Origin of the sequence: Bacillus sp. 491mf (genome assembly GCF_900112415.1) — a bacterium.
GTDB lineage: Bacteria > Bacillota > Bacilli > Bacillales > Bacillaceae_G > Bacillus_A.
In genome coordinates this window covers 403,701-461,371 of sequence record NZ_FOLV01000001.1, presented here as the reverse complement: position 1 = coordinate 461,371, position 57,671 = coordinate 403,701, and the positions used below count along the sequence as shown (strand labels likewise).

Sequence of the window (57,671 nt, the reverse complement as noted above, 5' to 3'; positions counted from 1 at the left end):
TGGCATTTACTATTGCCCCCTTTTTAGAAAGTTTATATTATCCTCACGAATAGTTTCTTTTCGTACAACTCGCTGCACTGTACGACCATCCACAATAATAGGCTGATCTACAGTAAGTTGTATAACCGTGTCTTTGGGAGTTGAATCTATACCAGGCATTCCTGCATATGAAACATTCGTTACAGGCATTGCATTTTCACTTAATGATTGTATGTTACTAGCCATAGTACGGTTCATATTGGCAACTAATTCTTTAATTGTGCCAGTGATACCAAGCGATTTCTCTCTTGATGATAATGGCGTAACAGATACCTTGTTTCCCTTCTTAGTGAATAACTCTGGGCCAGCTTCACCCGCTATGAATTGACCATCTCCAAGAACATGACCACCTGTAGCCAACATCGGAACATGTGGAATAGTTGGCGCATCTACACCAGGTATTTTATTCAATAGATTAGCTGGTGTATTAAAGCCATCAATAAATACATTAATCATGTTAATAATTCCATTTATTGCAGACTTAATTCCACTTTTAACACCATCCCATACGCCAAGCACGATTGATTTCATTCCCTCGAATGCACTTTCGACCGCATTAGTAACCCAACGGACAGGACCCATAATTGCTTCTTTTAGGCCTTCCCAAATGGATGAGGCTGTCGATTTAATACCTTCCCAAATACTAGAAAGTGTTGATTTAATTTCATTCCATATACTATCGCTTGTACCACTAATCCAATTCCACACAGTTGAAATAACATTTTTGATTCCATCGAAAATACTTGTTGCTGTAGAAACAATGCCATTCCATAATCCAGTTAAGAAACTAATGATTTCATTCCACACTGAACTTGTTGTTGAACTGATCGTGTTCCATGCGGATATGATAAAATTCTTTATAGATTCAAAGATTGGTGTAATGAAATTAACAAGACCATTCCAACAAGATACGAGGAAATCAGTTATTGTTTGCCATACAAGACTAGTAGTTGAACTTATAGTATCCCATGTTATAATGATGAAATTCTTTATGTTTTCAAATATTGGTGTTATGAATTGTACTAATGCGTTCCAACATGATACTAAGAAGTCTGTTATCGCTTGCCATACAGCACTTGTAGTAGTACTAATTGTATCCCATGTTATAATAATGACATTTTTTATATTTTCAAACATTGGAGTAACAAAGTATAAAATTGCTGTCCAAATAGCTTGTAAATACTGTGCAATAAAGTTATTAACGTTTTGTATAACAGTTGAAATCCCATCCCAAATCGTCTTGAAGAAGTCAGCTATACCTTGCAATATTGGTGTAAGGAAGGAAACAATACCATTCCATATACTTGTAAAAAAGTTAGAAATCGATGTCCAAGTTTGAGTAAAAAACTCTGATATACTTTGTAAAGTTTTTGATATGAAACTAACTAATCCATCCCAAACCCCAATGAAGAAATTTGAAATCCCATTCCATGCTGTTGTAAAGAAATCGCTAATACCATTTACAGATGAAGTAAATACCTCAACAATGCCCTTCCACAGATCAGAGAAGAATTGTTTTATACCATCCCAAACATTCATTGTAACTTCTACAACATTTCCCCAAATATCTGAGGCTGTCTCTACAATCCCATTCCACAAGTTTGAAAGAAATTCAATGATCGAATTCCATATTTCAATTGTTCGTTTCTTAATCGTATCCCAATTCTTAACGATTGCGATAACTAAGGCTGCAACCCCGGCAATAAGCAACGGAATACCAACTACAATACCCAATACTGCACCAGCCGCTGCTGTTGCACTTAATCCTAAGACCCCCATAACACTAGACAATGTAACAAATATAGGAGCAAGCGCTAAACAGGCCCCAGCTATCACACCGATTATAGTTGCTATCGTCGCTAATGTTGCTGCTAGTTCAGGATTATTAGAAATCCATTCGGCAAATTTACCTATTACATTTGCAACAACTTCCAACACTGGTTCAAGAGCCATTTTTAAATCTCCGAACGCCTTTTCCATTTTCACAGCTGGTGAAGCGTCTAATTTAGAAGTTGAATTGTGTAAATCATCTACCCCTTTTTTGAGGTCTACTTGCTTGCCTTCTGCTTTTAAAATGGTATCGATAATTTTCTTACCTTGGTCTTCCCACATTGTACCGAACATTTTTGTTCCAAGTTTATTTCTATCTGTTGCATTTTCAACACCAGCTAAAGCTTTGGTTGCTTCAAGCATCGCTTTTTGTCCATTTTCACCACCGCCAGCAATGGCCTGACCCCATTTTTCGAACTGATCTGCTGAGATATTTGTTTTATCTAAAACTTCTTGCATAGCTTTGTCGACACCTTGGCCAAACTCAGCCATTTTAATACGCCCTTCTTTAACACCCGATATGTTCAACAGGATTCGCAACATCCTGCCAGTTCTCTTATGAACTTCTGTATATCACTATACAGACCAGACTATATCATCATCTTTATATAAGATGCTCCCCATTTCGGATGCCATTGGCTTACACCCTACGCTTTTCAGCTAGTCGTTGCACGTTCCTTTATTAAAGGCTTCGCTCAGTATTGTCTCTTTTTGAGAGTTCCACTGAATTAAAGGAGTTTTCTATAAATGTCGCCACTCATAGGGACAATTTTTTATCCAATAGGTTATCAATATTCCAAGTTTTAGTATCGATGCCAGCTTCCATAATAGCTTGGACTTCTTTAGCTGAAAAACCAGCTTGTATCATTTGATCTCCGTATTCGGCAATAATATCTAATTGTTCAGGAGGGAATCCAACTTTTAAAAGGTGATTAACTAGCCCTAGTGCTTCTTCGTTAGTTATGCCTAATGTTGTACCAATCTCATTTGTTTCCTGTATCAGCTCGTTAAAATCAATACCAGCATAATTTGAAGCGATAGTCGCTGCGCCTTTAATAATAGCTGCATTCGTTTCGTCAGAAGCGTTTTTATTCAATGCCCATTGTCTACGAACTCCTTCAAGTGCTTCTTCACCATCAAGGCCATACGCTTCAATACCTCTTACGGCTTGTTCAATCGACTTCTTAGATGATTCGGGTACATCAAAAGATATATCGATTTTCGTTTTTAATTTTGATGAATCTAACGCTGTTTCAATAGCTTTATCAATTCCACCGCCAGCCGCCGCTGCACCTAGCATATTTTCTAAACCGATATCAAGTTCTTTGAACTTTTTACCTGTTTGTTCTGCTTCTTGTGATAACTTGGATAATTCTTTTCTTACATTCTCTACAGAATTACCATCATCAATAGTTGCAAGAATTTGTTTCATCTTTTCAAGATCAGTTCTTGTCCCTAATGCTTCCACACCAATTTTATTAATGGCATCGTCAAGCTGTTTAGATGAAGCTGTACCGCTTTTAATAGCGTTAACAAGTCTACCACCTAAAACACTAGCGAAATTGTCTACACTCGTTCCTGTTGCTTGAAATAATGATTCTAGTTGCCTTGTAGAAGAAGCAATGCGACCTTCTTCAGCCTCCATCTCTTGCATAGAGTTTTGTAAGCTTTTTAGATGGTTTTCAGTTGCAATTACTTCACGGTTGAACGCCCTATATTGTTCAGGTGATATCTTGCCTTCCGCGAACTTCTGATTGATCTGTGTTTGTGCCTCTTTCAACTTATTTAGCTTTTCAGTTGTTACAGATACTTGTTCAGCTAATAATTGCTGTTTCTGTGCCAGTAATTCAGTGTTACCAGGATTAAATTTCAATCCACGCTCAACCTGCTTAAGTTCCTGTGTTAAAGCCACGGATTGTTTTGTAACATCTTTAAGAGCATTACCTAATTTCGTTGTATCTGCACCAAGTTGTATCGTAATCCCTTTGATTGATTTATCCACACATTCACCACCTTTTTATAAAAAATAAAAATGACCACCCTTTTGTATAGGTAGTCATCTTTAGAATGAATCATAATCTTTTTGATTGGCTTTTCTGACTTTTTCTTTTTGCGGATTCTGCAATTCAATGTATTCACTAATGTAATCAAGACACATACCAATTGTCATTTCGTCTAAATCCGAACTTGTAAGCTTACATTTATAACACAAAGCAAGGAACGTCTCAGTGGTAAATCCTTCACCATCATCAGTCCCTTGCTCATCACTTACATCTTTTTTTTAGATTGCATAGAAGCCATTAACATGTCTTGAATTTCGGGAATGATTTCGTAAATTGGGAACTCATCAAATGTATCGAGCCAAGTAATTGGATCAGGAATTGTTGGATCTGCTGTTTTCGCCAATACATAAGTAAAGTTATAGAAAACATCCATATCTAATAAACTAAAATCTATATTATCTAAATCATTCATATCTACATTCATTAGTGGATATAGTTTCATTAGTTCTGAAAAGTAATCTTTTCCAAATTGCGCTTTATATCGCTTAGGAGTTCCACCTGTGCTTTTTAATCGAACTTGTTTACCATCTACTACAATCGTTTTTTCCATCTAATTACGCTCCTTTTGGTGCTGCTGGTGTTTTTACATACACTTTTTTGTACCAGTTATCATGAATTGCTTGCGTTGTTTTAGCAGTTGTTTTTGTTTTAACCATGCGCTTTCCATTGAGATCAATAGGACTAGATACAAATTTCAACTCATTTGTATTAGGCTCTGCAGAATTCGTTTTTGATTTAGATGCAAGAGTCGGACGACTTGCTGAACAATTATACATAACATGACGTGTTGCATTCACATCACCATCGAATTCAAATAATAATGCGAAAGGCTTACTTTTTGCATCTGCCAATTCATTTAACACACCATCTTCTTCATCTAATTGCTCCCCTAATGCATCAATTGCAAATTGATCTGGCATTCTAGCAATTGATAATGTTCCATCATAGCCCTGGTTATTACTTGCAGAATAATAAAGCATGTCATCTGCATAAAATTCAATTAAGTCTCCTCGTGGATCAAACGTTAATTCAACCGCACCTGGCATTGCAATTGGCGTTCCAAACGTAACTACATTATCTTTCACATCGTATAGTGCATAATGAACGTTCTTCAAACCAAACGTTACTTTATTTTCATTCACTTAAATCAACCTCACTTCATAAAATTTTTGATATAATTTTTCAGATTCAATAAACGTTTCAAATGATGATTCATAAGGTAACTCATGTTCATCTAAGACGTTTTTAAGATTGGCTTCTGCAACTAAATCTTTTTCCATTGTGTAAAGCTCAATATTGATATCATTTATTTCGTGATAAACCTTATTGTCAGCCATCATGTTAGATGAGCCGTCCACAAGGATACAAATATATGGTGGTGATGGTACGGGATTACCAGGTGTTGCGGTGAAATGCGAATAAGCCACAGGATAACCTGTAGCTTCAAGTATCTTTTTAAATTCAGGTAAGTTCATCGCTGCACCGCCCGTTCCACACGCTCTAAATAATCATTTACCGCTCGTTCTTCCACCGGAGCAATATGCACTTTAGCTGGAACACGTCCACCACCAGCTTTTGCATGACCTTTCTCCAACAAATGAGTTAATTGATAATTTGTTTTATTATGAATGACAACGTTGTTACCAACTTTTTTAACACGCCATCCTTTTCTATAATCACCTGTTAGTTTTGGGCTCTTTTGTCTTAACTCATCAACAGCATTTTTTGCAACTTCAACTTTGGAAACTTCCACTACTTCTTCAACTTCTCTTGTATATAACTCTACTTGTCTAACAATTTCATTAGCTAGATCACTAACACTAACCATACTATTTCACCTCATCTTTTCCATAGCTATGATGGTTAATGTCTTTTTCTCCTCATCATCGTTTATCGGCGGCTCAGTAATGTCGAAGATACGTCCTTTTAAATTAATTCGCATTTCTTCCGTAATACCAGAAGTGTATGGAATAATGAATCTATAAATCCGTGTAGCTTGCGAGGTTGAAGCTTCAATATACTCGGAACCTTTTAATGTCTTTATCATGGCCCAAGCTTTTTTTACTTCTTTCCAATCTGTTTCGATTACTTGTCCAAGATCATCTTTCGTTGTTACAGGTTGTTCAATGATTATTCGATTTCTAAAATCACCTGTGTTTAATGGTTTTTTATATTGAAAAGGACGCATATTAATCACCGTCCAACTTAATTTCTTCTAATGCCTTATCGATACTCAAACTATTAATCTGACTTAAAAAATTCTTGTCAAAATATTCAAGAGCATCATTATAAACATAACGAGAGCGTTCAAAGACTAATTCCTTGAACTCCTCGTTAGCGTTTAAATCATAATCACCACAAACCCTAAGTAATGCCTTGTTAGATGTAGAAAGGATGCGCTTTAGGTTATCATCTTCCTCATCACCTAAGTGCATCCTTTCTTTGAATTGCTGTAATATTTCATTTGAAATTATTGTATTCATTCACATCATTCCTTATTTAGTTGCTGGTGGTGTAAATGAAATCTTTAAATCATATACAAGAGCCGCTTTATTATCTTTTGGCTTACCATTAGCAAACTGTTTGATTGTATAAAGCGTTGCATCTTCAATTGCTAATGTCTGATCAAACTTTTTAAGTTTGTATCCGCCTGCAATTGCTGCAATGTATTGACCTTTCACAAAGAATACCGTTTTCCCAACTGGAACTTCTTCAGATTCAACAGTTTGAATGTTATAAGGTAACGCCATTACCCATTGACCATTTGCCGTTTGGATTGTGTTACGTGCTTGTACACCGATTGCATCCACAGGATTGACAACCATTACAATATTATTTAATACTTTTCGGGATTTTCCCTTTGCATCAGTCGATAAAGCTTTTACTACTTCATAAAGTTCACCAGCCACTACTTCACCATGTTCAGATGGAGCAAATGTTAATGTACCAGATGATTTTTTGTCAGTAACAGCTCCTGTTGATGGATCTACATCCTTCATTAAACCTACAGGTTGATGTGCTACTGCTCCGCCACCATTTACAAAACCAAACTCTAAACCAACTGAATATGTTTCTACTAATAAAGTTCGAACATAACGTTCAACCCATTCTGGACCAAGTTCTAACATATCATTTGGAATAGCTGCAAATGCTGTTAATTTAAGCTGACCAATTTGTTCCTGTCTAAACGCTGCATTAACTTGCCCTTTGATTTCACCAAACAATTCGCCCCATGCATATGCTTTTGTTGGATCTGAATAAATGAACTTAGTTACAGCTCCTAAATCTTGTAGACCTAAAGCATCAAGTAATGGATGTTCTTTAACTAAGTCTTCAAATACACGTTCTTGCGTAGTTACTGGAAGGATTGAACCGTCTTTAAATCCACCTTCTTGTACAACTGCATTAAAGAATTTTGTTTCTGCTGCTGTTAATACATTTTGACCGCGCTGTTGAAGAATAGAACGATCTAACATTTCATCATTTACTTGATTACGGACTGTGTTAATTACATCTGTTTGCATTGCATCAAAGAAACCTTCAAACGCTGCCGTTTGTTCTTGCTCTGTACTTTCTGCGTTAGTTAAAGCATCCGTTAATTTTGCTTTCGCTTTATTAAATGCTTCAGATTTATTAAATTTAATGACCATTATATATTTCCCCCATTTTTTATAAATTTAAAAAGAGCCTTTTCAATCTGTTGTTTTTAGCAAGTTTCGGATTAGGCTCTTTTGGTTGTTCTTCTATATTGCTTTGTAACTCATTCAGGATTTCGTTTTTTAACCCTGATAATGCTGCATTTAAATCTTCTTTTGTAATTCCTTCGGCTTTCCCTTTATTGAGTGTTCCGTTTCTAAAACCATCGATTACTTTCTGTGGAATCATAGCAGAAGCGGCACTGGAAGCCGTCATTTTAATTGGATTATCCATAAACATGATTTCATCCACAAAATTATTTTCTAGTGCCTGTTGCGCTCCCATCCATGTTTCTTCTGCCATCATATTTAGCAATTCTTCTTCAGATTTACCACTTTTAATGACATAAGCATTCACAATGGCTCTATCCGTAGTTCTCAACATTTCAGCAGCCTTTTCCATTCCTCTATGATCTCCACCATTCCACATAGAAGCGTTATGAATCATAATTTGTGCTGTTGGAGAAATTCGAACTTTATCACCAGCCATTGCAATGAAAGAAGCCGCGCTTGCAGCTAAACCAACAATTTGAACTTCCACATAACCAGGGTAATTTTTTAATGCTGTGTAAATCTCCGATCCTTCATGTACATAACCACCAGGACTATTAATTGATACAATTAAATCCTCACCATTGGCATTAGTAAGTTCTTTTGCAACCATACCTGGGCTTGTTGCATCCATTTCAAACCATTCATAAATCCAAGCTTCATCACTAGAAATAATTGGTCCTTTAATATCAAGCTTTACCGCCATTTTCTTTCTCACCTCCTTCACCTGTGCTCATTTCCGCATAGTTTTTCGTAATATAATGTTTATCTAAGTTCGGATCATTTGAAGCTTCATATCCTACCTCTAATCTAAGTTCATTGCCAGTAAACGCACTGGAAGAAATAAGCTTATCAATACTTGTTGCAAGGTCGAATATGTTTTGATAGGAAATGGTTTTAATTTCAATTTTTTGTCCATCAAGATATTCATTCATTTCAAAGAATTTCACATTTGCTTCATCTGATAGTTTTTTCAACAAGGGATTTACAGTGAAAAGCATATAGTTCTTAGTCTGTTTTTCAACATCGGCCATTTCTCCATATAGTAAAGCCGTTGGAATACCAATAACCATTGCAACTTGATTTAAAAATCCATTTGTTACTTTATTTATTTCTTCCACACTGGGACCATTAGCAGAACCGTTATAAACTTCTTTGTACTCAATCCCTTTTTGTTGTGGAACAATAGCAATATCTTTATCGCCAACTGCCTTATACATGTCATCTATAAATTTTTGTAACTTTCCTATCTGTTCTTGAGTCTTAGCGCCGATCATATCCATATCAACTGTGCCACGGACTTGATTTTTACGTTTTTGGGAGTTTAATATTCTTCCAAATAAATCACCATAATCAGCGAAAAGTCCATCAATAAGCGGTGATAATTTATCATTTCGATATTTCAAATGGATAACTTCACTTTGTTTGAAACTTCTTTTAAAAAGATAATCTTTCACAGTCACGTTAGTGAAGATATCCTCAAAAACAGCGTACTCATTATGTTGAAAGTCATCCGCAATAAGCAAATCGCCATCATCACTTTGTATTATTAGACATTCATTATCATAAATAAGCTTGTAAACAAACTTTTCCCAAAATGTACTGGCTGTCATATTCTTATTTGGTCTAACATTTAAGCGATAATACAGTTCGTCTTTTACAAATTCTTTTTTATTTTTCACTCTGAATTCAGATTGACTAATTGTTCTTCCCAAAAAGGATATACATGTATCAATTGCTAATCTCTTCATGTGAACTCTGTTTGCTGTATCAATAAACATGTCTACATCAAACATAAATGCTACTTCTTTATTTTTGTTTAATACATCACTAAGCCACCCAATTGTCATCACCCCCTTTACTAGAATTTAATATCACCTATTAGGAACTCTGTTGATTCTTGTATCTCATCAGCTCTATAAAGAGCATGTACAAAACACTGGAAACCATCCGTTTTTCTACGAACTGGCTCTTTCTTTTCATACACTTTATTTCCATCATTCTTGATAACAACCAATACGTTTTGTGTATACCAACGCATAAGAGGATTATCATCAAAAATAATTTGTTTATTCGCAAAGGCCATTTCAATACGTGGTGCTAGTAAACTGTGAATTGCTTTAGGATTTCTTATGATTTCCACTTCAAAACCTTCTGCTATTAATAATGGTTTTATAGCTTCTAATCTGAAATTATCTCCTATAACCTTTTTAAGCCCATAACTCTCACGCATTGCTACAAACCAATCAACAATGTGTTGCGGATTAATAGTTGGTTCATCCACAACTGTTAGCAGCCCTTGTTCTTCCCATTCTTTAATTGGTGCGAATTTTTGTTTTTTATATTCACCAGCTTTTTTTGAATAACCATAGTAAATATCAACAAATTCCTTACGTACAAATGAATGTGTTTTAAAAATATAATCGCCATCTTTTCTAAACAAAAGACCACATGCTGCGAAGTCTCGCATACTTGCAAAGTCTAACGCTCCAATACATTCTTGACCATATAAATCAGGAAACGGACGATTTGTAGCAAGGATTTCTGACCATTTTGCAACAGATCGCTCTAAATTTGTAACTGGCAAGTTCATTCGTTTTGTCATGAACTCTTCTCTATTGCTTGGATCATCCTCTAAATCTTCATATTCTTCCTTTATTGTTTCAAGTAATCCTTCAGCATACTCGCTTAATGGCTTTGATAACATGGGATTCGCAAGCTCCCAATTATCAAGATCATCAACTTCTTTTTCATCATTAAGCTTACAGATAAAAGGAAATACAGCATTTGGACGAGCCTCACCATTTAAAACCTTCATAGCTTTTTCTTTTTGTTTATCTAAAAAACCATCTCGTACATATCCATCCGTACCAATGTAAAATTCGCGCGGGTTTTTCTTTTTTCCTAAGCCGCTGATATGGACACGAACGTCTTTATTGCTTTCGTATTGATGTATTTCATCAAACACAACCGCACCATCACGCAAACCGTCTTTCGTATCTCCATTTGATGTTCTAAACTTTAATACACTTCCGGTAGCCTTTGAAACAGTTTGAGTTAATGTTGTTTTAAATGCTCGTTGTAATATTTCATTTCGTTTAATACATTTATGAACTTCGTCAGGACTTGTTTTTGCTTGTTCTTCACTATTTGCAACGACGGAAATGTTATACTCCGGAATACCATGCATTTCACTAATTAGAAAATGAATAATAACCGATATTAAACCATTTTTACCGCCGCCACGCCCTAGCATCCACAGGAATTTACGATAAAATACGCGCCCATTTTTCTTATAAAATAAAAAGACGAATGCTATTAAGAATTTCTGAAATGATTGTAATGGAAAATACCACTTTTCACCGAAGCGGATACACTTCTCAATCATTTCATCATCAAAATACAAGTCGTCTCTGTTTAAAACGTATTTTTCTAGATACTCTATTAACAGTTCTCTTTCTTTGTTGAACTTTACTTTTTCACTTCGATAAAGTTCTATGTATTCATCAACGTACTTTTGTCTAATCATATTAAATCACTTGTACTATATCCCGAATTAGGAACACCAGCTTTAGGAACAAACTTTATATCCCTTCCTAAAGCAATTAATGAACTGTTAATTTTATTCCTCTCACTTATAAGAGGGTGGGCTTTAACAAAAACTTGAGAACCGTTTTTTATCGTTACGGACTCGCCTTCTTTATTAATAGTTTTATTTATTTTTCTAAATGCTTTTACAAGATCAATGTATCTTTCCACCTTTTCAACTTCGACTAAATCTGTAATATCAATACTATTCATGAGCTGTTCTTTTAACTTCACAATACTAACAGCCATCTATCTACCCACCCCCCTTACGTGCGTAAAATCGAAAAAAACCTGACAGTTAACCCCCTCCTCCGGTGCCCCTAAGACAAAAAAATACTGAAATATTTTAAGGGGGGGTATATAATTTTGTTTCTTTTACCATTTTTCATCGTGTTGCCATTTATTCTGTTTCTTTTTAAACGTTCTACCATGTTCTTTGTTGTGGCAATCAACGCAAACTGTTTCAAGATTATCTTTCTCTAATGCAAGTTCTGGATGATGTTCGAGTTCTTTTATATGATGGACAACTAACTGTATCTTCTTACGCCTTGCACTCTCGCTGTACTCATTAGTGTCTGTTTGAACGCGACCGTTACGTTTACATTCCTGACACTCATAGTTATCTCGCTTCTTTACTTGCTCTCTTAACTGTTTCCATTCACCACTATCATAGAACTTACGCTTCTGTTGTTTGGTTTTGTATTCATTCACTATCCTTTACCTCAATCACACCTGTATCAATCTGCTTCTCACGATGTTGAATGTCAATACATTTCTCACAATAGAAAGTAGCAGAGATATCCATACCAAAATGTTTAGTATCAGAATAAAAGGAAGTAGTCTCACTATCTAACACTCGATACTTATGCTCACACATTATTCTCACCCCTTATTAACCTAATTCTTTTACTTCCTTTGCTTTAATGAACTGAATCATAATAATTAAACAAACTAACATTCCAATACTATAACCAATGAAAAAGCTTAACCACGTCATTTATATCATTCCTTCCAAAATAAAAAGCACCCAAACGGATGCTTTCTCACTTATTCTTCAAATGCTCTTGAACACGTTCATTTCCTAATCTCCAATACTCTTCGTCCATCTCAAAGCCGATATAATTTCGATTAGTATTAATACATGCAATAGCAGTTGTAAAACTACCCATACAATTATCTAATACCGTTTCACCTTCTTTTGTATAAGTCTTAATGAGATATTCGAATAACGCTACTGGCTTCTGTGTTGGATGAAATGTTTTACTTTCCCTTGAGAAATCAATAACCGACTTTGGATAGTTAGTATATTTCTTTACATGTACCTTATTTAAGGATTCATTATTTCTTTTACCAAATACCCCAATGTTAGCTATTCTTTTCTTTTTGATCGGCTTATCTAACAAAATTAAATCCTGTGGGTAATATTTAGGTAACTTCTTGTAGAATACTAATACATTTTCATGATTCTTTAATGGCATTCTATTTGCATTCGGAAAACCAGTTACATGATTCCCTTTCTTCCAGATCCATTCATAACGAAATAATCGCATGTTTGAAGCAATTACTTTTGTTGTAAATGGTTGACTTGCTGTTAAAAGGATAGCACCATTGTCTTTTATAATTCGCTCATACTGTTGCCATAATGGCTCAAACGGAATGATGCTGTCCCATTTACAAGATGTAGTTCCATAAGGTAAATCACATAAAATCATATCAATTGATTTATCCTCAATCATTTTCATTCCTTCTAAGCAATTCATATTAAATACTTGATTTAGCAACCTTGTAACCATCCTTTTTTACATAATAAAAAGAGCAACCATGTATCAGTTGCCCTTTCGTCAAATCATCTATACTACTATATTAACAGCTTCATTGAATCACGATGCATCATAAAAGTATCTAAAAAGTATCAGCATCTCTATACACCGCAATCCCCAACGAACAAGCTAAATCTTTTAACGCCTCTCGTTTTCTTCTATCAAAATTCGGTTTGCTGATTCCCATTCTGTTGTATACCTCGAAATCATATAACTCATCTCGCCCCATATATTTTTCAATAATTAACTTCCTTAACTCCGCTGATAAACGATTAATCCCCTTCCAGATGAGAGTCATATATTGTCCTTTCTCTCGCTCTCGATCTACAAACTCAATCACGTTTTCAGTTGAGGAATAAAATTGATTTGTGTTACTTGGAGGTGTGAGTGAATACGTGGGTGTTACTTTTGGCAGATACTCATCATCGACAGATAGCATATACATACGATACTTCTTTAACGCACGCATCGCTTTCTTCACTGATTTTGTTACATCTAATTCTTTCATATCTAAATTCAATGTTGCTTCATTCATATGCATAACCTCCAAATAGATTTATATAAAATAAAAAACAACGCATCAGCGTTGCCCTTTAAAATAGACGATGTAATCAATCAATGTAGCCTATAAATTTGTTTAAGAGAGGAGAAATTGAGATAGCTCACACCTCTTTGAACCGACGAGATATAATTCTAGCAAAATGAGAAGTGTCTGTACTTTAGAAAAGAATCATCAGCTCAAAGAGAGGTAATATCCTCTCCCTCGTTGTATTAAGACCCTAATTTACGTTTATTCGTGAGTAAACTATAATTAATCGCCCTACACTATAGAACCATCGTAAACGAATATAATCGCTATTTCCGTGACGCTACGACACTTCCTATAATACAAGCGTACCTTTAATATTTTTTATCAAATTTTTATCTCTTTTTTATCAAAAAGAAAACCATCTATATTTTATATAGATGGCCCGAATAATTAGAGTTTTATTTATAGTGAATTGTGCGATCTCTTTAGCCCCCTAATGAACTTGGACACATACTAAGAGTGGTTTTATACTTGAGGTAGCCAAATAAGGGGGCATTTATTATGCAAAGAAGAAAACATTCTGTAGAATTTAAACAACAAGTGGTACAAGAAGTGATAGAAACTGGAAAGACCGCATTAGTAGCTAGAAGGCATGATCTCAGTCCAAATTTAGTACACAAATGGGTAAAAGCTTTTCAAGATCTTGATCGACAAGAAGCTGGGCATCATGAAGTAGTTTCACCGGCTGAAGTCAAACAACTAGAAGCGGAAAATGATCAACTGAAAAAGCTATTAGGTGAGAAAGATTTAGAAATCGCCATCTTGCGTGATGTGCTAAAAAAGAAGAACCCTCACTTACTGAAACGCTTGAAGTAGCTCATAAGTGGATTGAGAAAGGATATGCGGTTCGCCGTGTCCTTCGTATCTTGGGAATTTCCCCTTCCACATACTATTATCAGAAAAAAGAAGAAAAAGTCGTGAGTGAGGGCAGACCAGTTCCAGGTTATTCCTATAATCAACAAGGAAAGAAAATACCCGATGAACAAATACAAGAATGGCTCATGGAGCTCATTGCAGGCGAAGCGGGCGTTTATGGTTATCGCAAACTGTGTCTCTGTTTAAGGAACGAGTATGCGCTACAAATCAATAAGAAGAAAGTATATCGATTATGTAAGGTGTTAGATATCTTACAGCCACAACGAGAAATGAAGTTTCAGTATCCGCGGAAATTAGCACGTAATCGAATCGTCACTGGCTCCAATCAGTTATGGGAGACGGATATTAAATATGGCTACATAGAAGGAGAAGATCGTTTCTTTTATATCCTATCCATTATCGATGTGTACGATCGTTCTATTGTTGATTATCACATTGGTTTACACTGTACAGGTCAAGATGCTGGTCATCTTGTGCAACGAGCTTTATTCAAACGGAAACAATTTGAGAGGGAACACAAACCTGTAATTCGCACTGACAATGGTCCACAATTTATTTCGAATGTATTTGAAAAAGTGTGTCACATTTGCGAAGTCGAGCATGAGCGAATTCCACCAAAGACACCAAATATGAACGCCCATATTGAGTCATTTCATCGTTTACTGGAGTACGAATGTCTGAAGCGCTGCATGTTTCAAACATATGCCGAAGCTTATCAAGAAGTAGCTACATATATTGAGTTTTACAACAACCGAAGAATCCATTCTAGTATTTTAGATTTATCACCAAGTGAATTTTATCGAAGAACGCAAATAGAAAAGTTAAAAATCAAAGAGATTCGAGTATGAGGCGAGATTTTTTCTTGTCTCATCTGAAAAAAAAAGTAACTTGCCGAAAGAAAGAGCAATTCTATGAAACAATGAGTTAAGGATAGTATGTGTCCAAAATTAGGGGGTTAATCCGCGATTTAAGCATAGAACGAGTGTATATTTCCCTTAGACTGGTATATATTGTCTTTAGATGTTTATAATGTTCTTGTAATTCATTGATGCTACAATCTCTTCTTTTGTACTTATAATTAATATCTAAATAATCTTTTCTAAGATTCCCAAATTCATGTAGATTCCATTCAGCTAACAACGGTCTTACGTTTTCAAAAGTTCTCTCTACTTTAGAATTCAATCTCTGTATTTCTTGTAACCAATATGTATGTCTCTCCAAAGTATGTCTCTCCAAAATTTCATTTGGTGACATATCGTCATAATTATTTCTTTTGGATAGTTCCCTTTCAGCTTCTCTATTCTCATGAATATACAATTCATTAATGTCACCATACTCATCAACAATTGCAAGCTCATTAATATAAAGTTGTTCATTAATGTCACCATACTCATTAACTTTTGCAAGCTCATTGTAATAACTTGATTCCCTTAAATCTTCCATCTCTTTTATCGCTTCTTTATTTACTTGTTCCTGTAAATACTCTTTTATGTAGCTCATAAAGTTCTCAGTTTTATACATATAAAAAGGAATATTAGCTTCTTTTTTGAATTCATTTAACAATTCAATTCGGGGGCCTATCGTTCTACCCTTCTCAATTTCCCACCAATCTTCTTTTACATCATCGGTAACAAAAATTATTGTTTTCTGATCTACTTTAGCCTTATCCAAGATTTGCTTCCAAACAACTAAATCTCCAAATTTATCTTTATAAATAATCCCATCATACTCTTTCGTACGATCTTTTTTAGTTTTTTCATCTTCATATCCCGGTGGGAATTTCTTTTGATAACGTCGTTCTCCCTCTCCATAAATTTTTTCTAGTTCTTCTTTTGGATATGGTTCACCTACTTTCCCTTCATACATCTGATTCAATGTGACTAAAATACCATCATCATTTAATAAATTAGGGTGTTCTTCTTCATGCTTTTTTAAATTATTAATAAGCAAATCAAAAGAATTACGTATCTGTCTCGTTATACTATCTATTTGTATTCTAGGATGTCTATTATTAAATCCTTTTTTTAAATTCGTAATAAAATCATTAGCCTGAGAATCAATTTTGTTACAAATATTTTCGTATGCCATTTTTTGTTCTAAAATCACAGATACTCTATTAAAATGGAATTCTAATCCAACTTGATATGGCATCCATAACTTATCCTTAATTCTCTCTAACAATCCTAACAATTCATTTCTAGTAGCTTCTGAATATCGATACAAATTTAGTAAAACATTTGTATCAATTATAAAATAACAATCATTAAACATTTCTTTATATTCTTCACTGCTAAATTTATAAAACTCTGGAAAAACCTGTTTCATAATATCCTCCCTAACTTAAACTAGCATAATCAACCATATCACATATATCTACATTTTTATATTAACACTAAAAGGTTTCACCAGAATACTCTTTTTCCTGCTCAATAGACAACCTTCATTCCTCTTCTTCCTCACCAATTAAGGATAATCCCTCCTCAAAACTGCCGTTGTATACAAACTACCCTTTCGTTTTATTGTTTAAACTTTTTATTGTTTACTTATAAAAAATATTCTCTTAACAATCTTTTTTATACTTAGATTCACTCCTTAGAATTATTTTTGCATAAATTTCTCGAACATACTTTTTTACAAAAAGAAGATGCCCATTAATGTGGCACCTTCTTTTTATTTCTACAATTTATCTTAATTAATTCTCCTATTTGAAGAATGACTACTTAACTTAATTAATGGGGCCACATTTAATTCTACTTCCATAAGAGTATCTGAACTTAAATCCATTAATGAATCAACCTTTTCCTTCGGTAATTCTAAATAATTTAATATTTGTTTAGGTGTTAAAATATTATTAGCAATTAATAACTTAATCGCTTTTTCCAATACTGTTGGTGAAGGAATTGTAATTAAGTTATCCAAAGGCTCTAACTTTCTATATCCTTTACTACTCCTTTGTCTCATAAGGTATTGATATTGATTATAATTTATTACATTCAAATGATATGCCCTTACAATCATCGCCCCTATTGAAACTCTCCATTTCTTTTTAAGCTCAACATAAAATTCCAACTTATTAGGATAATGTAGGTCTGCAACAAAGCTTTTTTTTGGTAATAAGAATGCCGCTGCAAAATAATCAGCTTGCCTTTCTATCTCCCTATACTGTTCCTTAGATAATTCATCAATATCCGTAATCCAGTCATGCATCAACAAATGTCCCAACTCATGCGCTGCAGTAAACTGTCTACGAACTGCTGATTTTTTATCACTACCTAAAACAATATAGTATCTTTCTTGTCCATTTACGACTTGCTTTTGACTAAAAGCATCAATTTTATCCTGATCAGTTGATAATGACGTAAGAATTAAACCATTCTTTTCTAACAAATGTACAATATTTTTGATTGGCTCTTCACCTAATCCCCAATACTCTCTTACAGCTTGCGCTAACACCTCAATATCCTCGTTTTGATAATTATCATATTTCATTTCTAGTCTAGGTAAGTTTAAAACTGGAAAATCAATATATTTTTCTAAGAAAGAATATATCTTGGCTACAATCAACATTTTCTGAATTTGAGCATTGTAGACCTTCTTATTAGTCGTAGCTGATGACCTAAAGAAAGTACTTCCGATTTGAACTTTCTCATCATCTTTCCCATAGAAAAACTCTCTTGGAAAATTCAACACTTTCATTATTTCAAATAATGTTTCTAAACTTGGCTGATTCTTACCATGTTCAAACTGTGAAACAGCCTGTTTAGATACATTAATTGCATTTGCTAAATCCGTTATAGTTAACCCCTCATATAAGCGAGCTGCTTTTAATCTTTCCGGATTAAATTGTTTAATCCCTTTCATTGTCATACTCCTTTTATAAAGAAGTTATTCATCTTGTCCTTTTTGCTTATCCTGATTTCCTTTTAACTTTGGTTCAGAATCGGTATCAAGTGAATCCCCTTCTAAAATCTCTTTCTTTAGTCCTAGTGGAATGTCTTCATCAATAATATCCTCAGTAATATCATAATCACTTTGTTCAGTGAATTGAACAGGAATATATTGACTCCAATCTTCTGATAGATAATATGGATCTTGAAATTCCGGTCTAGGTATATGTGCTGTAACCTCTATCACTTCATTGTTCTTAATCGAGACTGGGATAAGTATAAAAGTATCAATCTCAAATTGTCCGATTAATCTATATAAATTACTTTTTTTCCTATTATAAAAATCTCCTACAAGTGGATTTTCGTTTCTAATATTAGACAAATCTATATTAAAACTAAGTTGCTCTCCATTTTGTACAAACTCAATATCACCATATTTTTCATTTATTAGACAATACGACTCAATATAGTGCGGCGAACGGTCGATTGATGTCTTCGTACGATATTCCTGTACTCTATCATCTTTTACCACAATATATAAGGTTTTTGTTTTTTTATTAATAACCTGAAGATGTTTTTGCCAGTTACCAGAACTGCATAACCTAGCAATAAAATCCTCTCCTTCAAACATATCAATTAAATTTTCATATATGAAATCCATGCGATTATAAGGATTTCCATTCTTGGCACGAGTCTTTTTTGATTCAATAAATTCTGTGTAGTCATATGTATTGCCATTATAGATACTTTGTACAAAACTTTGTTTAAATTCTTCTCCCGGAAATAAAGAATTCCCTGCAACTGTCAATCCACTTCAACTCACTTTCAAATTTCTGTATTATTAACGCTATTTTTACAAATATATTCGAAAGTGTCAAGTGAATTGCTTCTTTTTATCATTAATGTTCACTTTTTTTACAAATGATATACATATTTTTTATAACTACTCTTTACTCTTCTACCTCAATTCCCAACTTATAAGACAAATCACATAAGGCCTTACTCCTCTTTCTATAATAATCCGGTTGAGACATATTCAATATCCTACACATCTTTACCCAACTAGGCTTTTCTTTCTCCAGGTAAGCTAACTCAATGAGCTGTTTATCCCGTGCATTCAGCTTTTCTACACCTTTTCGTATTTCTTGAATATAGTTGATCCGTTCTAAAACTATTTTGCTCATGACAATCATCTTGCCATCTCTTACACACTGTATATCTCTTTCATCTATACTTGATAAAAATAAACGATACTTTTTCAAAGCTTGAAGCACATTCTTTTTTGTCTTCTCTTTGTTAAGAACAGGTAGGGCAATATCCAACATACTCTCACTCCTTCACCATTTTCAAAAATGTATCCAACGGCATAACTACCAACCACGGTTTTCTATCCGCCTTAATCGCTAATGCGTCTGGTTGTTCCCGTTCATCTTCTAACCAATTGTATAGTGTCTTGAATCCGTCTTTTCTCGCCTTTACTTCCCATTCAAGACCTAATCCCTTTACATCATTAGAATACCCATCTACTGCACCAGATAGCGGTACACGCTCACCCCCTATTAAACTAGCAAATTCTCTTTCACGTCTTGCTCCTTTATCTCGTTGACTTCTTCCCATACTTAAATCTCCATTCTATAAAATGATTATTTTGTTCAAATTTTAGATAGATGTTAATATTATTCATAAAGGAGGTCTATTGATGAAAAATTCATGGAAAAAAGTTTCTTTGATTATTTTCATAGCAATTATCCTTTTAATAATTTTATATTTTTTTGGTATGTCACTTTTTTGGAATCAGCCTTAAATTAATCCGAGCAGCTAGCGTGTGCCAGCTGCTCGGATTAATACGTTTTCCGCAAATCGTAACTGCTGCCCTATATACTGATCATTTTCATTTCCGCCAGTTGCCTACACGTTGATTAATATCTTGCAATACTGGCAATGGTAACTGTGATGCTATCTTATTTATTTGTTCCAGGTATGTCATTCTTCTCCCTCGTTTCTTAAAAAATCAAATTGTATAGCATTTTAAAAGAATGCAAGTTGCCCATCCATTCTTTCTAATAAATTAACTGGTTGCTCTTCTGCTTCTTCATGTCCTTCTTGCTCAATGATTGGAACAAAATTTGTAAACCAATGTAACGGAAAACATCCGCCTGGTTTCTTCCGTTCCTCATCATGCCAAAAGAAACAATGCGTCCTTTTGGGCTTAATAATGTATTCCTTCAGCGGTTTGTTTTTATAACCTTGTTGTCGCCAAATAAGTTGAGCATGATAAAACTTATCTTGATCAAGCTTAGGAATATCCATCTGCGGTTCTTTAGACCACTCCTCTTCTTCTACAAAACGGAACCTTTCAGGTTGATAGCAACCGAAATGTGCATTCACATTATCAAATCGACTGACATAGTAGTGATTCGGTTTAGCCGGAAAGATGAAATATTCTTGTTCTAATCTCAACTCTGTAGAAGCATCAGCATTTATACATACCGCCTTCACTGTCGTCACCTTCTATCTTATTTTTTAATAACCGCTATCCTGTCTTTCAAAGTTCTCAGCGTTTTTCTCCTTATATGACGTCACAACGTCCTCATACTTATACCCGTACAGGTAACATAAACGGAAGAAAATACTAAATGCTCGGCGTAAATGCCCTACTGTTGTAGTTAAATCACGATACTGGCACCATGCACGCTTTGCCTTTAATATGTCTTGTAAATACCATTCAAATAGCATATTTACATTCGTCACATCTTTTCTTAACACAGACTGAATACAAAACGCTTCAACTAGTTTACGACGAACTGTACCCTTATCTAACTCAATTGCGATGTTCATAAGAAAGTGCAATCCATCAATTAGTTCTTCCAGTAGCCCTTTCTTCGGAATACCAAAGCCTGTACTCCACATTTTAAATGCTCTTGTTTCATTCCATGCCTCACTGATCTCCACAATCAATGCACGGAATAACATATCTAATTTGTCGTTCCCTTTATATCCAATTCGCTTGTCCAATTCCTTTTGCATTTCAAACAGTTCGCTTATATCAAATGTTTGCTTCTTTTCTTCCGGCGTAATTACATGTAACTGAATCATTATAAATTCACTCCAAATCCGAATTTAAGTATGAACATGGTCAAACTGATTAATAACCAGCCGACCAAGATAATTGTTATTTCTCTTTTAAATCCCAATCTACCCCTCCAATTTCTCTATGAGGTGTTGATCCAAAATTACCCCACCATGTCCTCAACACAAAAGTGTAGTTCCACACTTTTAACTGGAAAGTATTTCACTGGTGCATCCTTTTCGTTAATTGCTACACAACCAATAACGCCTTCGAATTTGTTATCTTCCGTCTGGACAACCACTTTATATAGAGTGTCTTCGCGTTCTCCGATATCTCCTAATTTAAATTCGTTCATCTCACGACCTTTCGCTGCGAACGCTCTTCTTCTTTCTTCCTCTGCAATTTCTTCTTCTGTTGCTTTTCGCAATTTTGCAAAATGAATAAATCTATGAGCATTAGCTATATAAATCGTTTCATCGACCTCAACAGTACTACCTTCGATTGCTACAACCTTAGCTACATACTGTTCTACTTCATCCTCAGTAACATGAACCCAATCACCAACTTTCAACTGTTCTACATAGTCGATAAATTCGTTTTGAAAGAAGAAGTTAACTGTCTCATTGACGTGTCTCGCTAATTCACCAGCCATCATCCAAAGATTTCCGTCATCAATTCTCCAAGCGCATCCTTTTTCATGAGTAGTAATCCAGTGTGTTTTCATCCGTTCAATCGCTTCAAAACCTGTATATGCTTTTGTCATAATTGTTTTCCTCCTCACAAATTCCCTTTGAATACCTTTCTAATACTGCTATCTCTGAAACCCTCATGTACTGCAAATACCTCCGGAAATTCAGATAAACATAAATCGATAATCGTGTTATCTGTCGCTCGAATATAAAAGTATTTAACTAGTCCTTTATAATCGTGGTGCAAATAATAACTTTGAATTGTGTAATGTAAGTCATGCGCTTCTAGCACTTCATAGAGTTTCATTTTTGTTTCATCTACTTCGAAAATAGATAGTTGTTCAATCAACTTTCACACCTTCTATTTTCCTCAGCTCTTCCTCAATCCATTTACCTGTCGTATTCACATAATCCTCGCGTGTACGAACGTTTTGTGAAGGAGATGGTGTAAATACCATTCCCCAACTACTAACGCTTGTTATATGGATATATGGACGTATTACAGTGATTTTCATCTACTTCACCTCATGTCGTTCTATAACTTGCTCCCTTGACTTGGTACAGATAATCCTTACTCATTCCAAATAACCGATCAGCTGCCGCAAACCCCACCTTGTCTTCAAGCGTGTCTAAATCTTCGTTGCTGGTATACCAGATTGGTAGATTCCGCAAATACCGCTCATTAATAATCTTGTAGTACATGTCCTCTTTAAACTCGCTGTACTTCGATTTCGCTATGTCATCCCACACAAGAATGTCACATGTACATAAATCGTGAAGTATCTCATTCAATTGCTTCTTGTTATCATTTAAGAACGATGCATTTTGAATCTCAGCCATGATATTTACATCTTGGACACACAACACTCGGATACCACGTAAACGCCCTGTATGCTTGTCTACAACCTTAAAATGATTTAATGAATATTTAGCCGCCGCTACTTGTAAATGGGTCTTACCTAAGCCATATGAGTTATTTGCTTGCCGCATCTTGTTCCGTTCTCCTGGTGGTAGACCCTTTAGTTTTGCTTCACCTACCTCAGCAATAAAACCAATGCTATTTATCTTTGAATCTCGTATATCATTAAAGATTTTTAAATATTCAATCATCGCATTATACAAAGTTTGCTGTACTGCTGTTTTTCTTACATAGTTATCAAACCGAGCATTCTCAAACTCTGACGGAATCATCGCATTTTTAAAACGGGCCATTAAGCTTTTACGTTCCAAGCATTCGCACTCAATAGCAACGTCTACATATTTACCTTTCAAAAACTCTGATGGCTGCTTTTCGAATGTATAACCTCTGTCTCCGCACTTTTCACAATCAACCGACTGACTTTGCAAATCCTCTGTTATTTGCTGGTTGGATTCCTCTTCTAGCTTCTTCTTGTGCATAGCCTCCGCTCGCTTCATAAGGCCTTGCATTATGTCCCCGAGTTTTTCCATTCTTCCACAACTCCCATTGCTGTAAGTAACCTTCAAACTTAGTACCGAATAATGTTTCTGGTCTTAAGTATTTAGCCTGTGACGTTTCAGTCCATTCAGCATGTTTTACATCAATAACCTTTTTAAAATCATCTACTGTAAACTTTTCATTTAATCTAGCTTTAATAAATGATTGAGTCTTCTTTGTTGATGATCTGTAACTACTACTGCATGTATCGTTGAGATAATTTACTATCTCGACAATATATTCTTCTTCTTTTTCTTCTTCTTTTTCTTCTTCTTTTTCTTCTTCTTTTTCTTCTTCTTTTTCTTCTTCTTTTTCTTCTTCTTTTTCTTCTTCTTTTTCTTCTTCTTTTTGTCCACGTGACGTACCACGTATCGTCGACGTATCGTCAAACCCCGCATAAACACTGATTTTCTCAACTATTTTTTCATTTTCCGTTCTCTCTAGAATAAACTTAACAAGTGACAAGTCTTTTACCTTATCAATCTCTTTTTTCAAACAATCCTCAATCGGTTTTCCGCCCCTTGTTAGGTTGTATTTCCCCCAATTTTTAATAGCAATTTCACGTGTTTCCTTGTTATACTTAATTAATTTATGATGATTTTCAAAACGATCAAGTAATGCCCTTGCCGATTCAACTGAAAAACCAATCTCAAAAGCTATTATTTTAGGAGTAATTTCATATACACCTAACTGTGTAGTGTGAGGATTAGTCAGAAGATAAACCATGAATAGTTTATCCTCTGGTGTCATGTCCTCTAATACTTTTACGTCTGTCCAAAATTCTGTCTGTACAGGTCTAAAAATGGCCATTTCTATCTATCACCTACCTATTGTGCTTTTTGCTGATTTGCTTTTGCATCATTCAACCATGATGTAATTGTTTTTTGAACATGTGATGCTTGCTGCACCGTAATTCCTTTGAATGTCTGGATTCCTAATGATTGTTTTACAGTCGATTTCGTTTCTTCAAACGGCATATCATACACTTCCGATAACTCTCTGATTTGTGCATGAATCGCTTGTATTCGTTGTTCATTAGCAACTTGTGCCTGTCTTTCTTGCTCTTTTTCTGGAACAATACTTTGTTGTTTGCTAGTTTGTTTCGGCTCATCATCCTGTGGAATATCTTCACCAGAATAGATGTATAAACCTAACCCGTGTAACGCAATTGCCTTCGCTAAACATCTCTGAATAGATGTATTTATTTGAAATGATGTAGGCTTTGCTATTGGTTTATTGTAGTTATCTAATACCGGATGAATCTGTGAACGTGTGATATTATTGACCGTCACTTCAACTTCGACAAAGTAGCCGACCTCTGTTTTCATATAAGGTAATCCATCAAACCTAACAACTTGCCAAGTTGCATCAGGACATTTTTTTAATAGCTGATCTACTGCCCATGACCAGCTCAAATAACTGAAACGCCCTTTCTTTTCAACATGTTTACTGACATCAATAGATGCTAATTCTGCAAAATAATTTTTTTGTTCATTCATCGGATTCTCACGCTCTCACCCTGTTTTAACGTGATACCATCCCATTGCAACCCATCTTTAACCGCTGCAAGTAATGCTTTTTTATGAACTTTTGGTTCCTGTGCAATCATGTATTCCGGTGGGATAACTGCATCAGTTGCAATCTCTAAACTTGCTGGATTCTTTTGAATACCTACTGTTACCAATGCCCCCTTAACTCGTCTTTTATCCACAGCAACCATTTGTTGATACAGGTAATCCTTAATCTTTTTACAGTTGTTCTCAAAAAATTTACGACGGTCAGACAAACGTTTTTCTTCTACCTTAATAGCTTCCGCTTGTGCTTCAATGTTGCGAATTAATAACGCTGCGCCTTGTACCTTATCATCGATTGCTTCATCAATTGCCTGCAATGTATCATGAATTGCTTCTTGATCCGCTCCATCCTCAATTATTTGTTGCAACTGGTTAAAGTTGCTTGTCAGTTCGTAAAGTTTCATAGTTTTATATCCTCCTAAAATGGCATGCTACCATATGGTTTATCTGTTAATACGGTAATGACATAATCGATATCTAGCTTTTTGGACTTGTCCGTTTCTTTGCTAGACATACGTTTCAAGTTGTTTACCGCGATTTCTACTTGCTTTTTTAACACTTGATTTTCATATGACTCTTTCATGTATTCACCTCATGTGATATACTGACTGCGAAAATATTTTTACAAATGACTCCTGCTGCAACAGGGGTCTTTTTATGCATTTAAAACATACTCAATAATGCGGGCCGGAATATTTACTTCATGCATCCGATTTGCAACCATTTCAACGCGGTCACGTTCTTTCTTCTTGAAAAAAAGCTTTGCCAGTTGATCATCACATTCTTTTGCTTTTTCTCCACATGCTTCATATTCTTTACAAGTTTCATAGAATTCTTTTATCTTTCCTTCTGCATTTTTCTTAGTAGCGATACGAGATAACAAGAATTGATTTTTTATGTAGTTCTCTTTCTTGCTGCGCAATGACTTTGCTAACTCTGCATCTTCTGGTAAAACAAGGTTTTCAATTGCCATATTGTTCGCCGCCACTCTTCACAAGAGCGTTTATACACACGAACCGATTTTCAATAAGACGACGCTGCTTCTTGTTTGGTAGTTTGTAATGAACTAATAGCTTGAGATAATCAGCTACTTTTACGTTGTTATAGTTGATTGATAGATTCATTGTGTTCCTTCCATCCTTTCTTCCGCCCATTCTAATAAGAACGCTTGTGTTTGTTTTGCTGGAAAATACCATTTTTGACCAACCTTAAATTTTGGAAATCGCGGGTCAAAAAAGAATTGATCTTGAATTGTATTCCATGACATACAAACACGTTTTTTTAACTCTTTCGTATCCCAAAATGTAAACTCTGCATTGTACTCTTTGACCTTTTTTTGAATTTCCTCTGCGCATAATTCCTTTACAACTTGCTCATCAACTTGAATGTTTAACATTTTATTTTCACCTTCCGCTATTAAATCATTGGTCTCCATCCGTTAATAAAGTTCAGTGCTTCATTAAAGTCCTTCTTCAAAATGTCACGATAACTATTAACATCAAAGGCATCTTTTAAATTCCGACCTAGTAATCCGAACAACTTACGTGTAGAGTCATGGACCTCAGTATTTACATGTCCGTTTTCCCATAGAAAGTAAATACGTTTTGCCTTAGCTTTTTCCATTACCCGTTGCTGCCCATAATCGATTGTTAATTGTTCTTCAACAACCTGTTCTAATGAAGAAACTCGCTTGTTTAAATTACTTGTACCAGCTGCAAGGAGTTCGATTTGTCCGAATGGATCATTAGGAATGTTTATCTGTTTTCTCAACTGGTTTTCCATTTCTTCAAAACGAGTAACATATGTGGCTGTAAATAGAACGCCTTTTTCACCAGTTAACTTATTAGCCACCATGTCGCATCCTTTACGAGTTAAGAGGTAACAAGGTTGCTCCTTATTTTGACTATTTCGGTATGTGCTACTAATAAAAAAGTTAGGAGTGCTCAATTTTGAGCCGTCCAAAATTTCAGTGTACCCTTTAATATCTCTAAGTAAGTTCTTGTGTTCCTTACCTACCATTCCAGCAACATCTCGGCTATCGACCAAAAGTTGTCCGTTTTGATTAATAATTGATAATGTTGGTGGTTCATTTACTACTGTTAATTGATCTGTCATTTTAAATCCTCCTCACACATTTCCAAACCTAAAACCTCAATGATTCTCACTTTTTGTTTTTTTCCTTTTCGAGAACCCTTTAAAATATCGGATAAATATGAAACTGATATTTTTAGCTCAGAAGCTAACGATGTTAATGTTAAATCCCGTTCTAACAACACTTTCCTTACCTCAATACCAAAATTCGAATACTTCATCTTGATGCTCACACCTTCCAAATGAGAAAATTTTCGCTAATTAATTGACTATAATTAGTCTATGTGCTAAATTATAACTATAAAAGGTTTAAAAAATCTAAAAATTACACACGCCCCCCAGCGTCGTTAATTCTAACCGTATTTTCAACGGGATTTTCATGCCCTTTTTAGCTAACAAATTAGCTTACAAACTAATAATAATAGTCCACAGACTAAAAGTCAACACTTTTTAGCTTGTAGACTAATCATTGTTTTTTGGTGAGCCTGAAAGGTGATAAGGATGAGCATAGTAGAGACAATAAAAAACTTGTGTAAAAGCCACGATATATCAGTATCAGGATTAGAGAAAGAATTAGATTTCGGTAATGGAACAATAAGAAAATGGGACAAAGCATACCCTTCTGCCGATCGTCTACAAAAAGTTGCTGATCGTTTTAACGTGACAACTGATTTCTTATTAGGAAGAACAAACCAAATGCACATGACATCTAAAGACGAAAAAGATATCGAAAAACGAATGGAAGAAATAAAACGTGATTTAAAAGATTCTCAGGGGCTTATGTTTTCTGGTGAACCAATGAGCGAGGAAGCTGTTGATTCTTTATTAGATGCAATGGAGTATATTGTTCGTCAAACTAAAGTTATCAATAAAAAGTACGCTCCTGAAAAAAACAATAAAGGTAATTAATGTAGATTCAGGAGGGATTATATTGAAATTCATTATAAACAACACAGTCAATCAACTTTGCAAAAAACATAAAACTAAAAACCCTTTTGAGCTTGCAGATTGCTTAAACATCCATGTGTTTTTTCATGACTTACATGAAGAAATTGATGGCTTTTATAGATGTGAGAAAGGAAATAGATTTATCGCTATTAATAGTAATTTATCAGAAACAATGCAAAAAACAGTTTGCGCTCATGAATTAGGACACGCTGTACTTCATGAAGAAGTAAATACTCTATTCTTACGAAAAAATACTTTTTTGTCTGTGGATAGATTAGAAATTGAAGCTAATACATTTGCTGCTCTTTTGTTAATTGACCAAAAGACAATCAATCAAGGCGATACAAAAGCATGTATAGCCTATAAGAATAATATTCCAATTGAATTATTAGAATTCTATACGTTCTCTGAAGGAAGGTGATGGACTTGATTATTGACTTAGCTGTCGAAAGAGAAAAAAGGGCATCCAAGACTAAAGATCCTGAATTTGAAATGGTACCTATTGTCGAGAAAATTTATGAAATAGATGGAGAGATGAAATTTGAGATATCAGGATATAAGAAAACACCTATAGAGTGGTTAGATGATTGATCTAACTACTCTGCATTAAAGAAAGGAGCAATAACATAATGGCTAGTTTTAGAAAGGTGAGTAATGGTTGGCAATATCGTATCAAGTTTAAAGACCCTTATACTCAGGAATTTAAAGAAAAAACAAAACGTGGATTCAAAACAAAAAAAGAGGCCCAGATTGCTGCTGCTGAAGAGGAAAAGAAAATATTAAATGGTTTAGAGGTTGAAAGCACGCCTATGTCATTAAAATATTTCCTTCGTGACTGGTTAAAATTATTTAAAGCGAACAACGTTAGAAAAAACACCTATATCCTACATGAGCGCAATGTTGAAAAACATTTAATACCTTATTTTAAAAACATCAACTTAAAAGAAATTAAACCTATGATGTACCAAAATTTCATCAATTACTTGACTGATAAAGGTTATAGTAAACGTACAGTAGAAATTATCCATGGTACAATGCATAACGCTATGAAGAAAGCGGTTAGTTTAAAAAAAATTGAGAACAACCCTTGTGAAGACGTAGTAATTTCTAATAAAAACAAAAAAGAAGAGGAAGGTCTCAAGTATATGCGAACTGAAGACATCCCTCTTTTCTTAAAAAACGCTTATCAATATAACTATATCTATTATATCTTTTTCAAAACACTAATCAATACAGGTATGCGCAAAGGTGAAGCTGCAGCATTACAATGGAGTGATATTGATTTTAAAGAACAAACAATCCGCATCACCAAAACCTTAGATTTTTCAGTAAAAAAAGGTGAAGATCTTTTCGGAGATACAAAAACATTTACTTCTAGACGTACCATTATGATACCAAAACCGCTGGTTAACGATTTACTTAACCACAAGAAATGGCAAAACGAAAACAAACTTGTTTTGCAAGAAGCATATGAACATAAATTAGATTTAGTATTCACTAGAGTAGATGGCCGATTTATACCAAAATCAACTTTATTCAACGCCTTTTCTCGAATTCTTAAAAAAGCGGATTTACCAAAATTAGAAATCCATTCCCTTCGACATACACACGCAGTTCTACTATTAGAGTCAGGCGCAAGTATGAAATACATTCAAGATCGTTTGGGTCATAAAAATATCGAAATCACTTCGAATGTTTATTCACATATTAGTGACAAAATTAATAAAGATTCCATCGCTGAATTTGAAGCCTATATGAATGATGTTTTGGGTTAAAAAAATCCTTAGATTTTTTGTGGCTGTTTTGCGGCTGTTTTTCTCCGAAAACTTTTAACATTGATTTAGCCACAAAAAGAAAAAAGCCCCGATACCAGTAGTATCAAGGCTTCCAACTCTTAGTAAAGAGTCATATATTGATCGCGTTCCCATTGATGGACTTGCGTTCTGAACATATCCCACTCAATTTCTTTAGCTTCGATAAAGTGCTCAAGTAAGTGTTCTCCTAACGCACCGCAAATAATTTCGTTTGATTTTAGTTCATTTAATGCTTGTGCTAATGTAGCTGGCAAATCATTAATGCCTGCTTTTTCACGTTCTTCTAGAGTCATTACATAAATGTTGCGATCTACCGCAGGTGGTACCGCTAGTTTATTTTTAATTCCATCAAGACCTGCTGCTAGTAATACAGCCATTGCTAAATATGGATTTGCAGCTGGGTCAACACTACGTACTTCTACACGCGTACTTACACCGCGAGATGCAGGGATACGGATTAATGGGCTACGATTTTGCGCAGACCAAGCTACGTAACAAGGTGCTTCATATCCAGGTACTAAGCGTTTATAAGAGTTTACAGTTGGATTCGTTACAGCTGTAAAGCTTGGTGCATGTTTTAAAATACCTGCGATAAAGTGGCGAGCATCATCACTTAATTGCAGATCACCTTTTTGATCGTAGAATACGTTCTCATCATTTTTGAATAGTGATAAGTTACAGTGCATACCTGAACCGTTTACACCAAATAGTGGTTTTGGCATAAATGTTGCGTGTAAACCGTGTTTACGAGCAATTGTTTTTACAACAAGTTTAAACGTTTGAATATAGTCACATGCTTTAATTGCACTTGCATATTTGAAGTCAATTTCATGTTGCCCTGGTGCAACTTCATGGTGAGATGCTTCAATTTCAAAGCCCATTTCTTCTAGTTCAAGAACGATATCACGACGGCAGTTTTCTCCTAAATCCATTGGAGCAAGGTCGAAATATCCACCATTATCATTTAATTCTAATGTCGGATTTCCTTTTTCATCAACTTTAAATAAGAAAAACTCTGGCTCTGGTCCAAGATTGAAATCAGTGAAGCCTAGTGCTTCCATTTCTTTTAACATGCGTTTTAAGTTGTTACGCGGATCACCTTCAAACGGTGTACCGTCTGCATTATAAATATCACAAATTAATCTCGCTACTTTTCCTTTTTCAGCAGTCCACGGGAAGATTACCCATGTATCTAGGTCTGGATATAAGTACATATCAGATTCTTCAATGCGAACAAATCCTTCAATAGAAGATCCGTCAAACATCATTTTGTTATCTAGAGCTTTTGTTAACTGACTAACTGGAATTTCTACGTTTTTAATACTTCCTAAAAGATCCGTAAATTGCAAACGGATATACTTTACATTCTCTTCTTTCGCCAAGCGGAAAATATCTTCTTTTGTGTACTTTGCCATTTTCAATTCCTCCTTAGTCCCTCTAAACATTTTCGAAATTATCAATCATTAATGAAAAAACCTTGAAATATCACCTTGTCGTAATGATGTTCGATTAAATCTGCCTGTATGTTGCAATTCATCTCGAAGTATTTTACGAAGTTCTGATTTCGAAATTTCCTTTACTTCTTCTCTTACTTGTATCACTTCTGATTGATTTTCCTTCATTAATAGTACTTGTTTAATACCAGCCATGTTTAAACCTTGATCTAACAAGTCTTTAATCTCTAATAATTTATCCACGTCGTTAAATGAAAATAATCTACGATTTCCTTTTGTACGGGTTGGGGAAATCAATTTATGTTCTTCATAGTAACGAATTTGACGCGCAGATAACTGTGTTAAATCCATAACTATACTTATCGGAAACAGCGGAGCAGAACGTCGATCATTTTGTGTCACTTCAGTTCCTCCTTCGCCTTAACTTGATTCTCATTTTATATTATGTTATGTTTCATGTCAACAGATGTTAGCTTTTCTAACATGATTTTTTCAAAAAAACTTTTCACTTTATTAAAATGTCTCAAACCCTTACTTATATACAAAAAAAGCTGCCAAAATCGGCAGCTCTCATTTAAGAAATTACTAATAGATTTTTTTCAATAAGCGCATCAATAGCAGAACAAATCGCAATCTTCACATGCGAATATGTTAAGCCACCCTGCACATACGCAACATAAGGCGGGCGAATTGGACCATCTGCTGATAATTCAATACTCGCACCTTGAATAAATGTACCTGCGGCCATAATTACATCATCTTCATAACCCGGCATGTAATTTGGATACGGTGTAAAATGAGAATTGATTGGTGATGCATATTGAATCGCTTGGCAAAATGCAATCATACGTTCTTTATCATCAAATTGAACCGATTGTATTAAATCTGTTCGCGGCGCATCCCAAGTTGGTGATGTGTTCATACCAAGCTTCTCTAAAAATGCCGCTGTAAAAATTGCACCTTTTAATGCTTGACCAGCAACATGAGGCGCTAAGAAAAATCCTTGATACATCTCTTGTAAACTATATAAAGAAGCACCAGCTTCCGCTCCAATACCTGGAGACGTTAAACGATATGCACACGCTTCTACATATTGCTCTTTCCCAACAATGTAGCCACCTGTTTTCACGATGCCGCCACCTGGATTTTTAATAAGTGAACCTGCCATTAAATCTGCACCAATATGACACGGTTCTAACTCTTCTACAAATTCTCCGTAGCAGTTGTCTACAAAGACAACAACATCTGGTTTAATTTCTTTTACAAACGCAATCATTTCTTTAACTTCAGCAATTGTAAATGATGGGCGAGTTGCATAGCCCTTTGAACGTTGAATTCCAATCATTTTTGTATTTTCATGGATTGCCGCTTGCACTGCAGCGAAATCAACACGTCCCTCTTCTGTTAAAGCAACTGCCTGGTAACCGATATTATACTCTTTAAATGAGCCAACACCTTTTCCACGAACACCAACAATTTCTTCTAGCGTATCATATGGCTTCCCCGTTATATATAACAATTCATCACCAGGGCGTAAAATCCCAAATAGCGCTGTAGAGATTGCGTGAGTTCCAGAAATAATTTGCGGACGCACAAGGCCTGCTTCTGCCCCAAATACATCAGCATACACTTTTTCTAACGTATCACGGCCGATATCATCGTAGCCATATCCTGTTGTTGGAATAAAGTGCGCATCACTAATTTTATGATTACGAAAACTTTCTAACACACGAAATTGATTACTTTCAATCACTTCATCAATTTGTTTATGTATATCTGTAATTTGCATTTCTACTTCTTTTACAATCGGAGCAATCTTTTCCCCATTCTTCAATCGATTAAACATCTTCTTTCCCTTCTCCTTTTCTCGTTGAATATTTATAAATTTGTCCATTTAGCGGAGAATGAGCAAAAATATACCCTGTACATTCATATGCTTGCTTCTCATCTTGAAACTTCATTTCCGTTAATACTGTATCTGTTTTTAAAAGCGTCAACAATCTGCCTTCATGCACCGGAATCATTAATTCATACGAATCCATTCGCTTCATCATTTCTATTTCTACAACTTCTTTTAATCTTTCTAAATCTTCCTCATGAAAAGCACTTGTCATAATAAAATCATTTTTTGGGAACGGAATGAAGTTTGGATGTAACTTATCCTTTTTGTTATATACAGTAATCATTGGGATATGATCAAATTCAAGATTTTGCAATAGGTTTTTCACAGTTTCTTCATGCCCAATATAATTCGGATCAGCTGAATCAATAACATGCAAAATAACATCCGCTTCATTTACTTCTTCTAATGTGGAACGAAATGCCGCAACTAACGATGTCGGCAAATCTTGAATAAACCCAACTGTATCTGTTAATAACACTGTATATCCACATGGCAACTGCATTTTACGTGTCGTCGGATCAAGAGTCGCAAACAGTAAATCTTCTTCAAATGTATCTGCCGCTGTTAATCTGTTAAACAGCGTAGATTTACCAGCATTCGTGTATCCGACTAAAGAAACTTGAAAAACTTGATTTTCTTTACGGCGCTCACGATATCTCTTGCGATGCTCTACCACACCAGAGAGCTGCCGTTTAATTTCATCAATGCGAGAACGAATATGACGACGATCTGTTTCCAACTTTGTTTCTCCCGGTCCTCTTGTACCAATCCCACCACCAAGACGAGATAACGCTTGCCCTTGTCCCACAAGACGCGGCAACGCATATTGGAGCTGCGCAAGTTCCACTTGCAATTTACCTTCTCTCGACTTTGCGCGCTGAGCAAAAATATCTAATATCAGTTGCGTCCGATCAATGACTCTTGAATCTAACTGTGCTGATAAATTTCGAATTTGGCTCGGTGTTAATTCATTATTAAAAATGATAACATCTGGCTCTAATTCTTCTGCAAGTAGAGAAAGTTCTTCTAACTTTCCTTTTCCAACATACGTTGCTGGATGAAACTTAGTACGTTTTTGCACCGCAATAACTAACACTTCTGCTTGCGCTGTTTTTGCTAATGATTCTAATTCTTCCATTGAGTGTTCAAAACGTTCTTCATCATCTTCAGGTAATTGGCAGCCAACGAGTATCACTTTTTCTTTTTTTTCTAACAAATATCCTCACGCATCCTTTTCGAAAGTTAAACCTTCTAATATAATAGCAGAGTAAGAACATTTCATCTAGTTAGTGAGGGAGAATTTCATGGCATGGGATTTATTTAGCATCATCGGTACAATCGCTTTCGCTTTAAGCGGAGCAATCATCGCGATGGAAGAAGAATACGATATTTTCGGGGTTTATATTTTAGGAATGGCAACCGCGTTTGGGGGAGGCGCACTGCGTAATTTATTAATTGGCTATCCAATTGTTTCACTTTGGAAACAAGATATGTTATTTGAAATTGCAATGTTGTCAATGACTATTATATTTTTATTCCCGAACAAACTCATCAAACATTGGAAACGCTGGGAAAATATCACCGACGCAATCGGTTTATCTGCATTTGCAATTCAAGGTGCATTATATGCACAAAAACTAAATCTACCAATTAGTGCAACGATTGTCGCAGCTGTCTTAACAGGAATCGGCGGCGGTATTATCCGTGATTTATTAGCACGCCGAAAACCACTTGTACTACGAGCGGAGATTTATGCACTTTGGACAATTTTAGCCGGATTTTTAATTGGTACTAAAATTGTAACAAGTGACTTGGCATTATATGTTTTATTCGTTCTTATCGTATGTTTCCGTATGATTTCTATCTATTACCAATGGCATTTGCCACATCGTAGTGTAGAAAAAATCAATCATTTCAATGATAGATAACAGATTAACTCTTTACTTTTAACATACTATAATTAGAAGAGGATACTATGTCCAATATGAAGACGTAGATCCTCTTTTTTTCTTACATTGTATATTACATAATTAGAGAGTCAACTACCCACCACTTCTTGCCCTTCACGCACTTGAAGATGGGGGTGAATTTCGGAAATGCGGTAAAACATCGGCTTTTTATTTGACTAAAAATCAACAATGAAATTTAACAGCGCCAAAAACAAAATAGCCACTTTCTGTTAGAGAGTGGCTTTGTACGAGTACGATTACTACATGTTACAGAGCTAGTATGTAAGTAATTACTTAAATGCATATTGCCTTACTCACAAAAAGAACATTTGTTCTACTGTTTTCTAATTAGTCTCGTTAAAGCCATCCCAAGAAATCCAACACCCATTCCTATCAGCCATCCAATTTGGGAACTTCCTAACAAAGATCCCACTCCTCCACCAAGAAACATGCAGCCAACGAATACTAATACTCCAACGCCCGATTTCTGCCGATCCATAATTCAATCACACCCTTTCAATAAAACATATGCTATTAGCTAACTAACTTTTCCTGAATATGATATGTTAATTATTTTGCTAGAGGTGGTATAGTTGTTTGGCTTAGAATCAGCATTGGTCAAGGAATTCAAAAGATGGAGATGGACGGCTTTGAAGGAATTGTAGGAGATGAATTTAACTTTTAAGTACCATAACTTAAGAGTTGTGGACAAATTCTTCTTCAACTAACCAGTGATTTTCCACAATCGGGCGCTTTAATGGAATAAAAGGAGAGCATATATTAGTCATGTATAATATGTGCTTTCCTTTATTTTTAGGGATTTTTATAATTTAGGTCTTGATAAATTTCATAAAGGCGTTTTCTTTTTCATCTCATCCTTATCAAAAAAATTCCACTGATAGAAGTATTATTTTATTGCATGTTTTTTGTACATATCCGTAAATACTATTCCTTAAAGAGAGGTGAGACAAGTGACAAAACACGTAAATAAAGGCGCGCAAAGAAGTTCCGTTGATCAATTTGGGCATGATTTAAATTCCGCACATGAAAAAAGCAAAAAAATGGAACGTTATCACAAAGCATATCAACAAAAAGCAAAAGACGAACAGGAGTGAAATAAAATGGCAAAAGGAAACAACAATCGTAACCGAGGGCAAGGCAGCAGCGTGAATCCACAAGGACTAGCTTCAGATGTAGCAGATCAGAGTCCAAAAAGCCAATTAGAACAACGCGCAAAAACAAAAAATACGAAATAAAACACGAAGCATTACGCTTCGTGTTTTATAATAAATAATTTATGAATTGCACTCTCCATCTTCAAGTAACAAATCACTACTAGAAATTGTTATTAAATCATATTTATCGTACGTTTCTTCCTGAAGCAGCCTCATCGCTTGTGTACGAATGGATTTTTCCACAATATTACGAACGTAACGTCCATTGCTAAAAGAAGTGATCTGTGATGAATATTTTACTGCATTTAAATGATCGCGAAGATTCCACTCTGCCTCTTTTGATAATTGATATTCCCGTTCATCGTACATTTGTTTCCCTATCTCTAATAATTGATTGACAGTGTAATCAGAAAACTCAATAATGAAAGGAAAACGAGATTGCAAACCAGGGTTTAATGATAGAAAATGGTTCATCTCACGTGAATACCCTGCTAAAATGAGCACAAAAGCATGTTGCTTATCTTCCATATGTTTAACAAGCGTATCAATTGCCTCTTTCCCAAAATCTTTTTCACCCCCACGTGCAAGTGAATAAGCCTCATCAATAAACAATATCCCCCCCATTGCTTTTCGAATGAGGTCACGTGTTTTTTGTGCAGTATGCCCAATATATTCACCGACTAAATCCGCTCGTTCCGCTTCAACTAAATGCCCTTTCGATAACACATTCATCTCAAATAATAATTTTCCAATCATCCTAGCAACAGTTGTTTTCCCCGTTCCCGGATTTCCTTTAAACAACATATGAAGGACTTGTTTCTCTGATTTCAAACCCGCTTCTTGCCGTTTTTTATTTACATAAATCCATGCATAAATTTCTTTTATAATTTTTTTAATTTCCTGCATTCCAATAAGCTTGCTCATTTCTTCTTCAATTCGCTGCAACATTTCATGTTTTGTAACAGTTTCATTTGAAAGATTTTGTTTTTGTTCTGGAGAAGAAACTGAAATTTTCTGTCGGTGATTAAGCACAATGTTAATTTGGTTATTATTCTTCTTTCGCATCGACTGTTCCATACAATCACCTCATTTTTATCATTTCATTGATAGATATTATCAAAATTTACACTTTACCAAGAAATAAACATTTTCTGAAAATTTTTGTTATAATGTAAGAAAACTAGGGAGGTGGGACTATGTCAACAAAAGAACTTAATGATACAGTACAAGCTTTCTCTGCTTATTTATTAAATAAGGGACGAAAGCCTTCGACTATTAAAAGATATGTCTACGACATCGAGGATTTTCTTCATTGGTTACAAAAAAACAAAAAAATTTCTTCTAATAATATATGGGAGACTCTTTGTACAAAAGACTATGAAGATTATTTTTCGGACTTGAAAATAAAACGTCATTACTCCGAAAAAACAATGCACCGTGTGTTTATTGTGCTAAATCGACTGTATCATTTTTTAAACTTGCCTAGCCCACTAAAAGATATGGAACTTATCATACAGCCAGATCGTACATTACGAGATGAAGATTTCATTTCACCACAAGAAGAACAGCGTTTAAAATATATTTTAACTTCATTAGAAGGACTGTCAGACAAACAGCGACCTGTACGTCCATTACTCATGGATCGAAACGTATGCATTATTATGCTTCTGCTCGATTACGGATTATCATTACAAGAACTCGTCTCATTGAATATGCAGCATGTTCATTTTGAAAATAATACATTAGCTATTCCCGCTATATCTGGAATAGAACGAGTCATTACATTAACTGAAGAAGATAAGAAAAGGTTATATCATTACTATAAAAAAATTCCTGAGCCAGTACGCCCAAAATACCATAGCTCAGATCCAGTATTTGTGGCCTTTGACTTTAACCGAAATACATTCCGTTGGGTATATGAAAATGACGCTCCAAAAAGATTGACAGAAATTTCCGTACAAAAAATGATTCGACTTGAAGTATCACGCGCAGGGCTTCGTAAAGGTATCTCTGCTCAACATTTACGTAATACGTTTATTTTACGACTCATTCAACACCACATTCCTGAACAGAAAATTATCAAACGGGTTGGTTTCAAATCAAAAATTTCATTAAAAAGATATTATAACTATGCAAAGCAAAAAGAGAACGCCTCGTAATAAGCAAACGGGTTCGATTATTGGGAACAAACTATAAATAACAACAAAAACGGAGAAAAATGCAATTCCTATAATATCTTTAATCCGCTCTCTTTCCTTCTTTATATTCTGGAGAATTATGATTTTCTTATAATTTACTGGTCAAATTGAGTTTGCTCTGTAGTGCACAAATATTTTTAAACTTTAATTCAAGAAGGATATTAAAATATTCCGTTAAAAAACGCTCAGAAATCTGAGCGTTTTTGCTTATTGTAGAAATGAAAAAAGAGCGAATCATTCGCTCTTTTTACTATGTACAATTCTTTACTATTCTAATTCGATTGAAACGTTCTTTTGTGGAACAAATGTAGAAATCGCATGTTTATAAATAAGCTGTTGCTTACCTTCTGTTTCCAACAATACAGTAAAATTATCGAATCCTTTAATTAAACCACGAAGTTGGAAGCCATTTAATAAGTACAGCGTAACAAACGTATTCTCTTTACGGAGTTGGTTTAAAAATTGATCTTGAATATTGATTGATTGCTTCATGTCGAATCCTCCTCTTTTTCTCTACTACTTATTATTCGACTTAAGTTGTAGCTTTCCTTCTGTGTACTGTAAAATTTCTCGAAATTTTTCACCACTTGTAACGTCAAACCATTTAACATCCATTTTATTACGGAACCAAGTTAATTGTCGTTTTGCATAGCGACGGGAATTCGTTTTTAAAGCGATTATCGCTTCTTCTAACGAAGTTTCCTCATCAAAATATTCATACAGTTCTTTATAACCAATCGCTTGAATAGATTGACAACCCCGAATTCCTTCTTCATATAATCGTTTAACTTCATCCAATAAACCTTGTTCCATCATAATGTCTACACGTAAATTAATGCGACTATATAATAAATCTCGATCCATTGTTAGACCAATTAAAGCAACATCATATAACAATTCATTTTCTTGTTGTTCTAGTTGATCACTCATTTTTTGCCCTGTTGCATGAAAAATTTCTAAAGCACGAATGACACGTCTTACATTGTTCGGATGAATACGCTTTGCACTTATTGGATCAACTTCTTCTAGCTTCCCATGTATATACTCTACACCGCGCTCCTCAGCTAATTGTTCTAACTGCTTACGGTATACATGATCTCCCGGCTCATCAGAAAACTGGTAATCATATAACACGGATTGTACGTATAAACCTGTTCCTCCAACAATTATAGGAAGTTTACCGCGCTTTGTAATATCCTCTATATGACAGCGTACAAGTTCTTGAAACTCAGCAACAGAGAAGGAATCTTCTGGATTTTTTATATCAATCATATAATGAGGAATTCCGTCCATCTCTTCTTCTGTAACTTTCGCCGTACCTATATCCATACTACGATAGATTTGCATTGAATCACCGCTTATAATTTCCCCATTCAATGCTTTTGCCAATTCAATGCTAAGCTTCGTCTTTCCAACTGCAGTTGGTCCAATAATAACAACAACTTTTTCCTGTTTTTCTACTCCCATATACTTCAACTCTCTTTATGTAACGTTATACATCTGATTATTATATCCAATCTTACCAACTTTAATAGCCAAAATGCAAGTTATCTTATTACGGTAATTGAAATTGTATATATGTTTATTAAAAAATACAACCTTTTTTGCATGTTTTGTCCAACCACTTCATATACATAGTAAAAACAAAAATGGAGATGATACTATGAAAGATGGACAAGCTGCTATTGATTTCCGCTCATTAATAGAAGATTTGATTTTAGCAACAGCAACAAATAAAATACATTGCTCCCAAGAAGAGCTATACTTTGCACTAAATTGTTTACTCCGGTCATTTCATATAATACTTACAGATGAAGAAACAGACTCAATGAATACCGAATATATCCAAACTCAGTTTTGCACCGCATATAACATTATAACGGGACGAACAATATATCCATTCTAAACAATCCTCCATCCTCATCTTTATATATCCATTTTAATTTTTCGACATTCTTGTCTAGCTCTGCCTCCTAAGCCTTCATCTCTAAGAACATTCCTTCTGTGTGAAAGAACCTTAGCCAACAGGCCTAAACAGTTGACTCCGCATTTCGTTAAAAGTTGCTGTTATGCAACATGACCTCCATTCACTTGCTCCTTCTGTTTTAAGCATTGCACGTGGCAGGAAAAGGCTCTGACTGCTCCAATGCACGACCAGATGCTCTCGACCTTCCCTAAAAAGAAAGGAGGTTTTTATGTCGCTTTTTCACTTATATAACTCGGCGTGAAAATTACCAAATAAAAAACACCTCTTTACAAAAGAAGTGTTTTTGTTTGGTTATAACGACGCTTGATAGATCGCTACAACATCTTGTTTATTTAATTGTTTAAACTGGCCAAACTCACCATAAACCATTGCCTTTTCTGCCATAAGATCAATTTGTTCTTCACCAATTTCGTAATCCGCTAAACGATCCGGCGCTCCAATAGATGTCCAAAATTGACGTAATGCTTCAATTCCTTCTAATGCTATGTCAACATCGGTCTTTCCTCCTGTTTGAACATGAAATACTCGAATTGCAAATTGTTTAAAACGATCTACATTTTCATGTAAAACATGTTTCATCCAGTTCGGGAATAAAATTGCTAAACCGCCGCCATGCGGAATGTCGTACACTGCTGAAACAGCATGCTCAATGTTATGCGTTGCCCAGTCCCCGCGTACACCCATTGCCAAAATACCATTTAACGCCATTGTACCACAATATAAAATGGTTTCTCGATGCTCATAACTTTCTAAGTCATTTAGCAATTTTGGAGCTGTTTCAATAACCGTTTGTAAAATAGATTCACAGTAGCGGTCCTGCAATGCTGTATTTGTACCTTGGTGAAAATATTGCTCAAGTACATGCGACATAATGTCAACGATACCATAAATGGTTTGGTTACGCGGTACAGAAGTTGTGTGGTTTGGGTCTAAAATCGAAAATTGCGGAAATGTTACAGCACTCCCCCAGCCATACTTCTCATTTGTTTCCCAATTTGTAATAACTGAACCTGCATTCATTTCAGAACCTGTTGCAGCTAAAGTTAACACTGTTCCAAAAGGTAATGCTTCTGTTGCGATCGCTTTTTTCGTAACAAGATCCCACGCATCTCCTTCATACTTACTACCAGCAGCAATCGCTTTTGTGCAATCTATAACACTTCCACCACCCACAGCTAAAATAAACTCGACATCATTTTCTTTACAAATTTGAATCCCTTTGTTTACTGTTGATAAACGGGGGTTTGGCTCTACACCACTTAACTCAAAAATTTCTGCATCTATTTCTTTTAACATAGATATTACATTATCGTAAATTCCATTTTGCTTAATACTTCCACCACCGTATACGAGTAACACCTTTTTCCCGTATTGAGGTATTTCTAATTTCAATTGTTCTAATTGACCTTTTCCAAAAATAAGCTTTGTTGGATTACGAAACACAAAGTTTTGCATACACTTCATCCTTTCTAGATAAAAGTAACTATACTTTTGTATATCATATATTTCGTTTTTTATAAAAAAATTTGCTTATAAAAAAAGAATCTCAGTTAAAACTGAGACTCTTTTAATAATAAGGTGAAATCATTAAGTATACGATAACTCCAGAAAGACTTACATATAACCAAATTGGCATTGTCCAACGTACAATTTTACGATGGCGAGTCAATTGGTTTGTAAATCCGTATACTAAAGAAAATAATGCAAGTGGCACAATAATAGCAGCAAGGAAAATATGTGTAATTAAAATAAGGAAATATACATATTTAATGATTCCTTCTCCACCAAAATGCGTTGCTGGTGCTAAATAATGATACGTTAAATACGAAACACAAAATAGCAATGTTGTTGTAAATGCGGCAAGAATAAACCCTCTATGTAGCTTTACATTCTTTTTAATAATTGAGAACAACGCTGCTAGTAAAAACACAAATGTAAAACTATTACAAATCGCATTGACAAGTGGTAAAATTGTTACATCAAAATGTACTTCTCCTTTGTATCCAACCGATCCAAAAAACAAAAATAAAATAATCGCATTGACAACCACAGAAAGCGTTATCACAACAGGAGCATAGCTCTTCTGTTTCACAGAATGATCAGTCAAATTATTCACTCCCTTATTTTTCTTAAAATATACAGTAGCTTCATTATTTTAACATATTATCAATATTGTAAATGTGACAAATGTTTGAATAATACTATAAAGTAAAATACCTACAATTGTAGTTCTTATCACTCTCAAGTAGAAAGATAAAAAATCCTTCTTAAGTCTTTTACCACTTAAGAAGGATTGTATCGTTTTATATTTAAAATTTCAAATTATTACACTCGCTTTAATTTTTATTAAAAAACATGTCGCTATATGCTTGAAAAATCTCTGTTAATTGAAAACCAATAAGAGACATTGCTGTTAATGAAAAGAAACCAATTAATACGAAACGAATCCACATACGAATCTCCTCCTTGTATCATTCATTTAAAATTCAGATAACAAATCGGATGATAGTGGTCGTCTCCTTCTTTTTTCTTTACAATAGCAGTAATATACCGAATAAATAACATAATAACTATAGGGAAATATACATGCTTCAAGTTTGTCGGTCTTAGCGATATTTCTCCTTGCACGTCGGATGGGGACGTTAAAGAAAAATGAGCACTATTCATTTCCCCATATACAAATAGGAATTGAATACATAATACAATACTTACAATTGACATGATATCTTCCCAATCAGTCGTATACAAAAAATTATATATATCTAGCACATATTCCTCCAACGTTACCCCTCCTTTCTTTTTTTACTATTTTCCTAATATTCGTATAAAAAGTCAAGAAAAATATTTTATATACACTGTGGTAATATTGATTACATATAATGGAATCTCTCGGTTGATCTATCTTCACCTGTACCTCTTATTGTTATTTACATCTACTTTATCCAAGTTATAACAAGAATATTTTCAGTCCAAGGCCGCATTACCCAAAGTTTTTTCTGTCCCCATCGGTAGGAAAGATCCTCCAATCATTATTCCTTCAAAGCAATCCCATCAAAAACAATTCAAATGAAAGCTGGTATAACAGACGTGCATTCGAGAGTTTGGATTGCCGGTCAAACTGCTACTCAATATGACACAATGATAACAAGCAATAAAGATTCGAGCCTAATCATCCCGATTATCATCGGTCTTATCTCGCTATTACTCGTTGTATACTTACGCTCTATTACAGCTATGTTGTATTTAATGGCTACTGTTATACTATCATTTGGTTCAGCTCTAGGGTTCGGGTGGTTAATTATTCATCATATAATGGGAGCAGAAGCAATTCAAGGCGCTTTTTGCCTCGTCCGAGGGGATTCTAGCCGCTAGAGCTGGACAATGTTTCTAATCTTGAGGTAGGGGTCTTACTGCCCGTTGATGCGGGATAAACAGTATCCCTATTATTTATGGATGAAATATAAAACGTAGCGCCTTACTTAAAACAGTCGGTACTACAGATCCATGATTTTCTCCCTCAGCTTTATGAAACGAGAATCGTAATCTGCTATGCTGCATCTTGTATAATCGATCAGATAACGCATTTACATCTTGAACCATATGATCTTTTTCTAATGACCCCACTGTAAGAAATACACCAATCTCAGAATTCATTTTATTTAATTCATTTATAAAATTAGATTCTTTTTCTAAAACAGATTGATTATTCCACCAAATAGAAGGACTGCTTATAAAGTATGTTTGAAATGCATGTATGTTTGTAAATAAGACATGTAAAGCAAATAACCCACCTAACGAATGGCCAAATAATGTTTGTCTCTTTGTATCAATCGGAAAATATTTAGTAAGCTCAGGTTTTAGCTCTTCTTGAAAAAACTCTAAAAAATGATTCGCTCCCCCTGTTACCGGCCACGGTTTACCATCTGGTTTTGGCGGCAAAATAAGAGATGATGCTGGAGGAGTGAAATCATAAAATCGATATGTAGAAGAAAAACTTTCTTTTATTTGATACCCAACTCCAACAATAATTGCTGGTACAATTCCTGTTTTTTCAGATCTAACTGCTTGGATGCGCACAGCTTCTTCAAACGTTTGAAAAAAAGCATTCCCATCTAATACATAAATAATAGGATAACCCGAAGGTGGTTCTGGCTGTTTCGGCTTTGCTATATAAATTTGATACTGACGATTTTCTCTTTTCGAATACATCGTCCATTGCTCTGTGTTAGAAATTACGACATTTCGTGTCTCCGGTATAGGCTGCATTGTCGCCCTCCTCTTACATGTTTAATTTGTTACATAAACTTTTGCACGTTCTTCTTGTAATGCACTATCATACCCAAAACACACAGGAGCACCATTATAAGGATCTATCATTACCCTTGCATCAATATGAAACACACGTTTCAATACTTCATTTGTAATGATTTCTAATGGGCTCCCAATCTTAATGATTTCCCCTGCTTTCATCGTAATGATTTCATGTGAAAAACGTGCTGCATGATTAATATCATGTAAAACCATAACAACTGTACATTTATGTTCTTGGTTCAATCGTTCAACAATTTGCAGTACTTCTAGCTGATGAGCCATATCAAGATAAGTTGTTGGTTCATCTAATAGTAAAACTTCTGTTTCTTGTGCTAAAGCCATTGCTAGCCATACTTTTTGTCTTTGTCCTCCTGATAAATTTCCAATTTGACGGTTGCGAAAAGGAGTGATATTTGTAATTCCCATTGCCCATTCAATCATTTCTTTATCTTTTGATGATAATTTATTCACATTATTACGATGCGGATATCGTCCGTAAGAAATAAGCTCTTCTACTTTTAATTCTGATGGAGCAATTGGATTTTGTGGTAATAACGCAAGTTGCTTCGCAATTTGTTTTGTTGAAATGGTATGTAAATCTTGTCCTTGCAAGTACACCTTTCCACTTTTCTGCTTTAAAATTCGCCCCATTGTTTTTAGTAGCGTAGATTTCCCGCATCCATTTGGTCCAATAATCGTCGTCACTTTTCCCTCTTGTATTTCTATATTTAAATCACGAAATACCGTAAGCTTTTCATAGCTCGTTTCTAAATTTTCTGTGCTTAAAACACTCACTCATCTTCACTCCTTTTACGCTTTCGCTTTAAATAACAAATATAGAAAATACGGTACACCAATGATAGAAATGACAATTCCAACCGGTAACTCTATTGGTGTGAAAACAGTCTTTGCAATAAAGTCAGAAACAATAACAAGTAACATACCAATCACACCACATATCGGAATAACTTGATTATGATGAATTCCAACGAGACGTTTTGCAATATGCGGTGCCATCAACCCAACAAATCCAATACTTCCAGAAACAGAAACGCAAGCACTCACTATTCCAATACCGCTTAATAATAAAATGGATTTCTCTTTTTCGACTGAAATTCCGAGACTTTTTATACTCGTCTCTTCTAGTTGAAACATATCAAGTAAATATGCTTTCCTTTGTATCATAGGCACTAAAATAATTAACCATGGTAACATCGCAATAATATATTTCCAATTTGCATTATATATGCTCCCTGAGACCCAAACTGCTGCCATTTCAAAATCAGTAGCCTTCATTTTCAAAGATAAATATACAGAGAAAGAACTAAGACCGTAACCAATTGCTATTCCTGTTAATAATAGGCGCTGTGAATCTAATCTTCCGCCTTTCCAAGAAAATATATAAATTAAGATTGCAGAACCAAGTCCCCCGGCCAAGCCAAATAACGGCAGAAGCATAATAGAAAACCAGTCTGTACTCTTGATTTGTCCTTGAAAGAAAAACATAAAGACAACAATAGCCGCCCCTGCACCCGCATTAATTCCTAAAATACCTGGATCCGCCAATCCATTTCGTGTAACTCCCTGAATAGCAGCTCCCGCAACGCCAAGACCAAACCCTACTAATGCTGCAATTACTATTCTGGGAAGCCTAAAATCAAATATAACTAAATCATGTTCAGGCACAGGATTTATTCGAAATACCGTCCGAATTATATCCATAACTGTCATATCAAATGTACCATTCGTTAAACTAATATAAATGGAAACTATAACCAAAAACAGGATTACACTAAATGTGACCATATAACACTGCCATGAATCTCTATGCATGTTTCTCTCCTCCTCTTGTTCGAATTAAATAAAGGAAGAAAGGAACTCCAATCAATGAAGTAACGACCCCTATTGGTGTTTCAAATGGATAATTTATAAATCTACTCAATACATCACATAAAGCGAGAAAGACTCCGCCTATTATACCGGCACACGGTATAATCCACCTATAGTCTACTCCAATTAAAAAACGAGTAATATGAGGGATGATTAATCCTACAAAACCTACCTTCCCAACTACAGCTACAGCAGTACCTGTTAAACACACAACAGATAGGATTGCAGCAACTTTCACAAGTTTTGTACGTTGGCCCAAATTAATAGAAACCTCTTCTCCTAATGAGAGAATTGTAATAGATTTTGAAATTACAAGTGCCAAAACAATACCAATAACACCAAATGGAATAGATAATTTTAATATCTTTGGATCGATTTGGTCCAACTTTGCATTGTACCAAAAACTAACATTTTGAGAAAGTTGGAAGTAAGATGCAATTGCTATTGCCGTACTATTTAAAAATGTTCCTATAACAGTTCCTATAATAGCTAAACGAACCGGCGATAATCCATTTCGAAGCAATGAACCAAATCCAAAAACAATTCCCGCTCCTAATGCCGAACCAAGCATAGAATATAGTATCATATTCATTGAAGACATCCCTGGAATAAATACCATGCAAATCGTAATAACAAACATTGACCCCTCTGTCACACCCATAATAGAAGGGGATGCAAGATAGTTTCTTGTCATCCCCTGCATAAGTGCTCCTGATATGGCCAAAAATGCTCCTACTAATAACGCACCAATTGCTCTCGGTAAACGAGATGTAATAATAATATTATGATTTACATTTCCTGAATCAAAATGGAATAGCGCATTCCAAGCTGTCTCAAAAGTAATATTTTTTGCTCCATACAATATGGATAACATAATCGTTAATAAAATTAACACAGGTGCCAAACATAAAATCATCATTGGTACTGCATTCATTTTCCGCATATCATTCAACGCACCTTACTATTTATTTAGATAAGTTTTTTTCTGCAGCTTTTAAGAAAGCTGTTTTACTCCAAGCTGTACCGCCTTGGGCCATTGGATCAACAGCGTTTACGAATACTTTTTTATCTTTTACAGCGTTAATACTTTGCCAAATTGGATTGCTTTGTAAATCTTCTAGCGCTTTCGGATTATCTTTATTTTCGCTTCCTTCAAATTGAACAAAGATATAATCCGGATTCATTTCTGCAAACTTTTCTAAAGCAATTTTTTCTTGCTTTTTAACTGCTTTAATCGCTTCAGGAGCCGTTAAGCCTAAATCTTTATAAATTACTGGATTGAAATAAACATCTTCTGGGTACAGATTAATGCTTCCTTCTCTCAATCTTATTACAACAACTTTTTTATCTTTTAATTTATCTGCTACTTTTTCTTTCGTTTTCGCAGCATCCGCTTTATAATCTTTTATAATTTTTTCCGCTTTATCTTTTTTACCAGTTAGCTCACTCATTAATTTTAGATTATCTTCCCAATGTGTTGAAATATGAGAAACAGGGAATGTTGGTGCTACTTTTGTAAATTTTTCCGCTGTCTCTGCTGGGAATTTAGAACTAGATGTAATAACATCTGGCTTTAATTTAAGTAGTGTTTCAAAATTCGGCTGCATTTTTTCACCAATAGATTCTGCACCTTTTAAATCTTTAGCTAAATAGTCAGGTATTTTCCCACCTACTGTAATTGCAGCTACTGGTTTCACTCCAAGTATGGCTGCATCTTCCATTGATTCTAAACTAGCTGTTGCAATTTTTGTTACTTTTGCAGGCACTGTATATTCTTTACCAAGGTATGTAATTTTCTGTTTTTCATCTTTCTTTGCTGTAGTTTCTACACTTTCCGTTTTCTTCTCACTTGAACTTTTTTCTGCACTATTACATGCAGCAAGACCTAAACTTAATACTGTAACCATTCCTAGTGTAAATAACTTTTTGTTCATATTAAAAAATGCTCCTTTCAAAAATAAAAATTTATAACTTTGTCAATCTAATAAAATATTATTCTTATCTATATATTGCATTATAATTAGCCAATATTGACACTTACATTCTTCACTTCCCCTATTAAACATAGTATCTTTTAATCCCCCTTATCTATAAATACCGATAATGATTATCATTATTGATTATATGCGTAACCTAAAATTATTTCAAGAATGATTTTCAAACTTTTAACAAAAAATAGAAAATAATAGTTAAAAATCCATATTTCTCATAAATCTTTTTCTTTTACACCTACTAATTTTTGAACAATGAACCCTATAAAAGAGGTGTGATAAAATGGAAGTCTCACTTTATGGCGAGTTTTTTATTCAAAAGATGATTTCAGCTATTAAAAGTCGTGCATAGAAGTGGTTAGGGCCTTTTCCTGCCACATGCGAAGTTTAAAACAAAGGGGGAAAGCGAGTAGCGGTTATATTGTATTCTGCATAGCAGCGACTTACAAAGAAAAGCGGAAGCGGCTCACTCAGAACAAGAGGGAGATGGAGCTTCTGACATAGAGGCGCTTTTTGCCTCGGCGGAAGACGCGAAGCCACCGACTGTTCTAGCCGCTGGAGCTGGATCATAAAGAAAAGCGGAGCCGACTGTTTAGGAGGCAGCGCTAGACAAAGATGTCGAAAAATTAAAACGGATTTATATAAATAATGCTATATAATCCAAAACCCCGAATAGGAACACTATTCGGGGTTTTGTCTTTTAAGCTTTTTCTTCAAATAATCTTGCAATTTCAATAATAACTTGAACGGCCTTTTCCATATTATCTACAGATACATATTCAAATTTACCGTGGTAGTTTTCTCCGCCCGTAAAAATATTTGGTGTCGGTAGACCCATATACGATAACTGCGAACCATCAGTTCCTCCGCGAATTGGTTGAATATTTGGTTCGATATCAAGATTTTTCATCGCTTCATATGCAACGTCAACAATCTCTTTCACTGGTTCAATCTTTTCTTGCATATTGTAATATTGATCATTCATCTCAAGAATAATATTTTCTGCACCATACTTTTCTTGCATCTGTTTTGTAATGGCTGCTACGTTCTCTTTTCTAGTATTAAAATGTTCGCGATCAAAATCACGAATAATGTAAGTAGATTGACTTCGCTCAACATCACCATTTATAGAAATAAGGTGGTAAAATCCTTCGTACCCCTCTGTATATTCCGGTGCTTCTTCTGCTGGGAGTTTCCCATGGAATTCCATTGCGAGCTTACTCGCATTTACCATTTTATTTTTAGCTGTTCCTGGATGTGTGCTGTTCCCTTTAAAGGTGATTTTAGCACCAGCTGCGTTAAAGCTTTCATATTCTAATCCACCTAGTGGACCTCCATCCATTGTATATGCAAATGAAGCTCCAAAAGCTTCTACATCAAAATGAGCCGGACCGCGGCCAATTTCTTCATCAGGTGTAAATGCTACTCTAATTTTCCCGTGTTTAATTTGTGGATTATGTAATAAGTAATTCATTGCCGTCATAATTTCTGTAATGCCTGCTTTATCATCCGCACCAAGAAGTGTTGTTCCATCCGTTGTAATTAATGTATGGCCTTGATAAGATGGGAGTTCTGGAAATAATTCTGGAGTTAATATAACACCAAGCTCCTTATTTAACGTAATTGCTTTACCATCAAAATTTTCATGAATTTGCGGCTTCACATTTTTCCCAGTAAAATCTGTTGCTGTATCTAAATGGGCTAAAAAACCAATTACAGGTACCTGCTTGTCCGTATTTGCAGGAAGCGTAGCCATCACGTAGCCATTCTCATCCATCGTTACTTCTGATAATCCAATCGCTTTCAGCTCTTCTACCAGTTGCTTTGCGAATTCAATTTGACCCGGCGTTGATGGTACAGTTTGACTTTCTGCATCAGATTGTGTATCCACCTTAACATATCTTGTAAAGCGTTCGATAATTTCTTTTTTCATACTCTCTCACTCCTTTTTATCTATCTCTATTTATTATAAACCTTTGTAACATATTTTTTTATTTCTTTTCATTTTATCTTTTAAAATTCAATGAACAATATAAAAAAGCAGACCTTTGTTCCAAAACAAAAGTCTGCTTTCCAATTATTATTCACCTAAATCAACATTATGGTACACTTGCTGAACATCTTCTAAATCTTCTAATGCATCAATCATTTTTTCAAATTTCACTTGTGCATCTTCTGGAAGTGTTACTTCGCTTTGTGCAAGCATTGTTAATTCTGCAACTGTAAATTCAGCTACACCAGCATTTTTAAATGCCTCTTGTACTGCATGGAATTGATCCGGTTCCGCATATACGATAACTGCTTCCTCTTCTTCCAAGATGTCACGCACGTCTACATCTGCTTCCATTAAGATTTCAAGAGCTTCATCTGCTGTTTTACCTTCAAGACCAATAACAGCAATTGCATCAAACATATACGCTACTGATCCGTTTACACCCATGTTACCAGCATTTTTGCTAAATGCTGCACGTACATCTGCTGCAGTACGGTTCACGTTATTTGTTAGTGTATCAACGATTACCATCGATCCATTTGGTCCGAAACCTTCATAACGAAGTTCGTCATAGTTTTCTTCTGAACCACCTTTTGCTTTTTCAATTGCACGGTCAATGATTGTTTTCGGTACGCTGTACGTTTTTGCACGTTCAAGTACAACTCTTAAAGTCTGGTTAGATTCTGGATCTGGTTCTCCTTGTTTTGCTGCTACATAAATTTCTCGTCCAAACTTTGCATAGACACGACTCGTATTTGCATCTTTTGATGCTTTTTTGTCTTTAATATTATTCCACTTACGTCCCATTCTTGTTCCACTCTCTTTCAACTTTAACTCTACATAAAAATAGTAATATAAAATATGCTGTTTCTTCAACAGTTTTTCATTATATTTCATATTGTTAACAAAAAAGACAAATTGAAGATGTCACATTTATTCACTACATTGTATTATACCTTATTACGAGTTTAATAATCAAAGAAAGACAGGTTATTCTTATCTATATAAAATACAAGTTAAAAAATCGACATAGAAATCCTGTTCTTTTTTTGGTGGGCAAGAGCGTCTGGCCATGCATAGTTGCGGTCAGAGCCTTTTTCTACCACGGGAAATGGTTAAAATAAAGGGAGAAAGCGAGTACATGACTCTTTTTTCTCCCTAACAGCAACTTATATGCTAAAAAATGAAATTGGATTTACAAATTGATATATACTGCCAACCTCATTAAACTTTTTTAAGAAGTTTCAAACAATAGTTTAATTATTATGACATATTTTCATATAGCAAATCTTAAACAACCTTTTTTAAAAAATAGTGAAATATTCAAACTATTTACTTCGCATAACATTACCCAAATTACACCAACAACCCTTTTCTTCAACCCATTTCTTCAAATCCATTTTCTGAATTATTTTCTTCACTTATATGACTATGTTTCTTTGAATATACGAAGTAAACAAACGCTCCAATCACTAACCAAATTCCAAAATACAGCCACGTTGTTAATGGCAAGTTAACCATTAAGAATACACAACATACAATAGAAATAATCGGAACAACTGGTACAAGTGGCACCATAAATCCACGCTGCAAGCCTGGATGTGTTTTACGAAGAATAATTACACATACCCCAACCATCGCAAACGTTAAGAGCGCTCCAATATTCGCTAGATTCGATAATTCTTTCAAATCAATAAATCCAGCGATGAAAGCACTACCTATTCCCGTTAACCAAGTTGAAAACGATGGCGCTTCTGTTTTTTTATTGATTTTCGCGAAAGCTTTTGGTAGTAAACCATCACGACTCATCGCAAAGAATACGCGTGTTGTTGCATAAATGTAAGCAAAAATTACCGCCATAATTCCAATTACAGCTCCGAATGAAATTACACCAGCCACTTTATCTTGTCCTACAACTTCTAATACATAGGCCATTGCTTCTGGTACATTTAATTCTTTATAAGATACCATTCCAGTCATTACAAGGCATACCGCGACATAAATAATTGTACAAATTACTAATGATACAATAATACCGATTGGTAAATCGCGCTGCGGATTTTTTACTTCTTCAGCTGAAGTTGCTAACGCATCAAACCCTAAGAAAGCAAAGAATACAGCAGCTCCTCCTGCAAAAACGCCGCTTAAACCATATGGTGCAAATGGAATCCAGTTTGTTGGTTTTACATAAAACACACCAACAGCAATAAATAATACGACAATACAAATTTTAATTAACACCATTGCGTTATTTATACGTTTACTTTCTTTCGTCCCACGTGATAATAACCATGTTAGTGCAAGTGTAATCAATACTGCTGGCAAATTCACAATACCGCCCTGTGAAGGGATTGTTAACAACGCCTTCGGTATCTCTAATCCAAATCCACTAATTAAGTTGTGAAAATACCCTGTCCATCCACCAGCTACTGCTGCTGTTGTTACGACGTATACGGATAGTAATGTCCATCCCATTAAGTGTGCTACAAACTCTCCAATTGTTGCATACGAATATGTGTATACACTACCCGATACCGGAAGTGTAGAAGCAACTTCAGCATAGCATAAAGCTGCAAATCCACAAACAATTGCTGCAATCATAAATGAAAAAATCACTGCAGGACCAGCATCTCTTGCCGCAACTAATCCAGTAAGCACAAGAACACCTGTGCCGATTATCGCACCAATACCTAACATCGTTAGATCAAACGCTCCTAATGTTTTCGTTAAAGTTTTACTATTACTTTCTTTTAACAACTGGGTAACAGATTTCTTTTTAAATAAATTAATTATGATACTTACCCCCATTTATTAAGAAGAGCTAAGAGAATTTCTCTTAGCTCTTCTTGTGTTATATAAACCAATTTCTCGGTTTCATTTTTTATTTAATAATTTTTGATTACTTTACTTCATTCGCAAAGAAATGCTCACATACGCTAGAAATACGAGTTAAATCAACGTTTCCGCCAGAAATAATTGCTACTACTTTTTTCCCTTTAATATAGGAATCAACTTTGCCTGCAAGAAGAGCAGCTGTCGCTAATGCTCCTGCGCCTTCTACAACAGCTTTTCCGCGTTGTAATAAATCTTTCATAGCTACTTCTAACTCATCTTCAGACACAGTTACAATATCATCAACTAATTCTTCTACGATTTCAAAAGTTAATGTTCCTGGAATTTTTACTGCGCAACCATCAGCGATAGTTGGTGCTTCATAATGTTCTACAATTTCACCTTTATCATACGAAGCTTTCATTCCATGAACATTATCAGCTTGAACACCAATAATATTGATAGAAGGGTTAAAAGATTTAAGTGCAACTGCGATTCCAGCGATAATTCCGCCGCCGCCAATCGGTACAATTACAGTATCAACGTCCCACATATCATCAAGAATGTCGAGACCAATTGTTCCCTGACCTGCCATAACTTTTACATCATCATATGGATGTAAATATGTTTCGCCAGTTTCTTTTATAATTTCTTCACATTTTGCTTTTGCATCATCAAACGTATCACCGTATAAAATGACTTCTGAACCGTATCCTCTTGTTGCTTCAACTTTCGCCTTTGGAGCAGAAGTTGGCATTACAATTTTACTTTTAATTCCAAGTAAATGTGAAGATAACGCTACACCTTGTGCATGGTTACCAGCAGAACAAGCAATAACCCCACGAGCTTTTTCTTCCTCTGTTAAAGTAGAAATTTTATTGAATGCTCCGCGGAATTTAAATGATCCTGTTAACTGCATATTTTCTAATTTCAAATAAATTTCTCCGCCTGTTTTACTTGTTAAATAAAAGGATTTAACAAGCGGTGTTTTACGTGCGTTTCTATCAAGAACTTGTTTAGCATTTTTTATATCAACAATATTTAGCGGCAAAGTTTTCGTAATCATATTAACACTTCTTTCAATTGTTTATAATTTAATCCTAACGTTGTTCCTAAACTCTTATAAGACTTCGTTCAATTGTTTATAATCCAATTCTAACGTTGTTCCTAAATTTTCATAAGTAATGGTTCCTTTATAAATATTAACACCATGTACTAATGCTGGTTTGTTTTGAATAGTTTTTTCTAAACCATCGTTAGCAATTGCTAATAAATAATCGATATTTCCATTCGCTAACGCCATAGTCGATGTACGTGGAGTCGCTCCTGGCATATTTGGTACAGCATAATGAATTACATCGTGTTTAATAAATACAGGATCATTATGTGTTGTATAGTGATCAATTGTTTCAATCGTTCCGCCTTGGTCAATTGAAATATCAACTACAACACTGCCCGGTTTCATGGACTGAATCATGTACTCTTTCACAATTTTTGGTGGTCTAGCACCTGGAATTAAAATAGTTGAAATAAATAAATCTGCAGTTTTAATTGTTTTCTCTAAGTTTTCAGTAGTAGATTCAATAACTTCAACTGGCGCATTTGCATATTTTTCTTGTAAATAAGCAATTTGCGTTTTATTTAATTCTAAAATAGTTACGTTACAACCAATTCCAACGGCCATATCACAAGCATTAATTGCAGCATTACCTCCGCCTAAAATTACAACATTACCAGCAGGAATACCCTCTATGCCTGATAATAAAATACCTTCTCCTTGATGTTGCTTTTCTAAATAATAAGCTCCCATAAATACTGCGCGACGACCAGCAATTGCACTCATCGGTTTTAATAATGTTAGAACTCCATTGTCACTAATTGTTTCTCCAGCAATTGCGGTTGTTCCCGCTTTTCTCATTGCTTCTACACACTCTTTAGAAGCTGCTAGATGTAAAAATCCCCAAACAATTAAATCTTTCTTAAAATATTTATATTCTTCCGCTAAAGGTTCTTTTACTTTTACTAACATATCAACATCCCAGGCTTGCTCTTGATTAACTAAAGTAGCGCCTGCATTTGTATATTCTTCATTAGAATAACCTGATCCTAGACCAGCGTCTTTTTCTACTAACACTTCATGTCCTGCTTCAATTAATTTTCGAGCATTTTCTGGTGTCATCCCAACACGGGCTTCACCTTTTTTAATTTCTTTCACTACGCCAATCTTCATGCTGACACATCCTTTTTAAGTGTAATATACACAAATACAATTTTTTTATACGATTCAAATAAATTTGCGGACTATATGAAACATTCTTATATTTCCTCATTTTTTGAATCGCTGTTCACACATACAAGATAGCACTTAAGAAAATAATGAGTCAACATTTTGTGAAATAGTTCACAAAATGTTTTTTTTTATTTTAAAATAAATTTTTTCTTACACAGAAGGATTGAAACCACTTTTTAACTATGATAGACTTTGTCACAAATAACATCTCTTATGAATTCCAATGAAATGCAATTTTATTTTTTTACTTACATTTGTGATTATTTTCACATTGAATAATATGGAAATACCATAAAAGGATTGTACTTATTTCCATATTATTGTGAATTATATCACAAACGAATTTGGATTTTATCAATAAAAAAGTACTATTAAAAAAATGAGAGGACATACTATTAATACAAATGTAAAAGTGAATTCATCAGAGATTGTATGTATTTTTTCAAACAGGAGTGATTATTATGTCACAAGCACAACTTAAAAAAGATATTGGCTTCTTTGCAGCATTAACAACCGTTATTGGTACCGTTATTGGTGCGGGTGTATTTTTCAAACCTACTGCACTATACGGTGCAACTGGATCAGCAAGTTTAGGATTACTCGCATGGGTAATTGGAGGAATCTTAACAATTTGCTCCGGTTTAACTGCAGCTGAGCTTTCAGCAGCTATTCCTGAAACAGGGGGAATGATGGCATATTTAAAACGTACTTATGGAAACTTAACTGCTTTCCTACTAGGATGGGCACAAACTGTCATTTACTTCCCTGCTAACATTGCAGCACTTGCAATTATTTTCGGAACACAAGCAGTTAGTTTATTTGGATTAAATGCGAATGAACATAAATTGATGATTATTGGAATTGCTATTATTACTGCAGCATTCGTAACATTTATGAACTTCTTAGGCGCGAAAGCAGCCGGTGGAATTCAAATGGCATCGACAATTTGCAAATTAGTTCCTTTAGTATTACTTATTATTTTTGGATTATTGCATAAAGGCGACGTAACTCTTCAACTGTTTCCAGTTGAAGCAGGTCCAGGTAAATCCTTTATCTCTGCACTTGGTACTGGCTTACTTGCAACAATGTTTGCTTATGATGGGTGGATTCATGTAGGAAATATCGCTGGAGAAATGAAAAACCCTAAAAGAGATTTACCTAAAGCAATTGTAATTGGTTTGTTTATTGTAATGGTTGTTTACTTACTTATTAATGTCGCTTTCCTTATGGTAATGTCTGCATCAGCACTTGCAGGAACTGATACACCTGCATCTCAAGTAGCAACAATTTTATTTGGAGCAATGGGTGGAAAATTAGTTACAATCGGTATTTTAATTTCTGTATTCGGAACAATTAATGGATATATCATGACAGGAATGCGTATCCCTTATGCAATGGCATTAGAAAACAAACTGCCTTTCAGTAAATGGTTTGCAACATTATCTAACAATAGTCGAGTTCCTTATAATTCTGGACTATTTATCTTATTTGTTTCTATGATTATGATGGTTATCGGTGGATTCAATACATTAACAGATATGTTAGTGTTTGTTATTTGGATATTCTATACAATGACCTTTGTAGCAGTATTCATTTTACGTAAAAGAGAACCAGATCT

73 protein-coding genes and 1 pseudogene (2 of these 74 cut by a window edge) are annotated in these 57,671 nt (G+C 34.9%); 13 read left to right on the top strand and 61 right to left on the bottom strand.

The features are described from left to right. The 19 genes from BM211_RS02450 to BM211_RS02370 all read right to left on the bottom strand — a co-directional run. Positions 1-6, bottom strand: partial view of a phage tail domain-containing protein gene (locus BM211_RS02450; RefSeq protein WP_090994887.1) — the 5' portion only. It extends 822 nt beyond the left edge of the window; only the first 6 of its 828 coding nucleotides appear in the window; the start codon lies at positions 4-6; its stop codon lies off the left edge, out of view. A gap of 3 nt (positions 7-9) precedes the next feature. Further along, a complete protein-coding gene (locus BM211_RS02445; RefSeq protein WP_177206874.1) occupies positions 10-2,361 on the bottom strand; it encodes a phage tail protein in 2,352 nt (783 codons plus the stop codon). Positions 2,362-2,626: 265 nt separating this feature from the next. Next, on the bottom strand, positions 2,627-3,871 hold the full coding sequence (locus tag BM211_RS02440) for a phage tail tape measure protein (protein WP_090994885.1): 1,245 nt from the start codon (positions 3,869-3,871) through the stop codon (positions 2,627-2,629). A gap of 60 nt (positions 3,872-3,931) precedes the next feature. Further along, entirely contained in the window at positions 3,932-4,081 is a 150-nt protein-coding gene (locus tag BM211_RS26650) for a hypothetical protein (RefSeq protein ID WP_218160779.1), read from the bottom strand. Positions 4,082-4,137: 56 nt separating this feature from the next. Beyond that, positions 4,138-4,482 carry a hypothetical protein gene (locus BM211_RS02435; RefSeq protein WP_090994882.1) on the bottom strand — a complete coding sequence of 115 codons (345 nt, stop codon included), beginning with the start codon at positions 4,480-4,482 and terminating at the stop codon, positions 4,138-4,140. A gap of 4 nt (positions 4,483-4,486) precedes the next feature. Beyond that, entirely contained in the window at positions 4,487-5,074 is a 588-nt protein-coding gene (locus BM211_RS02430) for a major tail protein (protein WP_090994879.1), read from the bottom strand. After that, entirely contained in the window at positions 5,075-5,407 is a 333-nt protein-coding gene (locus tag BM211_RS02425; protein ID WP_090994877.1) for a hypothetical protein, read from the bottom strand. Further along, complete coding sequence (locus BM211_RS02420; protein WP_090994874.1) at positions 5,404-5,760, bottom strand: HK97 gp10 family phage protein; 357 nt, start codon at positions 5,758-5,760, stop codon at positions 5,404-5,406. Before BM211_RS02420 ends, BM211_RS02425 begins: the two co-directional genes overlap by 4 nt. Positions 5,761-5,766: 6 nt before the next feature. Next, the gene (locus BM211_RS02415) at positions 5,767-6,120 is read right to left on the bottom strand and encodes a phage head closure protein (RefSeq protein ID WP_090994871.1); all 354 of its coding nucleotides are present in this window, start codon (positions 6,118-6,120) and stop codon (positions 5,767-5,769) included. Position 6,121: 1 nt separating this feature from the next. After that, positions 6,122-6,415, bottom strand: a complete 294-nt coding sequence (locus BM211_RS02410) for a hypothetical protein (protein ID WP_090994869.1) — start codon at positions 6,413-6,415, stop codon at positions 6,122-6,124. A 12-nt stretch (positions 6,416-6,427) separates the two neighbouring features. After that, positions 6,428-7,582, bottom strand: coding sequence for a phage major capsid protein (locus BM211_RS02405; RefSeq protein ID WP_090994866.1), 1,155 nt, complete (start codon positions 7,580-7,582; stop codon positions 6,428-6,430). Positions 7,583-7,601: 19 nt separating this feature from the next. After that, positions 7,602-8,384, bottom strand: coding sequence for a head maturation protease, ClpP-related (locus BM211_RS02400; RefSeq protein WP_090994862.1), 783 nt, complete (start codon positions 8,382-8,384; stop codon positions 7,602-7,604). Continuing rightward, positions 8,368-9,528 (bottom strand): phage portal protein, encoded by a 1,161-nt coding sequence (locus BM211_RS02395; protein WP_090994859.1) that lies wholly within the window; start codon positions 9,526-9,528, stop codon positions 8,368-8,370. Before BM211_RS02395 ends, BM211_RS02400 begins: the two co-directional genes overlap by 17 nt. 11 nt (positions 9,529-9,539) lie before the next feature. Then, positions 9,540-11,207 carry a terminase TerL endonuclease subunit gene (locus BM211_RS02390; protein ID WP_090994855.1) on the bottom strand — a complete coding sequence of 556 codons (1,668 nt, stop codon included), beginning with the start codon at positions 11,205-11,207 and terminating at the stop codon, positions 9,540-9,542. Further along, positions 11,204-11,515 carry a P27 family phage terminase small subunit gene (locus BM211_RS02385; RefSeq protein ID WP_090994852.1) on the bottom strand — a complete coding sequence of 104 codons (312 nt, stop codon included), beginning with the start codon at positions 11,513-11,515 and terminating at the stop codon, positions 11,204-11,206. Before BM211_RS02385 ends, BM211_RS02390 begins: the two co-directional genes overlap by 4 nt. A 126-nt stretch (positions 11,516-11,641) precedes the next feature. After that, positions 11,642-11,977 carry an HNH endonuclease gene (locus tag BM211_RS02380; protein ID WP_090994849.1) on the bottom strand — a complete coding sequence of 112 codons (336 nt, stop codon included), beginning with the start codon at positions 11,975-11,977 and terminating at the stop codon, positions 11,642-11,644. Continuing rightward, positions 11,970-12,143, bottom strand: coding sequence for a hypothetical protein (locus tag BM211_RS26315; protein WP_177206873.1), 174 nt, complete (start codon positions 12,141-12,143; stop codon positions 11,970-11,972). Before BM211_RS26315 ends, BM211_RS02380 begins: the two co-directional genes overlap by 8 nt. Positions 12,144-12,309: 166 nt before the next feature. After that, the gene (locus BM211_RS02375; RefSeq protein ID WP_090994846.1) at positions 12,310-13,047 is read right to left on the bottom strand and encodes a DNA-methyltransferase; all 738 of its coding nucleotides are present in this window, start codon (positions 13,045-13,047) and stop codon (positions 12,310-12,312) included. A gap of 121 nt (positions 13,048-13,168) precedes the next feature. Beyond that, entirely contained in the window at positions 13,169-13,621 is a 453-nt protein-coding gene (locus tag BM211_RS02370; protein ID WP_177206872.1) for an ArpU family phage packaging/lysis transcriptional regulator, read from the bottom strand. A 555-nt stretch (positions 13,622-14,176) separates the two neighbouring features. On the opposite strand from BM211_RS02370, the gene BM211_RS02365 reads away from it, so the two are divergent. Both BM211_RS02365 and BM211_RS02360 read left to right on the top strand, forming a co-directional pair. Beyond that, complete coding sequence (locus BM211_RS02365; protein WP_090994842.1) at positions 14,177-14,491, top strand: transposase; 315 nt, start codon at positions 14,177-14,179, stop codon at positions 14,489-14,491. 11 nt (positions 14,492-14,502) lie between these two features. Beyond that, complete coding sequence (locus tag BM211_RS02360) at positions 14,503-15,399, top strand: IS3 family transposase (RefSeq protein ID WP_141771580.1); 897 nt, start codon at positions 14,503-14,505, stop codon at positions 15,397-15,399. 76 nt (positions 15,400-15,475) lie between these two features. On the opposite strand, the gene BM211_RS02355 is transcribed toward BM211_RS02360, so the two are convergent. The 21 genes and pseudogenes from BM211_RS02355 to BM211_RS02265 all read right to left on the bottom strand — a co-directional run bounded on the left by BM211_RS02355 (position 15,476) and on the right by BM211_RS02265 (position 27,539). Further along, on the bottom strand, positions 15,476-16,876 hold the full coding sequence (locus BM211_RS02355) for a PIN-like domain-containing protein (RefSeq protein ID WP_090994838.1): 1,401 nt from the start codon (positions 16,874-16,876) through the stop codon (positions 15,476-15,478). Positions 16,877-17,239: 363 nt separating this feature from the next. Next, positions 17,240-18,412: a helix-turn-helix domain-containing protein gene (locus tag BM211_RS02350; RefSeq protein WP_090994835.1), complete on the bottom strand. Its 1,173-nt coding sequence runs from the start codon at positions 18,410-18,412 to the stop codon at positions 17,240-17,242. Positions 18,413-18,436: 24 nt separating this feature from the next. Further along, on the bottom strand, positions 18,437-19,246 hold the full coding sequence (locus tag BM211_RS02345; RefSeq protein ID WP_090994831.1) for a DUF5986 family protein: 810 nt from the start codon (positions 19,244-19,246) through the stop codon (positions 18,437-18,439). Positions 19,247-19,388: 142 nt separating this feature from the next. After that, on the bottom strand, positions 19,389-19,763 hold the full coding sequence (locus BM211_RS02340; protein ID WP_090994828.1) for an ArpU family phage packaging/lysis transcriptional regulator: 375 nt from the start codon (positions 19,761-19,763) through the stop codon (positions 19,389-19,391). Positions 19,764-19,767: 4 nt separating this feature from the next. Next, positions 19,768-20,055 carry a hypothetical protein gene (locus tag BM211_RS02335; RefSeq protein WP_035436765.1) on the bottom strand — a complete coding sequence of 96 codons (288 nt, stop codon included), beginning with the start codon at positions 20,053-20,055 and terminating at the stop codon, positions 19,768-19,770. A gap of 201 nt (positions 20,056-20,256) precedes the next feature. After that, a pseudogene (locus BM211_RS27445) lies at positions 20,257-20,425 on the bottom strand (DUF6877 family protein). A 41-nt stretch (positions 20,426-20,466) separates the two neighbouring features. Beyond that, a complete protein-coding gene (locus BM211_RS02330) occupies positions 20,467-20,937 on the bottom strand; it encodes a hypothetical protein (RefSeq protein ID WP_090994825.1) in 471 nt (156 codons plus the stop codon). A 24-nt stretch (positions 20,938-20,961) separates the two neighbouring features. Then, a complete protein-coding gene (locus BM211_RS02325; protein WP_090994823.1) occupies positions 20,962-21,534 on the bottom strand; it encodes a dUTP diphosphatase in 573 nt (190 codons plus the stop codon). A 137-nt stretch (positions 21,535-21,671) separates the two neighbouring features. Next, positions 21,672-22,271: a hypothetical protein gene (locus BM211_RS02320; RefSeq protein WP_090994820.1), complete on the bottom strand. Its 600-nt coding sequence runs from the start codon at positions 22,269-22,271 to the stop codon at positions 21,672-21,674. 14 nt (positions 22,272-22,285) lie between these two features. After that, positions 22,286-22,546, bottom strand: a complete 261-nt coding sequence (locus BM211_RS02315) for a hypothetical protein (RefSeq protein WP_177206870.1) — start codon at positions 22,544-22,546, stop codon at positions 22,286-22,288. After that, positions 22,539-22,712, bottom strand: a complete 174-nt coding sequence (locus BM211_RS26310; protein WP_090994818.1) for a hypothetical protein — start codon at positions 22,710-22,712, stop codon at positions 22,539-22,541. The genes BM211_RS02315 and BM211_RS26310 overlap by 8 nt, the downstream gene beginning before the upstream one ends. 10 nt (positions 22,713-22,722) lie before the next feature. Then, a complete protein-coding gene (locus BM211_RS02305) occupies positions 22,723-23,544 on the bottom strand; it encodes a DNA replication protein (RefSeq protein ID WP_371261851.1) in 822 nt (273 codons plus the stop codon). Further along, positions 23,525-24,463, bottom strand: a complete 939-nt coding sequence (locus BM211_RS02300) for a conserved phage C-terminal domain-containing protein (protein WP_090994813.1) — start codon at positions 24,461-24,463, stop codon at positions 23,525-23,527. Before BM211_RS02300 ends, BM211_RS02305 begins: the two co-directional genes overlap by 20 nt. 17 nt (positions 24,464-24,480) lie before the next feature. Then, the gene (locus tag BM211_RS02295) at positions 24,481-25,152 is read right to left on the bottom strand and encodes a DUF1071 domain-containing protein (RefSeq protein ID WP_090994811.1); all 672 of its coding nucleotides are present in this window, start codon (positions 25,150-25,152) and stop codon (positions 24,481-24,483) included. After that, positions 25,149-25,631, bottom strand: coding sequence for a siphovirus Gp157 family protein (locus BM211_RS02290; protein WP_090994808.1), 483 nt, complete (start codon positions 25,629-25,631; stop codon positions 25,149-25,151). Before BM211_RS02290 ends, BM211_RS02295 begins: the two co-directional genes overlap by 4 nt. A gap of 14 nt (positions 25,632-25,645) precedes the next feature. After that, on the bottom strand, positions 25,646-25,810 hold the full coding sequence (locus tag BM211_RS26305) for a hypothetical protein (protein WP_177206868.1): 165 nt from the start codon (positions 25,808-25,810) through the stop codon (positions 25,646-25,648). Positions 25,811-25,882: 72 nt separating this feature from the next. Then, complete coding sequence (locus BM211_RS02285; protein WP_090994806.1) at positions 25,883-26,200, bottom strand: hypothetical protein; 318 nt, start codon at positions 26,198-26,200, stop codon at positions 25,883-25,885. Continuing rightward, positions 26,190-26,351: a hypothetical protein gene (locus BM211_RS26300; protein ID WP_090994804.1), complete on the bottom strand. Its 162-nt coding sequence runs from the start codon at positions 26,349-26,351 to the stop codon at positions 26,190-26,192. Before BM211_RS26300 ends, BM211_RS02285 begins: the two co-directional genes overlap by 11 nt. After that, positions 26,348-26,623 carry a group-specific protein gene (locus tag BM211_RS02275; protein WP_090995008.1) on the bottom strand — a complete coding sequence of 92 codons (276 nt, stop codon included), beginning with the start codon at positions 26,621-26,623 and terminating at the stop codon, positions 26,348-26,350. The genes BM211_RS26300 and BM211_RS02275 overlap by 4 nt, the downstream gene beginning before the upstream one ends. A gap of 20 nt (positions 26,624-26,643) precedes the next feature. Then, complete coding sequence (locus tag BM211_RS02270; protein ID WP_090994801.1) at positions 26,644-27,342, bottom strand: Rha family transcriptional regulator; 699 nt, start codon at positions 27,340-27,342, stop codon at positions 26,644-26,646. Then, positions 27,339-27,539 carry a helix-turn-helix domain-containing protein gene (locus BM211_RS02265; RefSeq protein WP_035436736.1) on the bottom strand — a complete coding sequence of 67 codons (201 nt, stop codon included), beginning with the start codon at positions 27,537-27,539 and terminating at the stop codon, positions 27,339-27,341. Before BM211_RS02265 ends, BM211_RS02270 begins: the two co-directional genes overlap by 4 nt. 280 nt (positions 27,540-27,819) lie before the next feature. On the opposite strand from BM211_RS02265, the gene BM211_RS02260 reads away from it, so the two are divergent. From BM211_RS02260 to BM211_RS02245, 4 genes are read left to right on the top strand one after another with little or no spacing between them, the layout of a single operon-like run. Then, positions 27,820-28,227 (top strand): helix-turn-helix domain-containing protein, encoded by a 408-nt coding sequence (locus BM211_RS02260; RefSeq protein WP_035436734.1) that lies wholly within the window; start codon positions 27,820-27,822, stop codon positions 28,225-28,227. A gap of 22 nt (positions 28,228-28,249) precedes the next feature. Continuing rightward, positions 28,250-28,687, top strand: a complete 438-nt coding sequence (locus BM211_RS02255) for an ImmA/IrrE family metallo-endopeptidase (protein ID WP_035436732.1) — start codon at positions 28,250-28,252, stop codon at positions 28,685-28,687. Continuing rightward, entirely contained in the window at positions 28,687-28,857 is a 171-nt protein-coding gene (locus BM211_RS26295) for a hypothetical protein (protein ID WP_177206862.1), read from the top strand. Before BM211_RS02255 ends, BM211_RS26295 begins: the two co-directional genes overlap by 1 nt. A 38-nt stretch (positions 28,858-28,895) precedes the next feature. Beyond that, positions 28,896-30,041: a tyrosine-type recombinase/integrase gene (locus BM211_RS02245; protein ID WP_090994798.1), complete on the top strand. Its 1,146-nt coding sequence runs from the start codon at positions 28,896-28,898 to the stop codon at positions 30,039-30,041. A 119-nt stretch (positions 30,042-30,160) separates the two neighbouring features. On the opposite strand, the gene glnA is transcribed toward BM211_RS02245, so the two are convergent. From glnA to hflX, 4 genes are all read right to left on the bottom strand, one after another. Next, positions 30,161-31,495, bottom strand: a complete 1,335-nt coding sequence (glnA, locus tag BM211_RS02240; protein WP_035436728.1) for a type I glutamate--ammonia ligase — start codon at positions 31,493-31,495, stop codon at positions 30,161-30,163. A 48-nt stretch (positions 31,496-31,543) separates the two neighbouring features. Next, entirely contained in the window at positions 31,544-31,885 is a 342-nt protein-coding gene (locus BM211_RS02235; protein ID WP_051957390.1) for a MerR family transcriptional regulator, read from the bottom strand. A 223-nt stretch (positions 31,886-32,108) separates the two neighbouring features. Beyond that, on the bottom strand, positions 32,109-33,380 hold the full coding sequence (locus BM211_RS02230; protein WP_090994795.1) for a methionine gamma-lyase family protein: 1,272 nt from the start codon (positions 33,378-33,380) through the stop codon (positions 32,109-32,111). Next, complete coding sequence (hflX, locus tag BM211_RS02225) at positions 33,373-34,653, bottom strand: GTPase HflX (protein WP_090994792.1); 1,281 nt, start codon at positions 34,651-34,653, stop codon at positions 33,373-33,375. The genes BM211_RS02230 and hflX overlap by 8 nt, the downstream gene beginning before the upstream one ends. Positions 34,654-34,741: 88 nt before the next feature. Between hflX and BM211_RS02220 the strand changes: the two genes are divergently transcribed. Continuing rightward, positions 34,742-35,365: a trimeric intracellular cation channel family protein gene (locus tag BM211_RS02220; RefSeq protein ID WP_035436716.1), complete on the top strand. Its 624-nt coding sequence runs from the start codon at positions 34,742-34,744 to the stop codon at positions 35,363-35,365. Between the two features lie 355 nt (positions 35,366-35,720). Here BM211_RS02220 and BM211_RS26290 read toward each other — a convergent pair whose 3' ends face one another. Continuing rightward, on the bottom strand, positions 35,721-35,885 hold the full coding sequence (locus tag BM211_RS26290) for a hypothetical protein (protein WP_177206867.1): 165 nt from the start codon (positions 35,883-35,885) through the stop codon (positions 35,721-35,723). A gap of 472 nt (positions 35,886-36,357) precedes the next feature. On the opposite strand from BM211_RS26290, the gene BM211_RS26285 reads away from it, so the two are divergent. Next, positions 36,358-36,501 (top strand): hypothetical protein, encoded by a 144-nt coding sequence (locus tag BM211_RS26285; RefSeq protein ID WP_177206866.1) that lies wholly within the window; start codon positions 36,358-36,360, stop codon positions 36,499-36,501. A gap of 6 nt (positions 36,502-36,507) precedes the next feature. Beyond that, entirely contained in the window at positions 36,508-36,642 is a 135-nt protein-coding gene (locus BM211_RS26900; protein WP_256216715.1) for a hypothetical protein, read from the top strand. Between the two features lie 39 nt (positions 36,643-36,681). Here BM211_RS26900 and spoVK read toward each other — a convergent pair whose 3' ends face one another. After that, a complete protein-coding gene (gene spoVK, locus BM211_RS02215; RefSeq protein WP_035436714.1) occupies positions 36,682-37,638 on the bottom strand; it encodes a stage V sporulation protein K in 957 nt (318 codons plus the stop codon). Positions 37,639-37,757: 119 nt separating this feature from the next. On the opposite strand from spoVK, the gene BM211_RS02210 reads away from it, so the two are divergent. Further along, a complete protein-coding gene (locus BM211_RS02210) occupies positions 37,758-38,720 on the top strand; it encodes a tyrosine-type recombinase/integrase (RefSeq protein ID WP_090994789.1) in 963 nt (320 codons plus the stop codon). A 306-nt stretch (positions 38,721-39,026) separates the two neighbouring features. Here the strand turns inward: BM211_RS02210 and hfq are convergent, their stop codons facing one another. Together hfq and miaA are read right to left on the bottom strand one after the other, a co-directional pair. After that, entirely contained in the window at positions 39,027-39,251 is a 225-nt protein-coding gene (gene hfq, locus BM211_RS02205; RefSeq protein WP_000813896.1) for an RNA chaperone Hfq, read from the bottom strand. Between the two features lie 24 nt (positions 39,252-39,275). Next, positions 39,276-40,226: a tRNA (adenosine(37)-N6)-dimethylallyltransferase MiaA gene (gene miaA, locus BM211_RS02200; RefSeq protein WP_090994787.1), complete on the bottom strand. Its 951-nt coding sequence runs from the start codon at positions 40,224-40,226 to the stop codon at positions 39,276-39,278. Between the two features lie 196 nt (positions 40,227-40,422). On the opposite strand from miaA, the gene BM211_RS02195 reads away from it, so the two are divergent. Then, positions 40,423-40,665 carry a hypothetical protein gene (locus BM211_RS02195; RefSeq protein ID WP_035436710.1) on the top strand — a complete coding sequence of 81 codons (243 nt, stop codon included), beginning with the start codon at positions 40,423-40,425 and terminating at the stop codon, positions 40,663-40,665. 372 nt (positions 40,666-41,037) lie between these two features. On the opposite strand, the gene BM211_RS02190 is transcribed toward BM211_RS02195, so the two are convergent. From BM211_RS02190 to BM211_RS02175, 3 genes are all read right to left on the bottom strand, one after another. Beyond that, a complete protein-coding gene (locus BM211_RS02190) occupies positions 41,038-42,201 on the bottom strand; it encodes an iron-containing alcohol dehydrogenase (protein ID WP_035436707.1) in 1,164 nt (387 codons plus the stop codon). A 112-nt stretch (positions 42,202-42,313) separates the two neighbouring features. Next, the gene (locus BM211_RS02185) at positions 42,314-42,862 is read right to left on the bottom strand and encodes a DUF420 domain-containing protein (protein ID WP_371261850.1); all 549 of its coding nucleotides are present in this window, start codon (positions 42,860-42,862) and stop codon (positions 42,314-42,316) included. A gap of 359 nt (positions 42,863-43,221) precedes the next feature. Next, positions 43,222-43,527: a hypothetical protein gene (locus BM211_RS02175; RefSeq protein WP_035436701.1), complete on the bottom strand. Its 306-nt coding sequence runs from the start codon at positions 43,525-43,527 to the stop codon at positions 43,222-43,224. A gap of 285 nt (positions 43,528-43,812) precedes the next feature. Here BM211_RS02175 and BM211_RS02170 point away from each other — a divergent pair, with 285 nt between their 5' ends. Continuing rightward, on the top strand, positions 43,813-44,118 hold the full coding sequence (locus BM211_RS02170; protein WP_081904961.1) for an MMPL family transporter: 306 nt from the start codon (positions 43,813-43,815) through the stop codon (positions 44,116-44,118). A gap of 75 nt (positions 44,119-44,193) precedes the next feature. Here BM211_RS02170 and BM211_RS02165 read toward each other — a convergent pair whose 3' ends face one another. The 10 genes from BM211_RS02165 to ald form a co-directional block, all read right to left on the bottom strand. Next, the gene (locus BM211_RS02165; RefSeq protein ID WP_035436698.1) at positions 44,194-45,012 is read right to left on the bottom strand and encodes an alpha/beta hydrolase; all 819 of its coding nucleotides are present in this window, start codon (positions 45,010-45,012) and stop codon (positions 44,194-44,196) included. Between the two features lie 21 nt (positions 45,013-45,033). Next, on the bottom strand, positions 45,034-45,852 hold the full coding sequence (locus tag BM211_RS02160) for an ABC transporter ATP-binding protein (protein WP_090994781.1): 819 nt from the start codon (positions 45,850-45,852) through the stop codon (positions 45,034-45,036). Positions 45,853-45,867: 15 nt separating this feature from the next. After that, a complete protein-coding gene (locus BM211_RS02155) occupies positions 45,868-46,890 on the bottom strand; it encodes a FecCD family ABC transporter permease (RefSeq protein WP_090994779.1) in 1,023 nt (340 codons plus the stop codon). Then, positions 46,883-47,890 carry a FecCD family ABC transporter permease gene (locus BM211_RS02150; protein WP_035436677.1) on the bottom strand — a complete coding sequence of 336 codons (1,008 nt, stop codon included), beginning with the start codon at positions 47,888-47,890 and terminating at the stop codon, positions 46,883-46,885. Before BM211_RS02150 ends, BM211_RS02155 begins: the two co-directional genes overlap by 8 nt. A 22-nt stretch (positions 47,891-47,912) precedes the next feature. After that, positions 47,913-48,881, bottom strand: coding sequence for an iron-hydroxamate ABC transporter substrate-binding protein (locus BM211_RS02145; RefSeq protein ID WP_090994776.1), 969 nt, complete (start codon positions 48,879-48,881; stop codon positions 47,913-47,915). 757 nt (positions 48,882-49,638) lie between these two features. Next, on the bottom strand, positions 49,639-50,871 hold the full coding sequence (gene pepT / locus BM211_RS02140) for a peptidase T (protein WP_035436670.1): 1,233 nt from the start codon (positions 50,869-50,871) through the stop codon (positions 49,639-49,641). 147 nt (positions 50,872-51,018) lie between these two features. Continuing rightward, entirely contained in the window at positions 51,019-51,738 is a 720-nt protein-coding gene (locus BM211_RS02135) for a YebC/PmpR family DNA-binding transcriptional regulator (RefSeq protein WP_035436667.1), read from the bottom strand. 570 nt (positions 51,739-52,308) lie between these two features. Next, complete coding sequence (locus BM211_RS02130) at positions 52,309-53,724, bottom strand: amino acid permease (RefSeq protein WP_035437063.1); 1,416 nt, start codon at positions 53,722-53,724, stop codon at positions 52,309-52,311. Positions 53,725-53,830: 106 nt separating this feature from the next. Further along, positions 53,831-54,829, bottom strand: coding sequence for a bifunctional threonine ammonia-lyase/L-serine ammonia-lyase TdcB (tdcB, locus tag BM211_RS02125; RefSeq protein WP_035436666.1), 999 nt, complete (start codon positions 54,827-54,829; stop codon positions 53,831-53,833). Positions 54,830-54,883: 54 nt separating this feature from the next. Then, positions 54,884-55,993: an alanine dehydrogenase gene (gene ald, locus BM211_RS02120; RefSeq protein ID WP_035436663.1), complete on the bottom strand. Its 1,110-nt coding sequence runs from the start codon at positions 55,991-55,993 to the stop codon at positions 54,884-54,886. Positions 55,994-56,514: 521 nt separating this feature from the next. Between ald and BM211_RS02115 the strand changes: the two genes are divergently transcribed. Continuing rightward, on the top strand, positions 56,515-57,671 hold the 5' portion of the coding sequence (locus BM211_RS02115) for an APC family permease (protein ID WP_035436661.1). It continues 187 nt past the right edge of the window; 1,157 of the gene's 1,344 nt are visible here — the first part of the coding sequence; its start codon is at positions 56,515-56,517; its stop codon lies off the right edge, out of view.

Bases quoted from the DNA above. Each gene is read 5' to 3' on its own strand.
- BM211_RS02445 (WP_177206874.1), bottom strand. From the start codon at position 2,361: ATGGCTGAGTTTGGCCAAGGTGTCGACAAAGCTATGCAAGAAGTTTTA.
- BM211_RS02435 (WP_090994882.1), bottom strand. From the start codon at position 4,482: ATGGAAAAAACGATTGTAGTAGATGGTAAACAAGTTCGATTAAAAAGC.
- BM211_RS02425 (WP_090994877.1), bottom strand. From the start codon at position 5,407: ATGAACTTACCTGAATTTAAAAAGATACTTGAAGCTACAGGTTATCCT.
- BM211_RS02420 (WP_090994874.1), bottom strand. From the start codon at position 5,760: ATGGTTAGTGTTAGTGATCTAGCTAATGAAATTGTTAGACAAGTAGAG.
- BM211_RS02415 (WP_090994871.1), bottom strand. From the start codon at position 6,120: ATGCGTCCTTTTCAATATAAAAAACCATTAAACACAGGTGATTTTAGA.
- BM211_RS02410 (WP_090994869.1), bottom strand. From the start codon at position 6,415: ATGAATACAATAATTTCAAATGAAATATTACAGCAATTCAAAGAAAGG.
- BM211_RS02405 (WP_090994866.1), bottom strand. From the start codon at position 7,582: ATGGTCATTAAATTTAATAAATCTGAAGCATTTAATAAAGCGAAAGCA.
- BM211_RS02400 (WP_090994862.1), bottom strand. From the start codon at position 8,384: ATGGCGGTAAAGCTTGATATTAAAGGACCAATTATTTCTAGTGATGAA.
- BM211_RS02395 (WP_090994859.1), bottom strand. From the start codon at position 9,528: ATGACAATTGGGTGGCTTAGTGATGTATTAAACAAAAATAAAGAAGTA.
- BM211_RS02390 (WP_090994855.1), bottom strand. From the start codon at position 11,207: ATGATTAGACAAAAGTACGTTGATGAATACATAGAACTTTATCGAAGT.
- BM211_RS02385 (WP_090994852.1), bottom strand. From the start codon at position 11,515: ATGGCTGTTAGTATTGTGAAGTTAAAAGAACAGCTCATGAATAGTATT.
- BM211_RS26315 (WP_177206873.1), bottom strand. From the start codon at position 12,143: ATGTGTGAGCATAAGTATCGAGTGTTAGATAGTGAGACTACTTCCTTT.
- BM211_RS02370 (WP_177206872.1), bottom strand. From the start codon at position 13,621: ATGAATGAAGCAACATTGAATTTAGATATGAAAGAATTAGATGTAACA.
- BM211_RS02365 (WP_090994842.1), top strand. From the start codon at position 14,177: ATGCAAAGAAGAAAACATTCTGTAGAATTTAAACAACAAGTGGTACAA.
- BM211_RS02355 (WP_090994838.1), bottom strand. From the start codon at position 16,876: ATGAAACAGGTTTTTCCAGAGTTTTATAAATTTAGCAGTGAAGAATAT.
- BM211_RS02350 (WP_090994835.1), bottom strand. From the start codon at position 18,412: ATGAAAGGGATTAAACAATTTAATCCGGAAAGATTAAAAGCAGCTCGC.
- BM211_RS02340 (WP_090994828.1), bottom strand. From the start codon at position 19,763: ATGTTGGATATTGCCCTACCTGTTCTTAACAAAGAGAAGACAAAAAAG.
- BM211_RS02335 (WP_035436765.1), bottom strand. From the start codon at position 20,055: ATGGGAAGAAGTCAACGAGATAAAGGAGCAAGACGTGAAAGAGAATTT.
- BM211_RS02325 (WP_090994823.1), bottom strand. From the start codon at position 21,534: ATGATTCAGTTACATGTAATTACGCCGGAAGAAAAGAAGCAAACATTT.
- BM211_RS02320 (WP_090994820.1), bottom strand. From the start codon at position 22,271: ATGACAAAAGCATATACAGGTTTTGAAGCGATTGAACGGATGAAAACA.
- BM211_RS26310 (WP_090994818.1), bottom strand. From the start codon at position 22,712: ATGAAAATCACTGTAATACGTCCATATATCCATATAACAAGCGTTAGT.
- BM211_RS02300 (WP_090994813.1), bottom strand. From the start codon at position 24,463: ATGGCCATTTTTAGACCTGTACAGACAGAATTTTGGACAGACGTAAAA.
- BM211_RS02295 (WP_090994811.1), bottom strand. From the start codon at position 25,152: ATGAATGAACAAAAAAATTATTTTGCAGAATTAGCATCTATTGATGTC.
- BM211_RS02290 (WP_090994808.1), bottom strand. From the start codon at position 25,631: ATGAAACTTTACGAACTGACAAGCAACTTTAACCAGTTGCAACAAATA.
- BM211_RS26305 (WP_177206868.1), bottom strand. From the start codon at position 25,810: ATGAAAGAGTCATATGAAAATCAAGTGTTAAAAAAGCAAGTAGAAATC.
- BM211_RS02285 (WP_090994806.1), bottom strand. From the start codon at position 26,200: ATGGCAATTGAAAACCTTGTTTTACCAGAAGATGCAGAGTTAGCAAAG.
- BM211_RS26300 (WP_090994804.1), bottom strand. From the start codon at position 26,351: ATGAATCTATCAATCAACTATAACAACGTAAAAGTAGCTGATTATCTC.
- BM211_RS02275 (WP_090995008.1), bottom strand. From the start codon at position 26,623: ATGTTAAACATTCAAGTTGATGAGCAAGTTGTAAAGGAATTATGCGCA.
- BM211_RS02270 (WP_090994801.1), bottom strand. From the start codon at position 27,342: ATGACAGATCAATTAACAGTAGTAAATGAACCACCAACATTATCAATT.
- BM211_RS02265 (WP_035436736.1), bottom strand. From the start codon at position 27,539: ATGAAGTATTCGAATTTTGGTATTGAGGTAAGGAAAGTGTTGTTAGAA.
- BM211_RS02260 (WP_035436734.1), top strand. From the start codon at position 27,820: ATGAGCATAGTAGAGACAATAAAAAACTTGTGTAAAAGCCACGATATA.
- BM211_RS26295 (WP_177206862.1), top strand. From the start codon at position 28,687: ATGGACTTGATTATTGACTTAGCTGTCGAAAGAGAAAAAAGGGCATCC.
- BM211_RS02245 (WP_090994798.1), top strand. From the start codon at position 28,896: ATGGCTAGTTTTAGAAAGGTGAGTAATGGTTGGCAATATCGTATCAAG.
- glnA (WP_035436728.1), bottom strand. From the start codon at position 31,495: ATGGCAAAGTACACAAAAGAAGATATTTTCCGCTTGGCGAAAGAAGAG.
- BM211_RS02235 (WP_051957390.1), bottom strand. From the start codon at position 31,885: ATGGATTTAACACAGTTATCTGCGCGTCAAATTCGTTACTATGAAGAA.
- BM211_RS02230 (WP_090994795.1), bottom strand. From the start codon at position 33,380: ATGTTTAATCGATTGAAGAATGGGGAAAAGATTGCTCCGATTGTAAAA.
- BM211_RS02220 (WP_035436716.1), top strand. From the start codon at position 34,742: ATGGCATGGGATTTATTTAGCATCATCGGTACAATCGCTTTCGCTTTA.
- BM211_RS26290 (WP_177206867.1), bottom strand. From the start codon at position 35,885: ATGGATCGGCAGAAATCGGGCGTTGGAGTATTAGTATTCGTTGGCTGC.
- BM211_RS26900 (WP_256216715.1), top strand. From the start codon at position 36,508: ATGGCAAAAGGAAACAACAATCGTAACCGAGGGCAAGGCAGCAGCGTG.
- spoVK (WP_035436714.1), bottom strand. From the start codon at position 37,638: ATGGAACAGTCGATGCGAAAGAAGAATAATAACCAAATTAACATTGTG.
- BM211_RS02210 (WP_090994789.1), top strand. From the start codon at position 37,758: ATGTCAACAAAAGAACTTAATGATACAGTACAAGCTTTCTCTGCTTAT.
- hfq (WP_000813896.1), bottom strand. From the start codon at position 39,251: ATGAAGCAATCAATCAATATTCAAGATCAATTTTTAAACCAACTCCGT.
- miaA (WP_090994787.1), bottom strand. From the start codon at position 40,226: ATGGGAGTAGAAAAACAGGAAAAAGTTGTTGTTATTATTGGACCAACT.
- BM211_RS02195 (WP_035436710.1), top strand. From the start codon at position 40,423: ATGAAAGATGGACAAGCTGCTATTGATTTCCGCTCATTAATAGAAGAT.
- BM211_RS02190 (WP_035436707.1), bottom strand. From the start codon at position 42,201: ATGCAAAACTTTGTGTTTCGTAATCCAACAAAGCTTATTTTTGGAAAA.
- BM211_RS02170 (WP_081904961.1), top strand. From the start codon at position 43,813: ATGAAAGCTGGTATAACAGACGTGCATTCGAGAGTTTGGATTGCCGGT.
- BM211_RS02165 (WP_035436698.1), bottom strand. From the start codon at position 45,012: ATGCAGCCTATACCGGAGACACGAAATGTCGTAATTTCTAACACAGAG.
- BM211_RS02155 (WP_090994779.1), bottom strand. From the start codon at position 46,890: ATGCATAGAGATTCATGGCAGTGTTATATGGTCACATTTAGTGTAATC.
- BM211_RS02150 (WP_035436677.1), bottom strand. From the start codon at position 47,890: ATGCGGAAAATGAATGCAGTACCAATGATGATTTTATGTTTGGCACCT.
- BM211_RS02145 (WP_090994776.1), bottom strand. From the start codon at position 48,881: ATGAACAAAAAGTTATTTACACTAGGAATGGTTACAGTATTAAGTTTA.
- pepT (WP_035436670.1), bottom strand. From the start codon at position 50,871: ATGAAAAAAGAAATTATCGAACGCTTTACAAGATATGTTAAGGTGGAT.
- BM211_RS02135 (WP_035436667.1), bottom strand. From the start codon at position 51,738: ATGGGACGTAAGTGGAATAATATTAAAGACAAAAAAGCATCAAAAGAT.
- tdcB (WP_035436666.1), bottom strand. From the start codon at position 54,829: ATGATTACGAAAACTTTGCCGCTAAATATTGTTGATATAAAAAATGCT.
- ald (WP_035436663.1), bottom strand. From the start codon at position 55,993: ATGAAGATTGGCGTAGTGAAAGAAATTAAAAAAGGTGAAGCCCGTGTT.